This window comes from Arthrobacter sp. 05T420 (genome assembly GCF_056396305.1).
Genome location: NZ_JBFTLG010000016.1, coordinates 111387 through 159645, shown reverse-complemented (window position 1 = coordinate 159645; position 48259 = coordinate 111387). Strand labels below are relative to the sequence as shown.

The 48259-nt window shown below is 66.9% G+C and carries 45 protein-coding genes and 1 pseudogene; 16 read left to right on the top strand and 30 right to left on the bottom strand.

From position 1 onward, the window contains the following. From AC1DEM_RS16425 to AC1DEM_RS16395, 7 genes are all read right to left on the bottom strand, one after another. Positions 1 to 118: hypothetical protein (locus AC1DEM_RS16425; protein ID WP_476885372.1), on the bottom strand; the 118-nt coding region annotated here is incomplete at its 3' end. Between the two features lie 116 nt (positions 119 to 234). Then, the gene (locus tag AC1DEM_RS16420; RefSeq protein WP_476885363.1) at positions 235 to 1257 is read right to left on the bottom strand and encodes a sugar kinase; all 1023 of its coding nucleotides are present in this window, start codon (positions 1255 to 1257) and stop codon (positions 235 to 237) included. Continuing rightward, a complete protein-coding gene (locus tag AC1DEM_RS16415) occupies positions 1257 to 1928 on the bottom strand; it encodes a bifunctional 4-hydroxy-2-oxoglutarate aldolase/2-dehydro-3-deoxy-phosphogluconate aldolase (RefSeq protein WP_476885362.1) in 672 nt (223 codons plus the stop codon). The genes AC1DEM_RS16420 and AC1DEM_RS16415 overlap by 1 nt, the downstream gene beginning before the upstream one ends. A gap of 53 nt (positions 1929 to 1981) precedes the next feature. Next, positions 1982 to 3130: a galactonate dehydratase gene (gene dgoD, locus AC1DEM_RS16410; protein WP_476885361.1), complete on the bottom strand. Its 1149-nt coding sequence runs from the start codon at positions 3128 to 3130 to the stop codon at positions 1982 to 1984. Between the two features lie 7 nt (positions 3131 to 3137). Beyond that, positions 3138 to 4046 (bottom strand): carbohydrate ABC transporter permease, encoded by a 909-nt coding sequence (locus tag AC1DEM_RS16405; RefSeq protein WP_476885360.1) that lies wholly within the window; start codon positions 4044 to 4046, stop codon positions 3138 to 3140. After that, positions 4043 to 4996, bottom strand: coding sequence for a carbohydrate ABC transporter permease (locus AC1DEM_RS16400; RefSeq protein WP_476885359.1), 954 nt, complete (start codon positions 4994 to 4996; stop codon positions 4043 to 4045). Before AC1DEM_RS16400 ends, AC1DEM_RS16405 begins: the two co-directional genes overlap by 4 nt. 126 nt (positions 4997 to 5122) lie before the next feature. Beyond that, entirely contained in the window at positions 5123 to 6418 is a 1296-nt protein-coding gene (locus tag AC1DEM_RS16395) for an ABC transporter substrate-binding protein (RefSeq protein ID WP_476885358.1), read from the bottom strand. A gap of 139 nt (positions 6419 to 6557) precedes the next feature. Between AC1DEM_RS16395 and AC1DEM_RS16390 the strand changes: the two genes are divergently transcribed. Then, positions 6558 to 7322, top strand: coding sequence for a FadR/GntR family transcriptional regulator (locus AC1DEM_RS16390; RefSeq protein WP_476885357.1), 765 nt, complete (start codon positions 6558 to 6560; stop codon positions 7320 to 7322). 84 nt (positions 7323 to 7406) lie between these two features. Here AC1DEM_RS16390 and AC1DEM_RS16385 read toward each other — a convergent pair whose 3' ends face one another. Both AC1DEM_RS16385 and AC1DEM_RS16380 read right to left on the bottom strand, forming a co-directional pair. Then, complete coding sequence (locus tag AC1DEM_RS16385; RefSeq protein ID WP_476885356.1) at positions 7407 to 8438, bottom strand: aldo/keto reductase; 1032 nt, start codon at positions 8436 to 8438, stop codon at positions 7407 to 7409. A gap of 22 nt (positions 8439 to 8460) precedes the next feature. Then, positions 8461 to 9333: an NAD-dependent epimerase/dehydratase family protein gene (locus AC1DEM_RS16380; protein WP_476885355.1), complete on the bottom strand. Its 873-nt coding sequence runs from the start codon at positions 9331 to 9333 to the stop codon at positions 8461 to 8463. Positions 9334 to 9567: 234 nt separating this feature from the next. Between AC1DEM_RS16380 and AC1DEM_RS16375 the strand changes: the two genes are divergently transcribed. Next, positions 9568 to 10284 carry an SRPBCC family protein gene (locus AC1DEM_RS16375; protein ID WP_476885354.1) on the top strand — a complete coding sequence of 239 codons (717 nt, stop codon included), beginning with the start codon at positions 9568 to 9570 and terminating at the stop codon, positions 10282 to 10284. Positions 10285 to 10384: 100 nt separating this feature from the next. Here AC1DEM_RS16375 and AC1DEM_RS16370 read toward each other — a convergent pair whose 3' ends face one another. Then, positions 10385 to 11749 carry a phosphoribosyltransferase family protein gene (locus tag AC1DEM_RS16370; RefSeq protein WP_476885353.1) on the bottom strand — a complete coding sequence of 455 codons (1365 nt, stop codon included), beginning with the start codon at positions 11747 to 11749 and terminating at the stop codon, positions 10385 to 10387. A 352-nt stretch (positions 11750 to 12101) separates the two neighbouring features. Here AC1DEM_RS16370 and AC1DEM_RS16365 point away from each other — a divergent pair, with 352 nt between their 5' ends. Further along, positions 12102 to 12836 (top strand): GAF and ANTAR domain-containing protein, encoded by a 735-nt coding sequence (locus AC1DEM_RS16365; RefSeq protein WP_476885352.1) that lies wholly within the window; start codon positions 12102 to 12104, stop codon positions 12834 to 12836. Here the strand turns inward: AC1DEM_RS16365 and AC1DEM_RS16360 are convergent. The 4 genes from AC1DEM_RS16360 to AC1DEM_RS16345 form a co-directional block, all read right to left on the bottom strand. Beyond that, positions 12744 to 13667, bottom strand: a complete 924-nt coding sequence (locus AC1DEM_RS16360; RefSeq protein ID WP_476885351.1) for an alpha/beta fold hydrolase — start codon at positions 13665 to 13667, stop codon at positions 12744 to 12746. The two genes, AC1DEM_RS16365 and AC1DEM_RS16360, sit on opposite strands and share 93 nt — an antisense overlap. 171 nt (positions 13668 to 13838) lie before the next feature. Beyond that, positions 13839 to 14048 (bottom strand): hypothetical protein, encoded by a 210-nt coding sequence (locus AC1DEM_RS16355; RefSeq protein ID WP_476885350.1) that lies wholly within the window; start codon positions 14046 to 14048, stop codon positions 13839 to 13841. Between the two features lie 100 nt (positions 14049 to 14148). Beyond that, complete coding sequence (locus AC1DEM_RS16350) at positions 14149 to 14562, bottom strand: VOC family protein (protein ID WP_476885349.1); 414 nt, start codon at positions 14560 to 14562, stop codon at positions 14149 to 14151. A gap of 226 nt (positions 14563 to 14788) precedes the next feature. Then, a complete protein-coding gene (locus AC1DEM_RS16345; protein WP_476885348.1) occupies positions 14789 to 15355 on the bottom strand; it encodes a type 1 glutamine amidotransferase domain-containing protein in 567 nt (188 codons plus the stop codon). Positions 15356 to 15529: 174 nt separating this feature from the next. Here AC1DEM_RS16345 and AC1DEM_RS16340 point away from each other — a divergent pair, with 174 nt between their 5' ends. From AC1DEM_RS16340 to AC1DEM_RS16305, 8 genes and pseudogenes are all read left to right on the top strand, one after another. Further along, entirely contained in the window at positions 15530 to 17404 is a 1875-nt protein-coding gene (locus tag AC1DEM_RS16340) for a Na+/H+ antiporter (RefSeq protein WP_476885347.1), read from the top strand. Between the two features lie 195 nt (positions 17405 to 17599). Beyond that, positions 17600 to 17842, top strand: a complete 243-nt coding sequence (locus AC1DEM_RS16335) for a DUF2630 family protein (protein ID WP_277527951.1) — start codon at positions 17600 to 17602, stop codon at positions 17840 to 17842. Positions 17843 to 17874: 32 nt separating this feature from the next. Next, positions 17875 to 18888, top strand: coding sequence for a CapA family protein (locus AC1DEM_RS16330; protein ID WP_476885346.1), 1014 nt, complete (start codon positions 17875 to 17877; stop codon positions 18886 to 18888). Positions 18889 to 19095: 207 nt separating this feature from the next. Then, positions 19096 to 20451: an ammonium transporter gene (locus tag AC1DEM_RS16325; RefSeq protein WP_476885371.1), complete on the top strand. Its 1356-nt coding sequence runs from the start codon at positions 19096 to 19098 to the stop codon at positions 20449 to 20451. Positions 20452 to 20692: 241 nt separating this feature from the next. Beyond that, positions 20693 to 22018 (top strand): S8 family peptidase, encoded by a 1326-nt coding sequence (locus AC1DEM_RS16320; RefSeq protein ID WP_476885345.1) that lies wholly within the window; start codon positions 20693 to 20695, stop codon positions 22016 to 22018. A 33-nt stretch (positions 22019 to 22051) separates the two neighbouring features. Continuing rightward, a pseudogene (locus AC1DEM_RS16315) lies at positions 22052 to 22326 on the top strand (LssY C-terminal domain-containing protein); the annotation flags it as partial. A 364-nt stretch (positions 22327 to 22690) separates the two neighbouring features. Further along, positions 22691 to 22876, top strand: coding sequence for a hypothetical protein (locus AC1DEM_RS16310; RefSeq protein ID WP_476885344.1), 186 nt, complete (start codon positions 22691 to 22693; stop codon positions 22874 to 22876). 204 nt (positions 22877 to 23080) lie between these two features. Then, complete coding sequence (locus AC1DEM_RS16305; protein WP_476885343.1) at positions 23081 to 23722, top strand: NADPH-dependent F420 reductase; 642 nt, start codon at positions 23081 to 23083, stop codon at positions 23720 to 23722. Between the two features lie 175 nt (positions 23723 to 23897). Here AC1DEM_RS16305 and AC1DEM_RS16300 read toward each other — a convergent pair whose 3' ends face one another. From AC1DEM_RS16300 to AC1DEM_RS16275, 6 genes are all read right to left on the bottom strand, one after another. Beyond that, the gene (locus AC1DEM_RS16300) at positions 23898 to 24758 is read right to left on the bottom strand and encodes a phosphogluconate dehydrogenase C-terminal domain-containing protein (protein ID WP_476885342.1); all 861 of its coding nucleotides are present in this window, start codon (positions 24756 to 24758) and stop codon (positions 23898 to 23900) included. Between the two features lies 1 nt (position 24759). Beyond that, positions 24760 to 25605, bottom strand: coding sequence for a sugar phosphate isomerase/epimerase family protein (locus tag AC1DEM_RS16295; RefSeq protein ID WP_476885341.1), 846 nt, complete (start codon positions 25603 to 25605; stop codon positions 24760 to 24762). Beyond that, positions 25602 to 26420: a triose-phosphate isomerase family protein gene (locus AC1DEM_RS16290; protein ID WP_476885340.1), complete on the bottom strand. Its 819-nt coding sequence runs from the start codon at positions 26418 to 26420 to the stop codon at positions 25602 to 25604. Before AC1DEM_RS16290 ends, AC1DEM_RS16295 begins: the two co-directional genes overlap by 4 nt. Further along, a complete protein-coding gene (locus tag AC1DEM_RS16285; RefSeq protein WP_277527939.1) occupies positions 26404 to 26874 on the bottom strand; it encodes a ribose-5-phosphate isomerase in 471 nt (156 codons plus the stop codon). Before AC1DEM_RS16285 ends, AC1DEM_RS16290 begins: the two co-directional genes overlap by 17 nt. Next, positions 26871 to 28616 (bottom strand): dihydroxyacetone kinase family protein, encoded by a 1746-nt coding sequence (locus AC1DEM_RS16280; protein ID WP_476885339.1) that lies wholly within the window; start codon positions 28614 to 28616, stop codon positions 26871 to 26873. Before AC1DEM_RS16280 ends, AC1DEM_RS16285 begins: the two co-directional genes overlap by 4 nt. A 152-nt stretch (positions 28617 to 28768) precedes the next feature. After that, the gene (locus AC1DEM_RS16275; protein ID WP_476885338.1) at positions 28769 to 30133 is read right to left on the bottom strand and encodes an MFS transporter; all 1365 of its coding nucleotides are present in this window, start codon (positions 30131 to 30133) and stop codon (positions 28769 to 28771) included. A gap of 213 nt (positions 30134 to 30346) precedes the next feature. On the opposite strand from AC1DEM_RS16275, the gene AC1DEM_RS16270 reads away from it, so the two are divergent. Continuing rightward, positions 30347 to 31102, top strand: coding sequence for a FadR/GntR family transcriptional regulator (locus AC1DEM_RS16270; RefSeq protein ID WP_476885337.1), 756 nt, complete (start codon positions 30347 to 30349; stop codon positions 31100 to 31102). Positions 31103 to 31292: 190 nt separating this feature from the next. On the opposite strand, the gene AC1DEM_RS16265 is transcribed toward AC1DEM_RS16270, so the two are convergent. The 8 genes from AC1DEM_RS16265 to AC1DEM_RS16230 form a co-directional block, all read right to left on the bottom strand. Next, on the bottom strand, positions 31293 to 32774 hold the full coding sequence (locus AC1DEM_RS16265; protein WP_476885336.1) for a purine-cytosine permease family protein: 1482 nt from the start codon (positions 32772 to 32774) through the stop codon (positions 31293 to 31295). 227 nt (positions 32775 to 33001) lie between these two features. Beyond that, positions 33002 to 34114: a Gfo/Idh/MocA family protein gene (locus AC1DEM_RS16260; protein WP_476885335.1), complete on the bottom strand. Its 1113-nt coding sequence runs from the start codon at positions 34112 to 34114 to the stop codon at positions 33002 to 33004. After that, positions 34099 to 34800, bottom strand: a complete 702-nt coding sequence (locus AC1DEM_RS16255; protein ID WP_476885334.1) for a ThuA domain-containing protein — start codon at positions 34798 to 34800, stop codon at positions 34099 to 34101. The genes AC1DEM_RS16260 and AC1DEM_RS16255 overlap by 16 nt, the downstream gene beginning before the upstream one ends. A 40-nt stretch (positions 34801 to 34840) precedes the next feature. Continuing rightward, positions 34841 to 35845 (bottom strand): sugar phosphate isomerase/epimerase family protein, encoded by a 1005-nt coding sequence (locus AC1DEM_RS16250; protein WP_476885333.1) that lies wholly within the window; start codon positions 35843 to 35845, stop codon positions 34841 to 34843. An 11-nt stretch (positions 35846 to 35856) separates the two neighbouring features. Further along, complete coding sequence (locus AC1DEM_RS16245; protein ID WP_476885332.1) at positions 35857 to 37062, bottom strand: Gfo/Idh/MocA family protein; 1206 nt, start codon at positions 37060 to 37062, stop codon at positions 35857 to 35859. A gap of 58 nt (positions 37063 to 37120) precedes the next feature. After that, positions 37121 to 38023 carry a carbohydrate ABC transporter permease gene (locus AC1DEM_RS16240; protein ID WP_476885331.1) on the bottom strand — a complete coding sequence of 301 codons (903 nt, stop codon included), beginning with the start codon at positions 38021 to 38023 and terminating at the stop codon, positions 37121 to 37123. Further along, the gene (locus AC1DEM_RS16235; RefSeq protein ID WP_476885330.1) at positions 38023 to 38925 is read right to left on the bottom strand and encodes a carbohydrate ABC transporter permease; all 903 of its coding nucleotides are present in this window, start codon (positions 38923 to 38925) and stop codon (positions 38023 to 38025) included. The genes AC1DEM_RS16240 and AC1DEM_RS16235 overlap by 1 nt, the downstream gene beginning before the upstream one ends. Before the next feature lie 4 nt (positions 38926 to 38929). Then, entirely contained in the window at positions 38930 to 40249 is a 1320-nt protein-coding gene (locus AC1DEM_RS16230; RefSeq protein ID WP_476885329.1) for an extracellular solute-binding protein, read from the bottom strand. A gap of 281 nt (positions 40250 to 40530) precedes the next feature. Between AC1DEM_RS16230 and AC1DEM_RS16225 the strand changes: the two genes are divergently transcribed. After that, positions 40531 to 41598, top strand: coding sequence for a LacI family DNA-binding transcriptional regulator (locus tag AC1DEM_RS16225; RefSeq protein ID WP_476885328.1), 1068 nt, complete (start codon positions 40531 to 40533; stop codon positions 41596 to 41598). A 104-nt stretch (positions 41599 to 41702) separates the two neighbouring features. Here AC1DEM_RS16225 and AC1DEM_RS16220 read toward each other — a convergent pair whose 3' ends face one another. Next, complete coding sequence (locus tag AC1DEM_RS16220; protein ID WP_476885327.1) at positions 41703 to 43232, bottom strand: xylulokinase; 1530 nt, start codon at positions 43230 to 43232, stop codon at positions 41703 to 41705. A gap of 19 nt (positions 43233 to 43251) precedes the next feature. Further along, positions 43252 to 44442, bottom strand: a complete 1191-nt coding sequence (gene xylA / locus AC1DEM_RS16215) for a xylose isomerase (protein WP_476885326.1) — start codon at positions 44440 to 44442, stop codon at positions 43252 to 43254. Between the two features lie 278 nt (positions 44443 to 44720). Between xylA and AC1DEM_RS16210 the strand changes: the two genes are divergently transcribed. The 3 genes from AC1DEM_RS16210 to AC1DEM_RS16200 are packed head-to-tail and all read left to right on the top strand — an operon-like array spanning position 44721 to position 48185. Continuing rightward, positions 44721 to 45980, top strand: coding sequence for an FAD-binding protein (locus AC1DEM_RS16210; RefSeq protein ID WP_476885370.1), 1260 nt, complete (start codon positions 44721 to 44723; stop codon positions 45978 to 45980). 10 nt (positions 45981 to 45990) lie between these two features. Then, positions 45991 to 47223, top strand: coding sequence for an ROK family protein (locus AC1DEM_RS16205; RefSeq protein ID WP_476885325.1), 1233 nt, complete (start codon positions 45991 to 45993; stop codon positions 47221 to 47223). A gap of 2 nt (positions 47224 to 47225) precedes the next feature. Further along, positions 47226 to 48185 (top strand): aldose 1-epimerase family protein, encoded by a 960-nt coding sequence (locus AC1DEM_RS16200; RefSeq protein WP_476885324.1) that lies wholly within the window; start codon positions 47226 to 47228, stop codon positions 48183 to 48185. The last annotated feature ends 74 nt before the right edge of the window (positions 48186 to 48259 follow it).

Here is a 48259-nt window from a genome sequence, read left to right as displayed (position 1 = left end):
CACGCCCGTTCAGCGTCGCGTCCCCGATCCCGGTCACCCCGTCCTCCGTGGTGATCCGCAGGGTCACGAAGTTCCGGGAGGGGCTGGTCACGAAGACTTCAGCGGCAATGATTTTCACAACAGGTCCTTATCTGCTCTTACGGGGTGTCGTAGTTACGGGGCGCCAGCGGCGCGGGTGGTTTCCCCGGGCGGCCCGGGTCAGCCGCCAGGGGTGAGTCAGCCGCCCGGGGTGGGTCAGCGCTGCGTGGTGCCGCCCGGGGTGCTGGCGAGCAGTGCCAGTTCCGCGCGGCCCGGCAGTCCTTCCCAGTCCCCAGCGGTGCTGACGGCAAAGGCTCCGGCCAGGGCGCCGCGCTGCAGGCGGCCGGCCACGTCGGCGCCGTCGAGCAGGGCGGAAAGGTAGCCGGCGGTGAAGGCGTCCCCGGCCCCTACGGTATCGATGCTGGTCACGGGCACGGCGGGTGCCTCCCAGCGCCCGTCCGCGGTGTACACGCCGGCGCCGGCGGCGCCGCGCTTGACCACGACCTCACGGACTCCGCGGTCCAGCAGTTCGGCGGCCATGGCCGTCTCGGCGGCGTCGGCACCGGAGTCGGGGTCCCAAGTTCCGGCCGGCCCTGCCCCGGGAGCAGCCGCGACCAGCCCGAGTTCGTCGTCGGAGGCGATCACGATGCTGGCGTGCCGGACCAGCGGTGTGAGCACAGCGCGGGCCTCCTCCCGGGACCAGAGCTTGCTGCGGTAATTAACGTCGAGGGAGACCTCCATGCCGTCGGCGGCAGCGCGCTCAGCCGCGTACTCCACGGCCTTCCGGGCGTCGGGGCCGAGGGCGGCGGTGATGCCGGTCAGATGCAGGATCCGGGCACCGGCGCTTAGGGCATGGTCCAGGTCCTCCCGGCCGAGGGTGGACCCGGCGGAACCGGCGCGGTAATAGAAGGCCCGGGTGACATCCGCCGTGCGTTGTTCGAGGAACATCACCCCGGTGTTCCGGGCGGCATCAATCCGGTGCCGCAGCCCGATGCCCTCGGCGCGCAGCTGCCGCAGGATGTACTCGCCATGCGGGTCCGCGCCGACCACCCCGGCCCAGGTGACGCTGTGCCCGAGCCGGGCAACCCCGACGGCTACGTTCGATTCCGCCCCGGCCACGTGCATGCCCAGGGTGCCTCCGGCGGACAGCGGCCCGGTGGAGCGCAGCGAGACCATGGACTCGCCAAAGGTCAGCAGATCAACGGCCTGCGGTGCGGAAGCGTTGGGGACGGCGGCCATCACCGCAGGCTCTCCGCGCGCGGCCGGCTGAATTCGGTGGCCAGGGCCACGAACCCGCGGGCCCGTTCCCGCATCGGGGCGAGGCCGCCGCCGGAGCCGGCGTCGCCGAACAGCGGTCCGCCGAGCCCGACGGCGATGGCGCCGGCTTCCCAGTAGCCTGCTGCCTCATCCAGCCCCACGCCGCCGACGGCGATGAACGGGATCTCCGGGAAGGGATCGCGGAGCGCCTTGAGGTACCGCGGTCCGCCGATCGAGGCAGGGAAAAGCTTCACCGCGGTGGCGCCCCGGTTCATGGCCGCATAGGCCTCGCTGGGGGTCAGCGCACCTGCCAGCACGGGCAGTCCCAGCCGGGCAGATTCGGCGATCGACTCTGCCAGCGACGGGGTCACCATGAACTGGCCACCCGTCTCGGCAACCCGGTGAACGTCCTGGGCCGTCAGCACGGTTCCCGCCCCGACGAAGCAGCCCTCCGGGGCGGCAGCGCGGACCTCGCGGATCGCCTCCAGCGCCCCAGGTGTGGTGAGTGCAATCTCGACGTACCGGAAGCCCTCCTCCATCGCCGCGAGGGCTGCCTTCGCCGCCGCTGCCCCGTCCGTGCCGCGGACAATTGCCACCAGCCGGGCCGCCCGGATGCCGGCCAGCAGTGATTCGGGCGTCAGGGTGTTCTCCATGTCAGGGTTCTCCTTCGTCGGGGCGTTCAGATCCGGGCTCGGCACGGGCGCGTTCACCACTCGGCGAACGCGCCGTCGGGATGCCGCCAGACGGGACCGCGCCAGCCGTGCCCGCGCTTGTCCGCGGCACGGACCACCGCCTCATCGATCTCGATGCCCAGTCCCGGACCGGTAAGCCGTTCGATGTGTCCGTCTACGAACTTCAGCGGGGACTTGTCCACCACATAGTCCAGGACTTCGGCGCCCTGGTTGTAGTGGATGCCGATGCTTTGTTCCTGGATCAGGAAGTTGGGTGTCGCAAAGCCCACCTGCAGGCAGGCGGCCAGCGCCAGCGGGCCCAGCGGGCAGTGAGGGGCGAGCTGGACCTCGTAGATTTCGGCGAGCGAGGCGATCTTGCGGACCTCGGTGATGCCGCCGGCATGGGAGAGGTCCGGCTGGGCGACGGCAATGCCGGCCTGCAGCGCGGGCAGGAATTCTTGCCGGCTGTACAGCCGCTCGCCGGTGGAGACCGGCGTCGTGGTGGAGGAGGTGAACTCGCGCAGCAGGTGGGTGTTTTCCGGGACCACCGGTTCTTCGAGGAAGAAGGGCCGGTACGGCTCCAGCAGCGGCGCCACCCGGCGGGCGTTGGCGAGGCTGAAGCGGCCATGGAAGTCCACGGCCACGTCACGGTGGTCGCCGAGGACTTCACGGGCCGCGGCCACCCTCCGGACGACGCCGTCGAGCTCGGCCACGGAGGCGATGGGGCTCATCCGGCCGCTGGCGTTCATCTTGACGGCAGTGAGCCCGACCTCCAGCTGTGCGCTGATCTGGTCGGCCACCTCGTTGGGCTCATCCCCGCCCACCCATCCGTACATCCGGATCCGGTCCCGGACGTGGCCGCCGAGCAGCTGGTGCACGGGGGTGTTGAAGTGCTTGCCAGCGATGTCCCAGAGGGCCTGGTCGAGGCCGGACACGGCGCTGGCCAGGATGGGCCCGCCGCGGTAGAAGGACCCCTTGGTCATGACCTGCCAGTGGTCCTCGATCCGGAGCGCATCGTTGCCGATGAGCAGCTCGGAGAGCTGGTCGACGGCGGTGCGCACGGTTTCGCTGCGGCCTTCGCAGCTCGCCTCGCCCCAGCCGACGATCCCGCTGTCCGTCTCGATCCGGACGAAGAGCCAGCGCGGCGCGACGAGGAATGTTTCAATCCTGCTGATGAGTGTCATCTGCTGCCTAGCCCTTGGTCGCGCCGGCGGTCATGCCAGAGACGATGTACTTCTGCGTGAAGAGCGCAATGATCATGATCGGGATGGTGACCACGGTGGCGGCCGCCATGAGTCCGCCCCAGTCGATGCTGGCGTAGGAGACGAAGTCGAAGATCGCCACCGGCAGGGTCTTGGTCTTGGAGCCGGAGAGCACCAGGGCGAACATGAAGTTGTTCCACGAGAAGATGAAGGACAGGATGCCGGCGGTGGCCATGCCGGCGACGGAGAGCGGCAGGGTGATGCGGCGAAAGGCGCCAATCGGAGTGAGGCCGTCCACCTGGGCCGATTCTTCCAGCTCCAGCGGCAGGGAATCGAAGTAGCTCATCATGATGTACACGATCAGCGGCAGCGCGACGAACATGTGGCTGAGGATCAGGACCTCGAAGCCGCCCACCATCTTTAGGTTGGAGAAGACGTAGTACCAGGGCACCAGCAGGGAGACTCCGGGGATGACGCGGGCCATCAGGACCACAAGGGCCGAGCGGTGCATCGTGAACCGGCTCATGGCGTAGGCTGCGGGCACGCCCAGGACCAGCGACAGGGCCGTGGAGACGAAGGCCACCCAGAAGCTGTTGAAGATGAAGACCAGGTAGTTGTTCCGCTGCAGCACGTTGGCGTAGTTCTCGAACGTGGGGGTGAACAAGAACGACTTTCCGGTGTCGTAGATGTCCACGTTGGTCTTGAGGGAGGCCAGCAGCATCCAGAACAACGGGGCGATCAGGAACAGCACCACGGCCACCAGCGCGGCGACGCGGAACACCTTGTACGCGCGGGTGCCCAGCGGCTTCCGGAGCCGCGGCGCCGTCTTGGCCGCCTCGGCGGGGGCGGTTTGGGGTTCCGTGTTTTCAGCGTTTTCGGTGGTGGACAGTACGGTCATTTGCTTACCGCTTTCTTGCGCATGGTCAGCAGCCACATGGAGCCGATGATGATCATGAAGAACAGGATCAGCACCGCGGAGGAGAGCCCGTACTGGTTGTAGTCGAAGCTCAGCCCGTAGGCGTAGACGTTCAGCGTCTCCACTTCGTGGAAGGATCCGCCGCCTTTGCCCTTGGTGGCGTAGAGGATGTCGAAGGTCTTCAGGGCGTCGATGCCCCGGAGCAGGATGGCGACGATCACGGTCGGCATCATGAGGGGCAGCGTGATGAAGAAGAAGCGCTGGAAGGCGTTGGCGCCGTCCATCCGGGCCGCCTCGTCGGGCTCCTCGGAGAGGGAGGTCAGCCCGGCCAGCAGGATCAGGACCACCATGGGGGTCCACTGCCACACGTCCATGAAGATGGTGGTGCCGAGCGCCGTGTCCTGGCCGGAGAGCCAGGGCTGGGCGGGAATGCCGACCATGCCGAGCAGCTGGTTAACGAAGCCGATGTTGGGGTCGAAGATCAGCCGCCACATCATGCCGACCGCCACGGGGGTGGCGACGAGCGGGAGCAGGATGGCCACGCGGACCCACTTTTCGCCGCGGAACGGGCGCCACAGCAGCAGCGCGATGCACATGCCGAGCACCACCTCGCAGACGAGGGCAACGCCGGTGAAGCTGAGCGTGCGGCCGACGGCGGGCCAGAAGCGTTCGACGTCGGACAGGACCGTGAGGTAGTTCTGCAGGCCGACGAACTCGGAGGCGGCCCTTACCGAGCCCTGCGAATCAGTCAGGCTCAGGTACAGGGTCCAGCCCAGGGGGAAGACGATCAGGACGCCGACGAAGATCATGGCGGGGGCGGCGAAGAGCCACTTCCGGTGCCGGTTGGCCCAGCCCGAGAAGTTCTCGCGTGCGCTGGGTGGGCGGGCGGCCTTCCGGGATGGCGCACTGCGGGGAGGGGTCAAAACAGACATGGTTCACCTAAGGAGTTGGGGGTGAAGTGAAGAACTGGCCGCGGCGGGACGGCAGCGGACTGCCGTCCCGCCGGGCTCGGTGGTGCATCGCGGGCAATGCAGCAGGCGCGTAGTGCGCCGGCCGCGCTACTTCTTTTCGGTGTCCAGGAACTTCTGGAAGGCGTCGTGCGCCGTGTCGGCTGCGGCGGAACCGTCAGAGCCGGTGATGGTGGCGACGATCGGGCCGCCCACGATTTCGCGGGCCTTGCCTACGGTGAGAACCTGGGGACGGTCGTGTCCGACGCCGTTCTTGGCGCTGGCGGTGATGGCCTCGGCGAGGTCCTTCGGGTAGGTGGAAGTTCCGGCCGGGTCAGCCCAGACCGAGGCGCGCGGTCCTGGGACGCCGGCCTTCTGGGCTTCGAGGGTGCGTTCCTTGCTGGTGGCCCACTGGATGAACTTCCAGGCGTTGTCCTGGTTGCTTGATGCCTGGTTGATGGCGAGGCCCCAGGACGGGATGTTGTACGGCTTGGAACCTGCAGGGCCGGCAGGCAGTGCGGCGAAGCCTACCGTGTCGGCGACCTTGGACTTGGCCGGGTCGGTGGCGTTCTTGTAGAGCGAGTCGGCCTCGGTGTAGAACGCAGCCTTGCCCTGCGTGAAGATTGCCATCGCCTCGGGCCAGCTCATGTCCGTGCTGACGTTGGCAGGGCCGTAGTTCTTGATCAGGCCGCCGTAGAACGCATAGGCCTTCTTCGCGGCGTCGGAGTTGACGGCTGACTTGCCGCTGGCGTCGGTGAAGTCGCCGCCAAAGCTGTACAGGAAGCTGGAGAACTGGGTGACGGCGGCGGACTTGCCGGTGCGGGCCACGAAGCCGGCCGTGTCCGGGGAGGAAGCCTTGATGGCCTTGGCCGCAGCCTCGAGCTCGTCCATGGTCTTGGGAACCGCCAGGCCGGCGGCCTTCAGCAGGTCCTTGCGGTAGTAGAGGACTTCGCGCTCGGTGATGATCGGGACGCCGACCACCTTGCCGTCAGCGGTGGTGGCCTTGACGGGGCCCTCCTGGTAGTCCTTCCAGTCCCATGCGGCGTCCGAGGAGACCTTGGACGTCAGGTCCGCGAGGTAGCCGTTCTTCGCGAACGCCTTGCCTTCCTGAAGCGGGCGGTACATCATCACGTCGATCTCGTCGCTGCCGGCGTTGAGCTTGACGTTGTACTGGTCCGAGAGCTGGTCCTCGCCCAGTTGGGTCAGTTCGACCTTGAGTCCGCTGGACTTCTCGAATTCCGGAATGGCCGCCTTGATGCCTTCGGTCCAGACATGGTTTGCGAGGGTGACACGGACGGTGCCGGAGGTCTTGGCATCGGTGCTGCCGCTGGCGCCGCCGCAGGCGGTCAGCCCCAGGGACAGGACCGCGGCGACAGCCGCGTACTTCGCAATTGAACGTCGCTTCATTACGACTTCCTTTGGTTTTCAGGGCTGGCGAGAACGTCCAGCCGGCTGCAAATGCATCTTTACATCTGCTCTGGAAGCGATCATAGAGAAATAAAGCAGACTTAAACAAGACCCTTGCATCCACCCGTATGATTTATTTATGAAAACTCCAAAGGCGGAGCCACCAGCAGACCTGCATTCCGTGCTGGTCCAGAACCTCGGGCTGGCCATCGCCGAAGGGACGCTGGCGCCACACTCGGTCCTGCGCCTGGACGAGCTTGAGGCCCAGCACAACGTCTCCCGCTCCGTGGTTCGGGAAGCCGCCCGCGTGCTGTCCTCGAAGGGAATGCTGGAGTCGCGGCGGCGGCTGGGGACAGTGGTGCAGCCGGAGGAATCGTGGAACGCGTACGACCCCCAAGTGATCCGCTGGCGGCTTGCCTCCTCAAAGCGGCTCGAGCAATTGCAGGCCCTGAACGAGCTCCGCGGGGCAATCGAACCGCAGGCTGCCCGCCTCGCCGCTGAGAGGGCATCCTGGGATGCCGGCAGCGACCTCGTCTCCCTGGCCGCACGGCTGTGGGCCGCCGGCCAGCGCGGGGACCAAGACGAGTTCCTCCAGCTCGACATTGACTTCCATGCGGCAGTGTTGCGGGCCTCCGGCAACGCCATGTTTACGCAGCTGCACAATCTGGTCACCGAGGTGCTGACGGGTCGCACCGAGCACGGCCTCATGCCGCACTTGCCACACCACGAGGCCCTGCAGCTGCACGTGGATGTGGCCAGCGCCATTCAGCGCGGCGAGGCGGACGCCGCGCATGCTGCCATGAGCAGGATCGTGGAGCAGTCCACCGAGGAAATGGGCGATATCTGGTCCAGTTATCACGCCGGCTCCCCCGCATCACCGGAGGGGCAGCGCTCGCCTGAATGACAACGCGGGGTCACCTGGCGCCCATCCCCGCCCCCTGGACCGGCGCTAAGTGACCCCGCGTTGCTCTGTTGGCGCGTTGAGGGGTTAGCGGCCGCCCTCGAGCTTCCGGCTGCGCTGCTCCTGGGCCATGGGCCCGTACGGATAGACGCCGACGCGCGGCCGGCTGGCCTCGGTCAACCGCTCCGTCTCGCCCGCGGTGAGCCGGAGATCCGCTGCCGCGAGATTGTCCGCCAGTTGCGCGGTGGTGCGGGCACCCAGGATCACCGAGGTGACCGCCGGCCGGTCCGCCAGCCATGCCAGCGCCACCTGGGCCGCGCTTACGCCGTGGCGCCCGGCGGTTTCCTCCACCTCGGCCATCACGTCCCAGGTGCGTGGATCGGCGTTGCGGGCCTCCCAGGCCTCCATTCCCCGTTTCGGATTTTCGCCGAGCCGGGTGGCCCCGGCCGGCGGCTGGTCGCGCTTGTACTTGCCGGAGAGCCACCCGCCACCGAGCGGCGACCATGGCAGCAGCCCGATCCCGGCGTCGAGCGAGGCCGGGACAATTTCCGACTCGATGTCGCGGACCAGGAGGCTGTACTGCGGCTGCAGCGTCACCGGCGCACTCCAGCCATGGGCCTTGGCCACATGGACGGCTTTGGTCAACTGCCAGCCCAGGAAGTTGGAGAAGCCGTAGTAGGCGATCTTGCCGCTGGTGGCGGCGTCGTGCAGGAACCGGAGAGTCTCCTCGAGGGGAGTGACCGGATCCCACGCGTGCAGCTGGTACAGATCGATCTGCTCTACGCCCAGCCGGCGCAGCGAGTCATCCAGCGCCCGGCCCAGGTGCCGGCGGGAGGTCCCGACGTCGTTGGGCGCCTGGCCCATCGGGAAGCGGCCCTTTGTGGCCACCACCACCCGGTCCCGGACGTCCGGCCGGTCCGCCAGCCACCGGCCGATGATTTCCTCCGACACCCCCGAGCTGTAGACGTCCGCGGTGTCGACGAAGTTGCCGCCCGCCGCGAAGTAGTCATCCAGGATGGCGCGGGACTGTTCCTCGGTGGCCTCGGCGCCAAAAGTCATGGTGCCCAGCGCGTAGTTGGAGACGACGGCGCCGCTGTTGCCCAGAGTGCGGTATTGCATGGAACTCCTCGAGTCGGGGGGGTCAGTCTTCCGTGGGGGTGGTGCGCAGCGAGTGGTACGTCCGCCAGGTGTGCTCGGGGGCGTAGCCCAGCAGCCGTTTGGCCTTGTCGATCGACAGCATGGTCTCGTGCTCGCCCAGTTCCTTGACCACTTTCACGTTCGGAAACACCTCGGCGGCGAGGCTGGCGCTGGAGCGGCTCATCACGGTGTCCTCGTTGGCGATGATGAAGGCCTCGAAGCCGGGTTTACCGTGCTCCAGGGCGCGGGCCACTGCCTGCGCGCCGTCCCGGCCGTCAATGTAGCCCCAGAGATTCCACTTGCGCAACCTCGCGTCGTGGTCGAAGGCGGGGAACACGTCATAGTCCTCAGGGTCCATCACATTGGAGAACCGCAGGCCGGTGATGCTCAGGTCCGGGTCCCAGCGGGTCAGCTGGACGGCCATCTGCTCCTCAAGATGTTTGACCAGCGAGTACGTGCTTTCCGGCCTGGCCGGGTAGTCCTCGTCCACCGGGATGTAGGGAGGGTCGACGTCGAACGGCAGCCCGAGCACGGTCTCACTGGAGGCGTAGACGATCTTCTTGATCCCGGCCCGGCGTGCGGCCTGGAACACGTTGTAGGTGGACTGCATGTTGTTCTCGAACGTGGCGGCGTCAGGGGCATGGCCCGGTGCGGGAATCGCGGCCAGGTGCACCACCGCGTCAAAGCCGGCATGGCGGTCCTCCAAGCCAAGGAACACATCCACCACCTGGCCGTAGTTGCGCAGGTCCACTTCCGTGAACCCGGGGCTGCGGGCGCCCGTCCGGTCCAGGTTGGTCACCTCGTGCCCGTCATCATTGAGCCGCCGCACGACGCTTCGGCCCAGCTTTCCGCTTCCTCCGGTTACAGCAACTCTCATCAGGAACTCCTCGGGTGGCAGGCGTTGCGGACCGTCATGGTCCGGCACGTGGACCGGCACCTGCTCCGGCGCCGGCGGTCACCGTTCCACCCTAAGCGGAGGCGGCCACTGTGCCCAGCCCGCGTGACCTTCGGCCCTAGGCAGTCCCGGGGCCCGGCGGCAGGCTGGGGCAATGAACCGTGACCAGCGCGTTGCCGTGCGCGCGGACGCCCATCGGGCCCACCGGACCATCGAATGAACCACCCCGAACCCCCGCCGGAAAGGCGGCCGGCGACGCGCGCTCCCGGCCGGTTGCGCGGACCGCTCGCGGCGCTGGCCGCGGCATCGGCCGGCGCCGCCTACGTCCTGGCTGTCCGGCCCCGGCTCCTGCGCTGGGGGGCAAGCACCCAGGAGGCCGCCGGGCCGCTCGCCGGCGACGAGATCGTGACGGCCCCGCGCCTGCAAAGCACCCGCGCGGTGACTATTGCGGCCCCGGTCTCGGAGGTGTGGCCCTGGCTTGTCCAGTTGGGCGCCGGCCGGGGTGGCTTTTACTCCTACGACTGGCTCGAAAAAACCACGGGTCTGGGCAACCGAAGTGCAGACAGGATCCTCCCGGAACTTCAGCACCTGGAGGTAGGGGACGTCGTTCCCCTCTCCCCCGACGGCGGCCTGCCGGTCAGGCTGCTCGAGCCGGGGGCTGTGCTGGGGCTGGGTGGATCCATCGACCTGCGCACGGGGAAGATGTCGCCGGCCGGCGTCCGTCCCACCGGGCGCCGGTTGGACATCGGCTGGACGTTGGTGTTGCGGCCTGCGGGTCCCCAGGCCACCAGGCTCCTGTCCCGCACCCGGTACGACTACTCGCCCCTGGCTGAGGGGCTGGCCCTGCGCACGCTGGTGGAACCCCTGCAGTTCCTGATGGAGCGGCGGATGCTCCTGGGGATCCGGTCCAGGGCGGAAGGCCGCGGGAACTAGCGTCCGAAAAGCGTTTCCCCGGCGTTCCCGCGGTTCACGGGTCCTCCCGCGGTTCACGCGGTTTATCCGGGCTGGCCGCCCTCAGATGCCCGGGGCCGCCTCAGACCCCCGCGGCCCGCGGACTGGCACCGTCCGGAGCCAACAGGTAGTCGACAAACCAGTCCCTGGCCAGGATGGCCGCCGCCGCGAGCGTGCCGGGTTCTTCGAACAAGTGCGTCGCCCCTTGCACGATGGCGAGCTGGCTGGGGCAGCGCATCATGGCCTTGGCCCGGCGGTTAAGCTCCAGGACCTCGTGGTCCAAACTGCCCACAATAAGGAGCGTGGGCGCTGACACGGCGGACAACCGCGGCCCGGCGAGATCCGGGCGGCCACCGCGGGACACCACAGCCGAGATCCGCGCCGACGGCTCCGATGCCGCCCACAGCGCTGCCCCCGCGCCCGTGCTCGCCCCGAAGTAGCCCACAGCGCAGGCGGCCGTGTCTGCCCGGGTGGAAAGCCAGTCCGTGGCTGAGGACAGCCTGCGGGCCAGGAGTTCGATGTCAAAAACGTTGGCGCGGCTGCGCTCCTCGGCGGTGGTCAGCAGGTCCAGCAGCAGCGTACCCAGGCCAGCCTGCTGCAGGAGCCCGGCCACGTAGCGGTTCCGGGGGCTGTGCCGGCTGCTGCCGCTGCCGTGGGCGAACAGCACCACGGCCCGGGCCGGCACCGGAAGGTGGAGCTGCGCCTGGATCCGCACGGCGCGGGACGGGATCTCTACTTCCTCGTCGACGTCGGCGGCGTTGTCGGCGCGGGCCGCCGCCGAGGCCCAGAAGGGCGGCGGCGTGGTCTCGACGCGTTTGGCCGCAAGATCGAGCAGGCGCAGCACCTCGTCGTCGTCCGTGGGCGAGAAGTCCCGGTAGTGGTATCCGACGGCGGTGAACTGGCGCGGCGTCGCCAGGCAGACCACTTCGTCCGGTTCCGTCAGGTTGGCAAGCGTTTCCGCGGGGGCAACAGGAACGGCCAGAATCACGCGTGCCGCGCCCTGTTTGCGGGCCACCCGGCAGGCCACCCGGGCGGTGGAGCCGGTGGCAATCCCGTCGTCGACGATCACCGCGATGCGTCCGGTCAGGTCTTGCCGGGTCCGGCCCTTCCGGAACAGGACGAGCCGGTTTTCCAACGCGGCGCGTTCGTGCTCTTCAACGACCTGCAGTTCGTCGCCGCCGACCCGTGAATGGGCCAGGACCTGCTCGTCCAGGACCTTGGCCCCGCCTTCACCGATCGCCCCCATGGCGAGCTCGGGCTGGTAGGGAAGCCCGAGTTTCCGCACCACAATCACATCCAGGGGAGCATCCAGGGCGGCGGCGACTTCGAAGGCTACGGGCACGCCGCCGCGCGGCAGGCCCAGAACCACAATGTCCTGGCCACGCAATTCCGCCAGACGCCGGCCGAGCTGCCTTCCGGCGTCGACCCTGTCTTCAAAAATGCTCATGGGATATGGCTTTCAGGTCGAAACGTGGACCATCGGCCATCAGTCGTGTGCTGCTGAAACTGGTGCGCTCCTGCGGGTTCCCCCAAACCCGAAATGGACCCGGTGGCCGCTGCATCCAACTATCCGCCCGCGGCCGAAGCCCGGTGAGGGCCTTTGTGCCCGATTTTGGGCCAGCGTGCCGACCCGCCCCGCGGCTGACGAGCAGTGGTTCGGACGTATATACTCTCTCGGTACGGTTTTGCAGCGAGCCGTTGGATTGTTCTTCGATCCGGCCGCTGCCGTACCCGCCCCTTGCCGTGGTGGGAAGCACAGCCGGGTCGTCTTGACCTGAGTGAAACGGCACAGCAGACAAGTGGTCATCGAGTCAACCGCAAATTCAATAAACCAGCAGCTGCATGAACTGGTGCTCAGCAGCTCCGACGTCGAGGACTTCCTCGGCGGCGTCGCCCGGGTGTCCGCGCGCAGCCTGTCCGAGCCCGGGGATGAGATCCTGTGCGGCATCACGCTCCTGCGGCAAAGGAAGGCGGCCACCGTCGCCAGCAGCAGTCCCGCCGCGCAGGCCATGGACGAAATCCAGTACACCTTCGGCGACGGCCCGTGCATGACGGCTTCCCGGGAGCAGGAAACCGTCCACGTTGAGGACCTGGATATCGATGGCAGATGGCCGCAGTACGCCGCGACCGTGCGCGGACACGGCTTCCGGTCCATCCTGGCGCTGCCGTTCGTGCTCGAAGGCGAAACCCGGGCCGCATTGAACCTGTATTCGCACCGTCCGGGCCGGTTCGATGACCGTGCCACGGAACTGGCCCGGGATTTCGTCCACCAGACATCCATGGCGCTGCGGCTCGCGGTCCGGTTCGCGCACAGCAGCGATACGGCCGCCGACCTCAAGGCCACCCTGGAAACGCGGACCGTGATCGACGTCGCCGTCGGCATCATCATGGCGCAGAACCGCTGCAGCCAGGTCGAGGCGTTCGAGCTCCTGAAATCGGCATCAAGCGCCCGGAACGTCAAGCTCCACGTCGTCGCGTCCGGGGTGGTTGAGTCGCTGGGCCAGGGCTCCACCCGGACCCACTTCGAGGTCTAGCCCGCCGCTGGCGCAGCCTGAACCCTCACGCCGGGTTCCCGGCAACGGCTCGCCCGCAGCCGCGCCAAGACCGGCGAATGCCAGAATCCCGTCCCGGACTTCGAGGGCCCGGTTGTGCTGGACCACGTGCCCGGTTCCCTGCACCAGCTGCAGCTGCCCCCGGCGGGCGAGCCCGGCCAGCCGGCGGCTCCAGTCCGCATCCGCGACGGGGTCGTTGGCGCCGCGCACCACAAGCACCGGCGCGCTGACACCGGTGATCCTCTGCTCCAGGGGGTACTCCATCATGAGCCGAAGGTTCTTGAGGTACCAGACGGGGCCGCAACGCAGGTAGTCGGTGAAAACCAGGGCGTTCGAGGAGGGGCTTTCGTGCAATAGGCAGTCGCGGCCCAGCGCCAGCGCCTGCTGCACCACGGTGCCACGCTTGGGGTCCACCACGGGACCCATGAGCACCAAATTCGAGACCCGTCCGGGCGCCTGGAGGGCCGCTTCCGTGGCGAATTGTGTTCCCATCGAATGCCCCACGAGCACGAATTCCGGTACGCCCAGCTGTTCCATGGCACCGAGGATGTAGCGGGCCTGGGCGGCAATGGAGAGCGTGTTCGCGGGCCTGGGAGTGGCGCCAAATCCCGGCAAGTCAATGGAGTAGGTGTCCGCCGACGCGGCCAGGAGCCGGTGCAGCCGGCGCAGGTAGCGGTGTGACGCGCCAATTCCGTGGATGAGGACGACGGCGGGCCCAGACACGGACACGGACCTGCCGGCCCTTTCGCGCGAGGCGAAGACGTGGCCGGCGTGGCCCGCCACCGAAATCTCCAGGCGGACCGGTTCCCTCATGCTGTGCGTGACCGCAGCACGCGGCACGGGTGCGGGAGGGACCGCGTGGCAGCAGCCGGGGTCATGGAGGGCTCGTTTCTTTGCAGGGTGGTCGGCCCAGTCTAGTAAGCCTGCTGGCTAGATTCCGGACGCCGTGCCCAACAGCCGATCGCCGGGATGATCCCGGCGGGATCAGCTGTCCCGTTTGTCCCGTTCTTCGAACTCCTCATCGAGGTCGTAGTGCCGGAATTCCGTCTCCGGGTTCGGCTCCCCCTCCGACACGTACTCATAGTCCAGCTGGCGTTGGACTTGGCTGTCGAGGACTTGAAGATCCTTGTCCTCGACTTTGGTGAGGTCCTCGGGGAATTCATCGTCCGGACTGAGGTGCAGCTTCTCGGTCATTTCATGCCTCTCTGCGCCAGGAGGACGGACTCGAGTCTGCACTGTCCTGGCTGCATTCAGGATAGCGGTATCTGGCGGTCGGGTCGCCGGCGTCGGCTTCCTAAGCGGGCTCGGAACCGACGTTCACCAGCCAGTCCACGCCGAACCTGTCCTTGCACATGCCGAAGATGTCGCCCCAGGGTGCCTTTTCGAGGGGCATCGCGATGGTGCCGCCCTCGGCCAGCTTGTCGAAATAGCCGCGAAGCTCGGTTTCGTCGGACCCGCTGAGGGACACGGAAAAGTTGTTGCCAGGGGTGTAGTCCATGCTGTTGGGCGTGTCCGCTCCCATGAGCACCATGCCGGCGTCGGTCCTCAGCTGGGCATGCATGATCTTGTCCTGCTCCGCAGGGTCTTCGCTGGCATGATATTCGGCGAAGGTACTCATAGTCAGTTCCCCGCCGAACACCGACTGGTAGAACGTCATGGCGTCCTTGGCGTTGTCGCGGAAACCGAGGTAGGGATTGAGCGTGGTCATGTCCGAAACTCCTTGCTGCTGGGGGCGGCTGCTGGGGCGTCGGCCTGGTCGGCAACGACGACGGTGCACGTTACAGGGATATCCTGCCGCAAAACCGCCAGTGTGGGTAGGTACCTGGAAGACAGGGCAGCGGAAGATCAAAGCAGCAGGACAAAAAGCAGCAAAGCGAGCCGGAAGCGTCCGACGGCGGCCTGCGCCGCCGTCGGACGCTGGAGCGGGACGGCTGCTAGGCGGTCTGGCCCGCGTGCTCGCCCTCGGCTATTTCCTCAACGAGTTTGGCGTTGAAGGCCGGGAGGTCGCGGGGGCTGCGGCTGGTCACCAGGCCCTGGTCCACCACCACTTGCTCGTCGGTCCAGTTCGCGCCGGCGTTCTTGAGGTCCGTCTGGAGCGTGTGATAAGAGGTCACGTTCCTGCCGCTGACCACGCCGGCATCGATCAACAGCCACGGACCGTGGCAGATGGAGGCGACGGGCTTGTGCTGCTCGAAGAAGGCCCGGGTGAAGGCTTGGGCGTCTTTGTCGACGCGGAGGTGATCGGCGTTGACGACGCCGCCGGGAATAACCAGGGCGTGGAAGTCGGCGGCGTCGGCCTGCGCCACGGCGAGATCGACGGCGAACGTCTCGCCTTTTTCAGTGCCGTCGTAGCCCTGCAGCTTTCCGCTCTTCGGCGAGACCAAGGTGGGCACGCCGCCGGCTTCCTTCACGGCATTCCACGGGCTGGTCAGTTCCACTTGCTCCACACCATCTGTGAGCAAGAATGCGACTTTCTTACCCGAAATATTGTGCTCTGACATGTGTCCTCCTCGTGCCGGGGCTGGCGCCGGGAAGCGTTCGTCCGTGCCCGGCGCCAGCGCGTCATCTCACTTGGCTTGCAGTCTCAACTCTAGGAACCCGCCAAGTCATAAGCAAGCTGATGATGTACGGCGGGACCCTGCCTGCACCGGGCGCGAAGCTGAGAGAATAGGCCAATGGAAGTCGCTCTCGGGCTGCTGGCCCTCGTCGCCATTGTCTGCGCCTGCAGCGCGCTGGGCCACAAGATCAACGTCTCCGTCCCTTTCCTGCTGGTGCTGGCCGGCGTGGCGTGTTCGTTCCTCCCGTTTGTCCCCACCATCGAACTGAACCCCGAACTCGTTCTGGTCGGGCTGTTACCGCCGCTGCTCTACGCAGCGGCGCTGCAGACCTCGCTGTTCGATTTCGGTTCCAACCGCCGCTCCATCGGCCTGCTTTCGGTGGGTTACGTCATCTTCGGCACCGTCGGCGTCGGGCTGGTGGTCGCCTGGCTGTTCCCCGAGATCCCGCTGGCCGCTGCCATGGCCCTGGGCGCCGTCGTCGCACCGCCCGACGCCGTCGCCGCGACCGCCATTGCGCGGAAGGTGGGCATGCCCCGCCGGATTGTCACCATCCTGGAGGGCGAATCGCTGGTCAATGACGCCACGGCGCTGGTCTGCCTGCGCGCCGCCATCGCCGCGATCACCGGCACCGTTTCCGCGGCGGAGATCGCCGGCGGCTTCGTCCTTGCGGCCGGCGGCGGCCTGGTGGTGGGCATTGCCGCGGCCTTCGTGCTCACCGCGCTCCGCAAACGGATCCGCAACGTGTCCATCAACACCTCCATCTCCCTGATCGCCCCGCTCGTGGCCTACCTCCCCGCGGAAGCAATCCACGCGTCAGGCGTACTGGCCGTCGTCGTCACCGGGCTGATCATGGGAACCAAAGCGCCGTCCATGCCGAACGGGGCCGCGCGGCTGAGCCAACGCAGCAACTGGCACACGGTCCAGTTCCTGCTGGAGAACTCCGTGTTCCTCCTCATCGGGTTGCAGGTCCGGACCATCATCGAGGGCGTCCGGGATGACTCGCTGGGGCCGGAACGGATCTGGCTCGGCTGCGCCGCGGTGCTGCTGGCCGTGCTGGTCCTGCGCCCGGTCTGGGTCTTCCCCGCAACGTACCTGCCGCGGCTCATTCCCGCGGTCGGCCGCAAGGATCCCCCGCCGTCCTGGCGAGTTCCGGTGATCGTCTCCTGGGCAGGCATGCGCGGCGTGGTGTCTCTTGCCGCCGTCCTGGTCCTGCCGGCAGGGCTGGAGCACCGGTCCGTCCTGATCCTGATGGCCCTCGTGGTGGTGGCCGGCACGCTGACCCTGCAGGGCCTGACGCTCCCGGCCCTGGTCCGGCGGCTGCACCTTCGGGGACCGGACGCGCGCGAGGACGCGCTCAACGAGGCATCGCTGATGCAGATGGCGACGGCAGCGGGCGTGCAGCGGCTTCAGGAACTGCGCTCGGACGCCGACCCGCCGGAAGTCGTGGCCATGCTCAAACGGCGAACGCAGGAGCGCGGGCTGGCCGCATGGGAGCGGCTGGGACGGCCGTCCGCGGAAGCCGTCACCCCCAGCCAGCGCTACGCCCAGCTGCGGCTGGCGATGCTGGAAGCCGAGCGCGCCAAGGTCCTCGAGCTGCGGCGCGGCGGCGGGTACGCGCACGAGGTCCTGCTCGACGTCCTTGACCGTCTCGACGTCGAAGAGTCCATGCTGGACGCCACGCTGGAAGAACCCGACGCGGACGGGGGCCGTGGAGGCGAGGGCATTGCCCGGCCCCGCGGCGTGTGCGACCACTTGGAGTCCGCCCTGGATACGGCCGTCCCGCCCGGGCCCTTCTGCGCCGCGTGCGTACGGGAAGGGACGACGACGGTTCACCTGCGGATGTGCCTGCAGTGCGGGAACGTGGCCTGCTGCGATTCTTCCCCGGGAACCCATGCTTACAAACACTTCCAGCTCAGCGGCCACCCCGTCATGCGCAGCGTCGAGCCGGGCGAGGACTGGCGCTGGTGCTACCCGGACGAGCTCCTGGGCTAGGGCCCAGGCCCCATACCTGTCGCCGTGCCCCGTCGCCGTGCCACGTGCATTGGCTGCGTGCCGCGCCTGCATGCTGTGACTGCGGATCCGGGCCCTGTTCAGGGCCTCTTCTCCTCCGTAGGCTGGAAGGGACCCGCTGAAAAGGGACCCGCCAAGAGAAGGGGACCCGCCGCCGTCGGACGAAAAGAGGACACTGTGGACAACCAAGACATCCTGGAGCGCATCAAAGCCCTGGTGGAGGAAGAACACGGCCTCCGCGAAGGCTCGCAGGCCGCCGGGGCCGGAGCCCCGGACATTCTCAGGCTGCAGCAGGTGGAAGAACAGCTGGATCAGTGCTGGGATCTGCTCCGCCAGCGGCGCGCCAAAAAGGACTACGGTGAGAACCCCGACGAGGCGGAGGTGCGGCCGGTCAGCGAGGTTGAGGGCTACCAGAGCTAGCCCCTGGCCATGACCTGACGGACCGGCTGGCCGTGCAGATTGCGCTGCTGGGAGACGTCATGCTGGGCCGCCTGGTGAACCAGCACCTGGCCACGGTTCGGCCGGCCTATCCGTGGGGCGACACGCTGGAGCTACTGCGGCAGGCGGATGTCCGCATCGCCAACCTCGAGTGCGTCCTGGCATCCGGCGGCGAGCCCGAGCCCGGCAAGGTCTTCCACTTCCGCTCGGACCCGAAGAACGTGGCCAGCCTCCTCGCCGCCGGGATCGACGTCGTCTCGCTCGCCAACAACCACGTCCTGGATTTTGGCCAGGACGCGTTCCGGGAAATGCTGCCTGCGCTGGACGGCCGCGGCGTCCTGCATGCCGGCGCCGGCCCGGACCTGGACGCAGCCCGCCGGCCGGCAGTGCGGCGCGTGGGCAGCACCGCCGTCGGATTCATTGCCTTCACGGACAACGAGCCCGGCTGGGAGGCCGGCGCCGCGACTCCCGGGGTCTACTACGTTCCGGTGGACGACGACGGCGGCCGGCCCGGCGGGGCAGGACCGGACGGCCGTGTGGACGGCCTGTTGGGCCTGGTCGGCAGGACGAAGGCCCGCGTCCAGTGCCTCATCGTGTCAGCCCATTGGGGCGGCAATTGGGGCCACGACGCCCCGGCCCGGCATCAGGACCTCGCCCGGGACCTCATCGAGGCCGGAGCCGACCTCGTGTTCGGCCACTCGCCGCACATTTTCCGCGGCGTCGGGATCCACCGGAACCGCCCCGTCATCTACAGCGCCGGGGACTTCATTGACGACTATGCGGTGGACCCCGTCGAGCGCAATGACCAGTCATTCTTGTTCATGCTCGACACTGACGGTGGCACACCGCGCACGCTTCGGCTGTACCCCACGATCATCGCCGGATTTCAGGCACGGCTTGCCCGGGAATCGGCGCCCGATATTGCCGCCCGGATGCAGCGGCTGAGCGGCCACCTGGGCACTCTGAGCAGCTGGAACGCATCCGGCCGTTGCCTGGAGATACCGCTCGACAAACCGGCCGGAGCTTGAGGCCCCGTTTACATTCCTGAAACATGCCGGTCACGCGAACTTCACGCCGCCGCGAATCCCGTAACGTGCCCGCAACTTTTCGCCCCACTGCCGGAAACATGGCTCCGCGACCATTGAACACGGACCGGGGGGCCGGCGGCGACGTGTCCCGGTACGGAAGACTGACGAGAAGGGACCCCGGTGGAACTCACTGCTGGAAGCGTCTGGATGATTATTTCGGCGGCGCTCGTTCTGCTGATGACCCCTGCACTGGGCCTCTTTTACGGCGGCATGACGCGGGCCAAGGCCTCGCTCAACATGATGATGATGAGCTTCGTCTCCATCGGGATTGTCGGCGTGGTGTGGGTTCTCTGGGGCTACTCGATGAGCACCGGGCAGGGCGTCCTCGGCGTGTTCGGCAACCCGTTCGCCAACTTCGGCCTGAGCGGCCTCATCGGTTCGCCCGACTTGATCAAGGCCGGCTACAGCGCCACATTTGCCATCCTGACCGTGGCCCTCATCAGCGGCGCCATCGCGGACCGCGCTAAATTCACCTCCTGGGCCCTGTTCGTGCCCATCTGGATCACCCTCGTCTATTGCCCGTTGGCCTTCATGGTCTGGGGCGGCGGCCTTATGAGTGCCGGCGGTGCCGTGAGTGCCGTCTTTGGCCAGGTCATCGACTTCGCCGGCGGCACCGTGGTGGAAATCGCGTCCGGAACCGCGGCCCTGGTTTTGGTCCTGATCCTGGGTAACCGGCACGGCTTCGGCAAGGACCCCAGCCACCGCCCCCACAACATCCCCTTCATCATGCTCGGCGCGGGCATCCTGTGGTTTGGCTGGTTCGGCTTCAACGCCGGCGCCGCCACTACCGTGGAGCAGGCCGGCCTGATCTGGGTAAACACCCTGGCCGCCCCCGCGGCGGCCATGATCAGCTGGCTGGTCGTGGAGAAGATCCGCCACGGCCACCACACCTCCCTGGGCGCCGCGTCGGGCGCCGTTGCCGGCCTCGTGGCGATCACGCCGTCGTGCGCCAACATCAGCCCCCTCGCCGCACTGGGCCTCGGCTTCGTGGCCGGTGCGGCTTGTGTGGTGTTCGTGGATCTGAAGTTCAAGTTTGGCTTCGATGACTCGCTGGACGTCGTTGGCGTCCACCTTGGCGGCGGCCTCATCGGCACGCTCGCCCTGGGCTTCGTTGCCCTTCCGGTGGACGGTGCAGGGGGCGGGCTGTTTTACGGCGGAGGGCTCCACCAGCTCGTCGCGCAGACCGTGGCCGTCCTCATCGCCGTGGCGGTGTCCGGTCTTGGGACCGCAGTGATTGGGCTCGCCATCCACAAGACGCTCGGGTTCCGGGTCAGCCGCGAGGACGAGCTCGCCGGCGTCGACCGGTCCGAGCACGCCGAGACCGCGTATGCCTTCGCCGAACTCGGTTTCAGCCGGTTCAGCCCGTTCGGCCACCACGTCCGCCCGGCGCAAGCCGTCCGCACAGCAACGGCAGCCCACGCGGCCGCCCGGGCGCCGGAGAACGCACCCGCACCTGAACGTGCACCTGCACCTGCACCTGCAAAGGAAGACAGCCTGGTCTGAGGCATCGGCCAAAGGCCCGGCGCAAGTTTTTCCAAAGGGCCCGGGTGTAAGACGCGGCCGGAGGCCTAAGATATGGGCGGGGGGCACTCGAATTAGCGAACTCGCTTAATGGGAGGCCACGATGTTCAGCCAAGCCAGCCGCAAGGCATCAGACCCGCAGCTACCATCGGTGGCGCGGGTCCCGCGCAGACACCGGCGCAGTGCTTATCCCAGACCTGACCGGCTTCGGTTCCGGCGGGCGATGGCCTCGCTGACAGTGGTTGCGCTGGTCTCGTGCTTCGGTCTGGCGACCGCGGCCCCCTCCTCTGCGGCCCAGAAGGCGCAAAACTACATTGTGGTGCTCAAGGACGGGGTCGTGAACGCTGGAGCCGCGGCGGCCGCCCAGCAAAGCGCCTACGGATTCACGGCGTCGAAGCTCTACCTCAGCGCCGTGAAGGGCTACTCGGCGACCATGACGGCGTCCCAGGCGCAACGCCTCCAGACCGACCCCAACGTTGACTTCGTCACTGCGGGCCGCACATTCCAGCAACCGCGGGATCTTGGGTCCGCGGCCACCCAGAAGACGCCGTTTTGGCGCGAGCGGATCGCCGGAACCGACTCGGACGTCCGGAAGGCCCTCGACAAGGGGCCTGCCAAGATCGATGTCAACGTTGCCGTGATCGACAGCGGCATCGATGCGACCCATCCGGACCTGAACGTCAAGGGCGGCGTTGACTGCCAGTCCGGCTCGCCCGTGGATGTGACCCCCGTGGACGTTTTGGGGCACGGGACATTTGTGGCGGGTGTAATCGGCGCCCGGAACAACCAACAAGGTGTCATCGGGACCGCCCCGGGCACGCCGCTGTGGTCCGTCCGTGTGGTCGACAACAACGGCCTGATCTCCGAGCAGAGCCTGATCTGCGCCATTGACTGGGTGACCTCGACGCGCACGGACGATAACGAGGACAACGACATCGCCGTGGCCAACATCAGCATCGCCGGCGGCGCTCCGGATACGCCCAACTGCGGCAAGGGCACTGACCCGATGCACTACGCCATCTGCCGTTCTGTCGAGGCCGGCGTCACCTACGCTGTCGCGGCCGGCAACGAGGGCATGGACTTCGCCAACACAGTGCCGGCCACGTACGACCAGGTGCTGACCGCCACCGCCATGGGCGACTTCGACGGAAAGGCCGGCGGCAAAGCAGCCCCCAGCTGCGGCGCCGACGACTTCTCGAAGTACGGGCAAAAGGATGACCAGCCGGCATTCTTCTCCAACTTCGCCACCACGAAAGCTGACGAGGCCCACACGGTCTCCGGGCCCGGAATGTGCATGCTTTCCACCTGGCCCGGCGGCTACAACGTCAGCAACGGCACCAGCTTCGCCAGCCCGGCCGTGGCAGGGTCCGTTGCCCTGTGCATCAGCCAGAACGAATGCACGGGTTCAGCCGAGCAGGTCATGGCGGATTATCTGCACGCGACGAAGTCTTACACGAAGCGGCACAACGACTACGGTTACGGCGGCGATCCTGTCCACCCGATCGGGTCGCGGTATTACGGCTATCTGACGCAGACGACGAGCTTCTGACGGAACGGGCATGAGGTCGCTGGCCGGGATGTTGCCGGTCCCAGGCGGCGGGCCTCCTCCACCCTCCTGCGCCGCAGCTATCTCCAGGCCCCGGTCAGTCCCTTGTTCCTGTTCGGCCGCCAGCAGGATTTTGCCTACCAGCAGGGAGTCGACGGCACCCCGGGCAAGCGGCACCACGTCCGTTTCTGGCGCTGCCCGGCCGGCTGGCTGGTGCCCGGCCGAGTGGCCGTCGACTGGCTGGCGCCGGCACCTATGACCGCAGCGTCGGGCTGTCCCTGTTTACCCTGCAGATCACCCACAAGATCGACTAGAACACCGACGCCGAACGCGACCACGTGGTCGGCGCCATCACCGGAGCCGACACCGCATCAGCACGGCCGCCATCTGCGCCCAGGCCGTCGATGTCTTCCACGGCGGTCCGGACATCACGCTGCAGTCCAACCTGCCCGGCCTGACCCTGGACATCCTGTTGCTTCTGGCGCTCTCCAGCAAACGGTCCCGCGACTATGCCCTGCACCCCAGCAAAGAACCCAAACGGGATTCGAGCCGTCCCTGCGGCCGGGCACCGTTCTGAATCTCCAAGCATCCGGCAGGTCTTGACAGCCCTCTTGGTGCGGGAGCTAGATGTTCAAGAGCCGACAACCATTCCAGCATTGCAGCAGAGGAGCGGACATGAGGGAAGACTCAGAGGCGCCGGAGCGCGCCCACAGCGAGACCCCCGCCGAGGGCGATGCAACGGCTGAACCCTTTGACGACCGGGCCCATTCCCAGGACGCGGCAGAGGGCCCGGACATCGACGACGAACCGGGCACCGGAGCCCAGGGCAACGCCGTGCCAGGCGGCAGAACCGGGCCGTAGCTTCCCCGACGCGCCATTGGCGGCCCCGGCGCGCCATTGACGGCCCCGAGGCGCGACTTCGCCGGAAACCTACGAGTTCGCCGGAACTTTCCGGCGAGTGGGCGCGTTTCCGGCGACCTCGGCGGGTCTGGCCCCTGACAGTCCCGGCAAGACACAACCGGTAACGAGCGAAATATCTTCGCATGCCTGCGTGTTGGCCCGGACATGACAACAATCGGAATCATCGGTGCAGGACACATCGGCGGCCAGATCGCCCGCAAGGCCGTCGAACTCGGCTACGACGTCGTGATCAGCAACTCGCGGGGTCCGGAAACCCTCGCGGACCTCATCGCGGAGCTGGGGCCCAAAGCCCGGGCCGCAACCCCGGCCGAAACTGCAGCAGCGGGCGACTTCGCCGTCGTCTCCGTGCCGCTTAAGAGCATCCCGGACGTGCCCGTGGAACCGCTAGCGGGCAAGATCGTCCTGGACACCAATAACTACTACTGGGAACGCGACGGGCATGTGCCGGCTTTGGATGCCGGCAAGGCCACCACTTCCGGCCTACTGCAGGAGCACCTGCCCCAGTCCAAGGTAGCGAAGGCCTTCAACCACATCGGGTACTCCCAGATCACCAAGGACGGCACACCGGCCGGCACACCCAACCGCCGGGCCCTGGCCACGGCGAGCGATTTCCCGGAAGCGGCTGAGCTTGTCACCAGGCTCTATGACGAATTCGGCTTCGACACCGTCAGCATGGGTCCGCTGTCCGAAAGCTGGCGCACTGAACGGGACCGCCCCGCCTACGTGATCCGGCAGAACGCAGCCGAGCTGGCCGAGAACCTGGCCAAGGCCCCGCGCACCATCTGACACTCCCGGATCCGACGCGCGATCGGTCCGTGCCCCGCGCGCTCCCGGGCCCCCGGATCCCACGCGCGAATTCGCCGGAAGCCCGCGAGTTCGCCGGAACGTTCCGGCGAACGGGCAGGTTTCCGGCGAACTGGGCCGGGCGTGGGCAGCCCCGCGCAGTGGTGCGTCGGACGACTCAGCGCTTGACGGCGTCGAGCTTGAGCATCTTGGCGATCACGTAGTCGAGCTCGGAGTCGTCGAAGATCTTCTTCCAGTCGTCCTTGATGATGGTGTCCTTGCCGTACTGGATGGCGATTTCGCAGGCCTCGGAGAACGGGTTGGAACCGCGCAGGGCGTTGGTCAGGGCGATCTGGACGTGCCCGAACAGCATGGCCTTGGCGGCTTCCTCGGGGACGCCGGCGGTGTGCACGGTCTCGTGCAGGGCTTCCTTGAGCAGGGTGCCGATCATGCAGGCCACCGTCTCCACGAGGGTGGGTTCGAGGATGGCGAGCTGCTTCACGGTGACCCAGTGGACGTCGATCACGGGGGCGTAGATAACCTTGATGGTCGCCTCGGCGGCGGCGCGGGCGGCCCCGGAGGCGTCCTCGTCGATCGCGGCCACGACGTTCTGCGGGGCGCCCTGTCCGCCGAAGGTGTCGGCCCATTCCTCCTTGGTGGTGCGTTCCAGGAACACAGACGGGTGGCACGGGTGCGCCACGGCCTGGACCACGTCGTCGCGCTTGGCCAAGAGGCCGGCGTAGGCGGCGGCCGGGTCCAGGGTGAGCAGGATGGCGCCCGACTTCAACTGCGGGACGACACCCTGGGAAACGACGCCCAGTACGGTGTCCGGGACGGCGAGGATCACGACATCGGCGTCCTTGATCGCATCCGCTGTGCTGCTGATTTCCCGTCCTTCGGCGCGGACGCGCTCCTGTCCGGCAGGCGAGTTCTCGCTGTAGAAGACGGTGTGGGCGCTCTTCTGGAGGTTGGCTGAAACACGCAGCCCCATTTTGCCTCCGGCCCCGATGACGGCGACGGTCAATTTTTCTGCTGACATTTCACTTGCTCCTTAGGAAATCGAGGCTTTGCTGGGTCCACTGGTTTTCGCGGCGGATGGTCTCTTCTTCGGAGTCCTGCCACGGCAGCCAGTGCTCGACAATTTGGTTGATGTTTCTTTCTTTGGGCTGAAGCTTTCCGGCCATGTAGTCATAGTCGAGAAGTCCCTCGCCGAGGGGGGCGCCGGAGTATGTGAACCCGACCCACCCCTCCTTGCGGCTGAACGCAAAGTCTTTGATGTGCATGTTCAGGACATAGGGCGCGACGGCGTCAATCACCTCACGCGGGAACTCCAGCGCCGCCACGGTGTTGGCGGGATCGCTGCAGATGCCCAGGGAGGGGCTGCCGACGCGGCGGATGACCTCCAGGATCCGGGCCGTGGGAACTTGCTCGTAGGTTTCCACCGCGATTTTCACCCCGGCGGCCTCGAACTCCGGCAGCACGTCCTTGAAGATCGCCACGGCTTCGTCCGGTGTCGGGGTGTGGCCCGGGACGTTGAACATGGTCCGCAAAAGCGGCGCGCCCAGGATCCCGGCGATTCGCAGGAACTTCCGGAGGTGTTCCGGCCGGATGCCCTTGGTGCCCAGTTCCAGCGCGATCCCCAGCGAGTCAGCCGTGGCCCGGATGTCTTTCAGTTCCGCTTCGCCCATGGCTTCGAGCGGTGCGTAGTCGCAGATCTGAAAGAGGTCCACGCCGAGGGCCGCTGTGCGCTCCAGCGCCTCGCGGAGGCTGAGCGGCTCCGAAACCTTCTCCGAGAGCTGCCAGAAGAAGGCGTAGCTGCTCAATCCAATTCTTGAACCAGATCCGATCCTTGAACCGTTTCCAGATCCCTGGCCGATGGTGCTCATGCTGCCGCCCTTCCGCTCAGCAGGCCCAGCCGTTCGGCGGTCTCGTCCAGGATGGTCTTCAGGGCCTTAGGGTCGTGGGCGAAGCGGCCCAGGAACAGCCCGGCGACGGCTTCATCGAGCCGTCCGATCAGGCCCGGGCCGGCGCTTCCGCCGTAGATGACCCGGCTGTCGGCCTGCCCCGGCAGGGAGCGCAGGTGCGCGTCCAGGCCGGCGCTGACGGCGCTGATGTACTCCGGCGTGGCCGGTTCCGGGGCGCCGATGGCCCATTGCGGTTCGTAGGCCACAATGGTCCGCGCTGCCGGTCCCAGGGACCGGGCCCGGTTGAGCGCGGCGTCGATGTCCGCTGAGCAAGTCCGGATGGCTTCCTCCACGGAACCGGGCTGAAGCTCGCCGACGCAGAGTACCGGGGTGAGCCGGTTGCGGTAGGCGGCGGCGGTCTTGAGGCCGATGATCCTGTCATCCTCGCCGAAGATCCGGCGCCTTTCTGCGTGGCCCACCTCTGTGTAGCGGCCGCCGAGTTCAGCAACGGTCTTGCCGCCTACCTCCCCGGTGTAGGGTCCTTCGTCCTCCCAGAAGATGTCCTGGGCTCCGGCCGCTGCCCCGGCGGTTCCGAGGATGCGGGCCGCTTCGGGCAGTACAGGCAAGGTGGGCAGCACGAACAGTTCGATGTCGCCGCTCTGGACCGCCGGATGCGCGAAAGCGATGGTGGCCACCTCGCGGCAGTATTCGAGCGTGCGTTCGTAGCCGAAGTACATCTTCAGGCTGACGCCGATGATTGCCTTCGGTTTTGTTGCTGTCTTAGCAGGAAGTGACACCCTCGTAGTCCTTAATTAGTGTGACTTTTTCGGCCGAGGCGGAGGTTTCGTCGAAGGTGTAGGTGAGCCATTCGCGGGCGAGCCGGCGGGCGAGCTCCAGGCCGACGACGCGCTGGCCGAAGGTGAGCACCTGGGCGTTGTTGCTCAGGATCGAACGCTCCACGGAGTAGCTGTCGTGGGCCGTGACGGCCCGGATCCCGGGGACCTTGTTTGCGGCGATCGCGACGCCGAGCCCGGTGCCGCAGACCAGGAGGGCGCGGTCCGCCTTGCCGGCGGCGATGAGTTCGGCAGCCGCGATGGCCACGGATGGGTAGGGAGTGTGGCTGGTGGCATCCACGCCCACGTCGTGGACCGATTCGACGAGGTCACTGGCCTCGAGATCGGCTTTGAGGGCCTCCTTGTAGTCGAATCCAGCGTCGTCGGCTCCGATGACCAGGCGCAGTTTGGCGCTCATGCGTTCTCCTTGGTGAGGGTGTTGTGAATGGCTCGTACGATCAGCGCCATGGAGACGGCGCCGGCATCGGGGGTGCCGAGGCTCTTATCGGCGTGAGGGCGGGCGCGTCCCATGAGCGGCAGCAGCTGGGCGGTGTTTTCGGCCGCCTGTTCGGCAACCCCTGCCGCCGTCCCCCAGGCCTGTGTGAGGGACCCTCCGGTGCTGACACCGGCGCTGAGGGCGTCACGGAACGGGACCAGGACGTCCACCAGGGTCTTGTCCCCTGGCTTGGCCTTGCCGAAGTCCATGATCGCGGCGGCGGCGGCGGCCACGCCGTCGGCGACAGCGGCGGCGTCGGGAGCCTTGGAGTCGCCCAGTGCGTCTGCGACGGCGTGCAGGGCCATGCCCCACAGGGCGCCGGAGGTGCCGCCGGCTTTGTCGGCCCAGGCGTCACCTGCGAGGCGGAGGGTGGTGGCGGCTCCCGCGCCGCGGGCGACGGCGTCCGCTGCGGCAGTGACAGCCGCCCCGACTCCGCGTTCCATGCCGATGCCGTGGTCGCCATCGCCGGCGATGGCGTCAATCCTGCCGAGCTCCTCGGCGTTGGCGTCCACCACGTCCTTGGCGGCGCCGAGCGCTGCCAGTACCCGGAGGGCCCCGGCACGGGATTCGTCGGAAGCTGCCGGGATCGGCGCTTCGACCTCGGCGAGGTCGGCGAATTCGGTGGCCTCAAGGGCCTCGGCGGTCACGGCACCGCGGCGGAAGGCCGGGGCGTCGGCGGGCGCGTGCCAGAGGGATTCGAGTTCGTCGTCGAGCCAGAACAGGGTCAGGGAGGTGCCGGCCATGTCGAAGCTGGTGACCAGTTCGCCCACCTGCGGGTCCACGGCGTCCAGGCCGGCCTCGGCGAGGAGCCGGGCGACGCGGCGGTAGACCACGAAGAGTTCCTCGTACTTGACGCTGCCCAGGCCGTTGAGGATGGGGACGACGCGCCGTGCTCCACCGGGAGCGGCACCGTCCTCGACGCCGTCCGGAACTTCTGCCAGGAGGCTGCTGACCAGCAGCTCGGCGAGTTCGTCCGCCGTCGGGATGTCCGTTTCCCCGATGCCGGGTTCGCCGTGGATGCCCATCCCTACGGCCATGCGGCCTTCCGGGACGGAGAAGAGCGGGTGGTCGGCGCCGGGCAGGGTGCACCCGCTGAAGGCAACGCCGAAGGAGCGGGTCCGGTGGTTGGCGCGTTCGGCGATCTCCAGCGTGGCGTCCATGGAGTAGCCGGCTTCCGCTGCCGCGGCGGCGACCTTGAAGACCGTCAGGTCACCGGCGATGCCCCTGCGCTTGGCGCGTTCGGCCGGCGGTGCGGAGGAGACGTCATCCGTAACAGCGATGCTCCGGCAGTCGATTCCCTCCTTGCGGAGCCGGTCCTGGGCCTGGTTGAAGTGCAGGACGTCACCGGCGTAGTTGCCGTAACCGAGCAGCACACCGCCGCCGTTGCTGGCGGCTTTCGCCACGTTGTAGATCTGCTGCGCGGACGGGGAAGCGAACAGGTTGCCCATCGCGGCACCATGGGCGAGGCCCTGGCCCACGAGCCCGGCAAAGGCCGGGTAGTGTCCGGAGCCGCCGCCGATCACCAGGGCAGCGGTGCCGGGTGCGCTGCGGGTGTTGCGGACGACACCTCCGGTAACGCGCTTGACCCAGCGACTGTGGGAGGCAACGAAGCCCTCGATCATCTCGTCAGCGAAGGCTGAAGGTTCATTGAACAGGCGGGTCATGCGGTGTCTCCCGGAATATTTAGAGGCTAGCTGGGGGAAATTGTTCTTGGGACGCCGGCTGGTGGTGGCGGACGTGCCTGCGGCGGGTAAGCGTGCGCCGGCGCGGATTGGTGCGGGGACGTCCCCGGGTGAGGGGGACGCCCCCGGGTCTGTTACGGCTCGGCGTGGTGTCCGGCCCCGGTGGGATCCAGGGCTTCAGCGGGTACGCCTTCGCTGATCTTGCCGGAGCGGCTGAGCACCACCATGAGGACGCCGGAAAGGAGCAGGAAGCCGCCGACGACGAACATCGGGACGGTGTAGCCGCCGGTCCAGTCCTTGAGCCAGCCGGTAACGAAGCCGGCGCTGAAGCCGGCCAGGTTGCCCACCGTGTTGATCAGGGCGATGCCGGCTGCGGCCGCCGCTCCGGTGAGGAACTGGGTGGGAACGGTCCAGAAGTTGGGCAGTGCGGCAAAGATGGCCATGGCCGTGACGGTGATGACGGCGATGGTCGCGGCCGGCGAGCCGGCAAACAGGGCCAGCGGGACGCTCAGGCCGCCGATGAGGGCGGGCAAGGCGATGTGCCAGGTCTTGACGCCGCGTTTAGTGGCGTCCTTGGACCAGAAGTAGAGGGCAAGGGCCGCGAACACGTACGGGATGGCCGTGATGAGGACCTTTTGGAGCACATCGAACTTGCTGCCGTATTGGCTTTCGAAGCCGGCGATGATGGTGGGCAGGAAGAACGCCAGCGCATAGAGGCCGTAGATGAAGCCGAAGTAGATGGCGGACAGCATCCAGACCCTGCCGTTGGAGAAGACAGTGCGGGCGCTGACGTGCTTGTGGCTCGCCGTTGTTTCCTTCTTTTCCGTCTCCAGGGCGTTGGTCAGCCACGTCTTTTCGTCCGGGTTGAGCCACCTGGCCTTGGCCGGGGAATCGGCGAGGTAGAACCAGGCGATGATGCCGACGACGATGGCCGGAATCGATACGCCGAGGTACATCACGCGCCAGCCGTCGAGTCCGAAGAGGCCCTCCTGCTGAATGAGCCAACCGGCAAGTGGTGCACCGATGACCGTGGTCAGCGGCTGGGCCAAGTAGAACAGGGCCAGGATCTTGCTGCGGTGACGGGACGGGACCCACAGGCTCAGGAAGAGAATGGCGCCGGGAAAGAAGCCGGCTTCGGCCACACCCAGAGCGAAGCGCAGAATATAGAGCCCCTCCACGCTGCTGACCCAGACGAACAGCAGGGAGACGATGCCCCAGCTGACCATAATGCGGGACAGCCAGCGGCGGGCGCCGAACCTGTGCAGGGCCAGATTGCTGGGGATTTCCAGCAGGATGTAGCCGATGAAGAAGACCCCGGACGCGAAGCCGAACTGGGCGGCCGAGAGGCCCAGATCGGCGTTCATGCCGTTGGGGCCGGCAAAGGCGATAGCCGTCCGATCGAGGTAATTGATGAAGAACATCAGAGCGACAAACGGCACCAGCCGATATGCCACCTTCTTGATTGCAGATCTTTCGACCACCGATTGTGTGGTGTCCACATTGACTCCTAGATGTTGGTCTCCCAACGGCGGCCTGCGGTGGATGCCTTGGGATGTGTCTCGGTGCCTAGTTCGGGAAAGCTGGCGGGCCGGTACTAAGCGTGTGATTAACACCATAAAGGGCAGACCCCAAATTGGTCAACCGGTTGACATGTTTATGTCTGAAGGTAAAGTCTGCGCGGCTGCGCCTGCCCTGGTTGTTACGCTGGGAAGGTGTCCGTTAATTCCGCCGCTTCCACGGCCAAAATCAGTGCCGCGCTCGGTTCCATGGAGCAAGGATCGGTTGTCTCCGAAGTCGCCGAACGGCTTCTGGGCTACTTCACGAGCGGCGAGATCGCCGTCGGAACCCGCCTGCCAGCCGAGCGCCAGCTCGCCGCATCGCTGGGGGTCGGGCGCTCCGCGGTCCGCGAGGCCCTCGCCGCGTTGGAGATCCTCGGGATTGTGATCGTACGTCCGGGTTCCGGGACCTACCTGCGCGACGGCATTTCCGAGCTCCTCCCCCGCACGCTGAGCTGGGGCCTCATGCTGGGCGCGCCCCGGACGCGGGAACTCGTCGAACTGCGCGGCGGACTCGAGGTTCAGGCCGGCCAGCTCGCGGCCCAGCGGATTACCGACGACGCCCTGGACCGGATGCGCGAAAATCTGGCCACCATGGAGCACAGCCTCGATGACCTCGCAACGTTCGTGGAGGCCGACGCCGCCTTCCACCGCGAAATTGCCGCCGCCTCCGGCAACCAGGTCCTGCAGGAACTGCTGCAGAGCATCCGCTCGCTGCTGCGCATCTGGGTAGACCGCGCCTTGACGGATGAGGGGCACGCGGCGGCCGCCCTGGCCGAGCACCGGGAGATCTTCCACGCCCTGGAATCGCGGGACGAGGCTGCCGTGACGGCGGCCATGCGCTCCCACATGGACACGGCCTCGCGGCGCCTCCTGGCCGGGTTCGACGCCGACCAGGCCGCCACAGACTGACGCCCCGCGCCGGCCTCGGCACGGCCGCCCCAGCACGCCCCCGTCACGCGAAATCGCCGGAAGCCTGCGGGCTCGCCGGAACGTTCCGGCGAGTTCGCAGCTTTCCGGCGACTTCGGCAGGGTGCGCACTCCGGGAACGTGACCGGGCGGTCGTTCGCGTGCGTCCTCTGACCATTCAGCGCGTTCCGGTTCAGGACACCGGGCTGCTCTGAAGCGCTTCGCTGGCCGAGGCAGCGGCAAGCGGGCCGGCGTCGGCCGGATAGATCATGTGCGCCGGTGCGTTCGAGTTTCGCTTGGCCAGCGGGTAAAACACGAGGGCGGTAACCACCAGGCCCACCAGCCAGGAGATGTCGGCGCCACCCAGCAGCTTGGTCATCGGTCCGGTGTAGAGAGTCTGGGCCAGGAACGGAATCTGGACGAGAATGCCGAGGGCATAGGAAAGCAGCGCGGTCTTGTTCCACCGCCCGTACCGGCCGTCAGGATCGTACAGCGCCGGGATGTCCACCTTTTCCTTCGAGACGAGGTAGTAGTCCACGAGGTTGATCGAGCTCCACGGGATGAAAACCATGAGCAGGAGCAGGACGAAGTTCTTGAAGTTGGCGATGAAGTCCGGCGAAGCCAGTACCGCGATGAGGACGGAAAGCCCGATGAAGGCGACCACGTAGACCAGCCGGGTCCGTGACGGTGCCGTCGATTTGCGCGTGAACGCTGTTACGGAGGTCAGCATTGTCATGTATCCGCCGTAGGCGTTGAGGGTGTTGACGGTCAGTTTTCCGGTCACGATCACCAGGTAAATGACGACGGCGATCAGGCCGCCGCCGCTGAGGTTGCCGAGGAAGGCCACCTGACCGTCGAGGAACCGCTGGCCCTTGGGCAACGCCAGGGCTGCGAACAGGGCGCCGAGGGTCATTGACCACTGCGATCCAAGCACCGTGCCAAAGAATGCGGCCAGGAAAGTTCGTCGCGGCGCGGTGTCCGAGGGCAGGTAGCGGGAGTAGTCGGCGACGTACGGGCCGTAGGTCAGCTGCCAACCGGCACCGAGGGAGACGGCCAGGAGGAAGGTGGGAAATTCGAAGCTGCCGGAGCTGAGCAGTGCGCCGACGTCCTGGCTGGTGAGGAGCCTGATGCCAAGGTAGGTGAAGCCTAGGACGCCGACGACGGTCGAAATCCGGCCCATCAGGTGGATGTACTTGTAGCCCAGGGTCGCCACCAGCACGGTCAAGGCCCCGAAGATGACCATGCCCACGGCCGGCGTCCCGGTGTGCGTGATCTGCTCGACGGCCTGCCCCGCCAGGACAGTTCCGGTGGCCGCGAAGCCGAGATACATGATGATGACCAACACCAGGGGGATCACGGCGCCAAGGACACCAAACTGCGCACGGCTGGAGATCATCTGCGGGAGACCCAGCTTGGGTCCCTGGGCCGCGTGCAGTGCCATGACGGCTCCGCCAAGGATGTTGCCGATCAGCAGTCCGAGGATCGCCCACAGGGCATCGGCGCCGAACAGCACCGCCAGCGCTCCGTCCACGATTGCCGTGATCTGCATGTTCGCGCCGAACCATAGGGTGAATTGCTGCGCCGGCGATCCGTGGCGTTCGTGTTCAGGGACGAAATCGATCGAGCGGCGCTCTACGCGCGGCTCTGCTGTTCCCGTTCGTGTGGTGGCCTGCATGAGTGTTCCTCACATTGAGAATGGATCCTGACGAAGTCGTGAGTACATCTGAACATGGCGCGTGAGCTGCATCACGGCGAAGTTTGATTCTCCGTCCGGGATTTCAGATACCGCCCGTTCGCGCGAATTCGCCGGAAGCCCGCGGGGTCGCCGGAACGTTCCGGCGAGCTGGCAGGTTTCCGGCGAATTCGGCCGGGCACGGCTGGGAGGGCGCGGCTGAACGGGCGCTACGAGGTGACCGCCACGGGAGCGTCAGCGATGGCGTCCAGCTCGACCGGTTCGGGGCGCGACACTGTGCTGCCAATCCGGACAGGCGTGCCCGTATGCGCCGACTCCAGCACGGACTCCATCACTTCCAGGGCGTGGAAAGCCAGGACACCTCCGGCCCGTGGCTCCTGGCCGGCCGGCGTGCGGACGAGGTCCGCGACGCCGAAGCCGCGCCCCGCGTCCGTGTAACCGGCCGAGACCGGAAGGGTCTCCCAGTCCTCCGCGCCGAGGGCGAAGAGCTGCACATCGCCGTCGAAGTGGTTCGGGTCCGGGACCACGAGGGAACCGTGCTCGCCATGGATTTCGATGTTGGGGCTCCGGGTCTTCACTGCGTCGAAGCTCATCACCAGTGTGGACAAGGCCCCCGAGGCATGGATTAGGACGCCAGTGACATGGGTATCGATTGCCACGGGGACCCTCTGGCCCTCACGCGGACCCGAGCCGATGGTCCGCTCGTCGCGCGTGTGGCTGGCAGCGCCGATCACCGAGACCACCGGTCCGAGCAACGTGACCAGGGCCGAGACGTAGTACGGTCCCATGTCCAGCAGCGGACCGCCGCCTGGCTGGTAATAGAAGTCCGGGTTCGGGTGCCAGCGCTCATGACCGGGCGTGGCCATGGTGGCAGCGGCGGAGATCGGCGTGCCGATCAGCCCGTCGTCGATTGCCTTCCGGGCGGTCTGGATCCCGGTGCCGAGCACGGTGTCAGGGGCGCAGCCAACCGCGACTCCGGCCTTCCGCGCAGCGTCCAGCACTTGCCGGGCCTCCGCCGTCGTGGCCGCGAGGGGCTTTTCACCGTACACGGATTTGCCGGCGGCAATCGCGCGCAGCGCCACCTCGGCGTGGGCTGCCGGGATGGTCAGGTTCAGGACGAGCTCGACGTCGTCGGCGGCCAGGAGCGCGTCGACCGTGAGCGCCCGGACGCCGTCGTATGAGTCGGCGACTGCCTGCGCCCGGGCGGGGTCCAGGTCAGCGACAGCGACGAGGTTGATGTCCTGGAGCCGGCGGAAGTTCGCCAGGTACTGGGCGATGATGGCTCCACAGCCGATGATTCCAACGTTTACCGGCTTGCCCACAGCAGGCCCCTTTCGATGATGGTGCGGACATTGTTGTCCTGGAGGATTTCGACCCGGTGTCCCGGGGTGCAAACGAAGATCTTGCCTTTTCCCCATTGCCGGGTCCAGATGGCCGGCGAGGTGACTTCCCGTTGCCAGGGGTCCCATGCCCGGACTTTCTGGGTGGTGGTGGCCAGGACGTCGATGTAGTCGTCGGCGAGGACCCAGTACTGTTCGGTGACGAGGTCGAAGTCGCCGAGGCCGGCAGTGATTGGGTGCTCCGCGGCCGCCGGGAGCATATTGACCGTGTAGGGGACGTAGTTGTCGGGTTGCTCGCCTGTCCGTTCATCCGGGTGTTTGCCCGGGTGGCAGGCAAACTGGCCGCCGATCAGGTGCAGGTAGTCGGAGGTGTTGCGGTAGGAATCCGCGATGCCGCCGTGCCAGCCGGCGAGGCCAGTGCCGTTCTCGACGGCGGCGCGAAGCCCCTCGAACTCATCCTTTTCGATGGTGGACATGGTCATGCACTGCATGATCAGGTCCACCCCGGCCAGGTATTCGGCGTCGGCGTAGATCTTGGGCGATTCCTCCACCCGGACCTCGTAGCCGTTGGCTTTCAGGTACGGGATGAATTCCTCGGTGGCCTCAACGGGCTGGTGCCCGTCCCAGCCGCCGCGCACCACGAGCGCGGTTTTCTGATTGTTTGTCATGGGGTTCCTCTGTTGTTGGTTTGTTATGGCCGCGGCCGGCTCAGCGGGCGGCGAAGGCGGAGTCGAATGCCGCTGCGGGGGGTGTGATCGCGGCCAGTTCCTTGACCAGTGCGAGGGCCTGCGGTGCACCGACCAGGCGATCCATGCCGGCGTCCTCCCACTCCACGCTCGTGGGCCCCTGGTATCCGATGGCGTTCAAGGTCCGGAAGATCGGTTCCCAGTGGACGTCGCCGTGGCCGGCCGTGACGAAGTCCCATCCGCGGCGCGGGTCAGCCCACGGCAGGTGGGAGCCGAGCCGGCCGTTGCGGCCGTTGAGCTGGCGGACGGATTCCTTGACATGAACGTGGAAGATCTTGTCCGCGAAGTCCTGCAGGAACATGACAGGATCCAGGTCCTGCCACAGGAAGTGGGACGGGTCGAAGTTCAGGCCGAAGTTCTCCCGGTATCCGATTGCCTCGAGGGTGCGTTTGGCGGTCCAGTAGTCGTAGGCGATTTCGGACGGGTGGACCTCAAGGGCGAAACGGACCCCTTCCTCGTCGAAGACGTCGAGGATCGGGTTCCACCGGTCCGCGAAGTCCTGGTAGCCGCGTTCGATCATGGCGTCCGAGGCAGGCGGGAACATGGCGACGCATTTCCAGATCGAGGATCCCGTGAAGCCGGTGACGGTCTGCACGCCCAGCCTTGCAGCTGCGCGGGCAGTGGTCTTCATGGCCTCGGCGGCGCGGGTGCGGACCCCTTCGGCGTCGCCGTCGCCCCAGACGTGGGCGGGAAGGATACCCTCGTGGCGTTCGTCGATCGGGTCGTCGCAGACGGCCTGTCCGGTCAGGTGGTTGGCGATCGCGTGGACCTTGAGTTGGTGTTTGTCCAGGATGTCCAGCCGGCCTTGGAGGTAGGTGTCGTCCTCGACGGCGCGCTGCGGGTCCAGGTGGTCGCCCCAGCAGGCGATCTCCAGGCCGTCGAAGCCCCACTCGCCGGCGAGCCGCGCCACCTCTTCGAAGGGCAAGTCGGCCCACTGGCCGGTGAAGAGCGTGATGGGTCGTGTCATGGTGATTCCTCTCAGACGTGGTGCCAGTGGCTGTCGGCCTCAGCGCTGGATTCGATGGCGGCGAGGACTTTTTGGACCTGGAGGGCGTCGGCGAAGGATGGTGCCGGGGGCTGGTGGGCGGCGATGGCGTTGATGAGGTCGACCGCTTGGTGGGTGAAGAGGTGTTCGTAGCCGATCGGGTGTCCGGTGGGCCACCAGTTCGCGGTGTAGGGGTGTTCGGGTTCGGTGACCTGGATCTTGCGGAAGCCGGCGTCGGGGCCATCGGCGGCGTCGTAGAAGGACAGTGCGTTCATGTCTTCGAAGTCGAAGGCCAGCGATCCCGTGGTGCCGTTGAGTTCCAGGCGCATGGCGTTCTTGCGGCCCAGCGCGAAGCGGGTGGCCTCGAACACCCCGATGGGTCCGGCACCGTTTCCGTTGCCGGGTCCGTCGCCGGCGAAGCGGGCGCTGAAGATGGCGGCGTCGTCCACGGTCACCGGCCCGCGCACGGCTTCGGCGCCAGTGGTGCCGTGCCCGCCCAGGCCAACGAGCTCGCCGGCGACGGGGCGGTCTTTGACGAAGGTCTCCAGCAGGGCCGAGACGCCGGTGATGTTTCGTCCGGTGATCCACTGGGCGGCGTCGATGCTGTGGGCTCCGATGTCCCCGAGCGAGCCGGAACCGGACTTGGACTTGTCCAGCCGCCAGGTCAGGGGCGCGTCGGCGTCGGAGAGCCAGTCCTGCAGGTACTGGGCCCGCACGTGCCGGATCTGCCCGAGCCGGCCCTCTGCGACCATCCGCCGGGCCAGGGCCAGGGCCGGTGTGCGGCGGTAGCTGAAGCCGCACATGGAGTACACGCCCCGGGCCGCCGCGGCCTCGGCGGCGTCAGCCATCCGTTCGGCCTCGGCGACGGAGTTGGCCAGCGGCTTCTCGCACAGGACATGCTTGCCGGCCTCAAGCGCGGCGATCGCGATCTCGGCGTGGGTGTTGCCCGGGGTGCAGATGTCGATCAGGTCGATGTCGTCCCGCTCGATTAGAGCCCGCCAGTCCGTCTCATGGGACTCCCAGCCCATCTTCGCCGCCGCGGCCCGCACGCCGTCGGCGTTCCGTCCCGCGACCGCGGTCAGTTCCGGCCGCAGCGGCAGGTCAAAGAACCGCGGCGCGGTCCGCCAGGCGTGGGAATGGGCGGCCCCCATGAACGCGTAGCCCACCATGCCCACGCGCAGGCTCGTAGCGTCAGTCATCGGTAAACCTTTCGGAAAGGGTGGAATTCGGAGCCGTGCTCTGGCAAAGGGCCCCGCACTATTTGCTGAAGCCTGCGGTGAGGCCGCTGAGCAGCTGGCGCCGGGCGATGACGTAGACCACCAGCAGCGGCAGCGTCGCGAGCACGACGGCGGCCAGGACGGCCGGGATGTTGACGCTGAATTCGCCCTGGAACGTCCACAGTGACAGCGGCAGCACCCGGGTCTCAGGGCTCTGCGTCAGGATCAGCGGGAACAGGAAGCCGTTCCACACTCCGAGCGCGTTGTAGATGCCGACGGTCACCACAGCAGGCCGCGTCATGGGCAGCGCCAGACGCCACATCATGGCCCAGTCGGAGCATCCATCCAACCGCATGGACTCGAAGAGTTCGTTCGGCACGTCCCGCATGAAGTTGGACAGGATCAGCACGGAGATCGGGATGGCGAAGGCGACGGAGGGCAGGATCAGGGCCAGCAGGGTGTCGTACATATGGGCGCGCGTGATCATCCAGTAGATAGGGATGATCGTGGCGTGCAGCGGGATGGCCAGGCCCAGCAGAAAAAGGCTGTTTGTCCAGTTCAGGAACCGGCTCTTGCCGCGGACGATCGCGTAGGCAGCCATGAAGGACACGAACAGCGCCGGGATAGTGCTGCCCACCGTGACGATAAGGCTGTTGGCAAAGTACCGGACGAAGTCGTTCTCCACCACCAGTTTGTAGTTGTCCAGGGTCGGCTCAGTGGGCGGCATCATCGGGTTGGACGTGAAGAACCCCGCCTGATTTTTCAGGCTCGTCACCACCACGTAATAGATCGGGACGATGATGATGGCCAGCCAGAGCCACCCGCCCAGACCGCCCAGGAAGTTGGGGCGGGTCCGGCCCGGTCCCTTGGTCCGGGGACGGGGACTGGCTTCGGGACGGACGGGCGCGGTGGACGGGACGGGGAGCTGGGTTAGGGAAGCCATCAGGCACCTTCCAATTGGCTTGCGTTGCGGTTCTTTCCGCCCAGTCTCTGCAGCACCAGGGCAAGAGCAAGGCCGATCACGACCAGGATGACGCCGAGGGCACTCGCGGCGCCCATGTCATTGGCCTTGAACCCGGTGAGGTACATGTGCAGCGGGAGAAGCCGGGTGGCGTAGCCGGGACCGCCGCCGGTGAGGACGAAGACGAGGTCAAAATACGCCAGCGATCCGACCACCATGAGCGTGGAGGAGGTGATGATGGTGTATTTCAGTTGGGGCAGGGTGATGTTGAAGAACTGCTGGACCCGTCCGGCACCGTCGATCTGCGCCGCCTCGTAGAGCGACGTGGGGATCTGGCGCACTCCGCCTTGGTAGATCAGGGTGTGGAACGGCACGAACTGCCAAGCAATGACGAAGACGACGACGAACAGGACCAGGTCCGAATTGCCCAGCCAGTCTTGGGATAGAGCCGGTATGCCGAGCCCGGCGCCGAAGCCGAAGTTCGGGTCCAGAAGGGCCTTGAACGCGATGGCGACGGCGGCAGAGGACAGCAGCAGCGGCACGAAATACAGGACGGCCAAGGCCGCGCGGTACTTCTGTCCCCCGGCGGTGAAGACGCCCAGGAGCAGGCTGATCGGCGCCTGGACGATGAACGAGAAGAACATGATCTTCGCCGTCACCAGCAGGGCGTTGCCGGTAACGGGGTCGGTCAAGACTGTGGTCCAGCTGCTCAGCCCGTCCAGCTTGATCTCGCCCAGACCGTCCCAGGACGTGAAGCTCAGGAACAAGACGCCGATCAGCGGAATGATGGCGAACAGCAGGAAGAAAGCAAGGGCCGGCGCGGCCAGCCACCCCGACGGGCCCGGCTGAAGGGCCCGTCGGGAGGAACCGGATGTGGTGGACACTGGATTACTTACCGATCGTCGCGTTCATTGTGGTGACGAACTGCTCCGGGGTGATCTTCTTCAGGAAAATCTGGTCGAGGTTGGCCAGCATGGCATCACCCTGCGCCGGGCTGAGAGCCTGGTCCCAGGAGAGCGTGAAGCTCGGGGCGTTCTTTGCCATGCCGTACACATAGGACAGGAAGTCCTTGTCCGGGGACGCGGCGAGCTTGCTCTCGATGCCCTTGACCACCGGCACGGCCCCCGAATCGATCAGGCCCTGGATGTTGCTGTCGGAGAACATGCCGTCCTTGACATACCCGAGGGCGGCCTTCTTCTGTCCATCACTGGCTTTCGAGGAGACGGACCAGAAGTTGGAGGGGTTGCCTACTACGTTGGCCGGGTCTCCCTTACCGCCGGAAACCGTGGGGAAGGTGGTGAAGCCGAGCTTGCCGTTCTTGACGAAGTCGCCGGCGTCCTTCTTCATGCTTTGGTAGATCCAGCCGCCCTGCAGGATCATGGCCGCCTTGCCGGTGTACATCAGTGCCTGGTCGGCGTTGCTGTCCGCCGCGATGGACGAGAACCCGTTGGCGAATCCGCCAGCGTCCACGAGCTGCTGGATCTTGGTCAGCGCTTCGGTGACCGCGGGGTCTGACCACGCGTCCGGCTTGTTGGCCGCGATGTTGGCGAAGACCTCCGGGCCGCCGATGCGCTCCACGAGGTATTCCAGCCACATCAGATCCGGCCACCTGGACTGGCCGCCGAGTGAGAACGGGGCAATGCCGGCATCCTTGAATTTCGGCACCAGTGCCATCAGCTCATCCCACGTCTTGGGAGGTTCGGCGCCGGCCTTGGCGAATACATCCTTGTTGAAGTACAGCACCACGGGCTGAACGTTGTTGTTGGGCAGGGCGTACGTTTTGCCGTCGATCACGCCGTTCTTCAGTACCGCCGGAAGGTAGCGGTCCTTGACGGCGGGGTTGTCCTTTAGGAACCCGGAGAGGTCATCCACCTGTCCGGCGTCCACGTAGGACTTCAGCACGCCGCCGCCCCAGCCGTAGATGAAGGTCGGGCCCTGGCCGGCACCGACGGCGGTGCGGACTTTGGTCTTGTAGGCGTCATTCGCGAAGAAATCCAGCTTGATGGTCGAATCCGGGTGCGCGGAGTTCCAGTCCGTGATGGACTTCTGCAAAACCGGCTGGTTTCCGCCGGTCAGGCCCCACATTGAGGCCGAGTCGGCATTTGCGGCGCTGCCGGCCGGACCGCTGGAACCGCAGGCGGCTAGGCTGATCGAAACTGCGGCGGCCGAGACGGCCAGCGCGGCACTGCGGAACGTACGAGTTTTCATCTGGGATTCCATTCGTCCTCCGGGTTCTTCATTGATGGCCCGGTTGTGAGGGCGGCAGACGCGCTTCCAAAAGGAAGCGTGCTGCCGTTACTGGGGGAAAAGCTGATTTCCGAAAAGTTTCGTAAAAGTTTGCGACTTCTGAAACTAAGGTAGTGGTGACAACGGTCACAGTCAATAGGGATCGCGAAAGACATCGTGCTGCGAGCAGCGGGGGCTTGACGCCTGCGGCAAATAACGCGAGACTTTTGGTATCGAAATATTTCGAAAGTACAGGAGTCCACGTGTCAATAGTCCAGGGTCACGGCAAGCCAACGCTTGCCGCCGTCGCCCGGGAGGCCGGCGTCTCCTCCCCCACTGTCTCCAAGGTCATCAATGGGCGGGAGGATGTTGCCGAGAGCACCCGCATCAAGGTCCTGGCGGCACTTGAAGAACTGGGCTACCAATCCCCGCAGCAGCGCAAGCATGCCGGGGGCCGGACGGCAATCGTGGAAGTGGTGTTCGACTCGCTGCACTCCGCCTACGCCGTCGAGGTCCTTAATGGAGTGCTGGAGCAGGGCGCCTCGGTTGACGTCGAGATCCTGGTTGATGTGACAGGGCACGCACCCGCCATGACACTCAGCCCGGAGCGGCGTGCCCAGCGCATCTTGGATGACGGCCGGCTCGGTCTGATCGTGGTGACCTCCGGCTTCAGCACGGCCCAGTTGAGTGCCTTCCGCCGCAGGCATATTCCCGTGGTGGTGATCGATCCGCTCAACCCGCCGCCGCCGGAGGTTGTCAGCGTGGGTGCCACCAACTGGGCGGGCGGGAAGGAAGCTACGGAACACCTACTCGGCCTCGGCCACCGGCGGATCGCGTTCATTGGCGGACCGGAATCGGCGGAATGCAATCAGGCGCGTCTCCATGGCTACATGGCGGCACTCATGGCCGACGGTGTCCAGGTGCGGCCCGACTACATCCTGCTGGACAAGTTCCGCCCGGAACACGGAATTCGCGGCCTCCAGATTCTTATGGCCCTGCACGAGCCGCCGACGGCCATATTCGCGGGAAGTGACAGCATCGGGCTCGGCGTCCTGGCCGAAGCCCGGAGGCACGGGCTGCGGATCCCCGAAGACTTGAGCCTGGTTGGCTTCGATGGCACGTACCAGGCGGAGCAGTCCATCCCTGCCTTGACCACGGTGACGCAGCCACTGCAGGAGATGGGCCGCGCCGCCCTGCGCGCAGTCCTCCGGCAGGCCAACGGCGAGGAGCTCGATTCGCGCCGCGTGGAACTCGCCACCCACCTTGTGGTCCGGGAATCGACGGCGCCTCCGGCCACGGGCGACCCGGAACCGGGAGCGCCGCGGCAGTAGTCCCCGCCGCATTCGAGGCCGGCTCGACAGCAGCCAGGATTCCCGGAAACGCGGAGCAGATCCCGTGACCTGAGACAAGCGACGGAGTTCCGGCCAGCAGGGGTTCAGTCACCGGGGTCAATGTGGCGGCTCGCCCTCAGGTAGTTCTGCCCAATGTCAGGCTGGAAGTCCGGGGCCGGTGCGGCGTCCACCGCGACGGGCCAGGCCGGGCGGTTGCCGCCGAGCGCCCAGGCTGCCTGCACGGCAGCGCCCCGGGCGACGTACTCCCCGGGGCGGGGGATCACGACCGGCAGGTCGAAGACCTGGGCCGCGACGGCCTGCACCGCCGGGTTCTGCACGGCGCCGCCGATCAGGAGGAGACGGGTTGCGGCGCCCCCTTGCCCGCGCAGGGCATCCAGTCCGCCGGACAGTCCGCACAGCATGCCTTCGATGGCGGCCCGGGCAAGGTTGCTCCGGGTGCTGGAGGCGATGCTGAGTCCATGGAGGCTCGCTTTGGCGTGCGGCAGGTTGGGCGTGCGCTCACCTTCGAAGTACGGCACCAGCACCACTCCCCCGGCACCTGGTTCGGCTTCGAGGGCAAGACGCGACAGTTCGTCGAAATCCACGCCCAGGATGTCTGCCACCGAGCTGAGCACCCGCGCCGCGTTCAAGGTTACGGCGATGGGCAGGTACTCGCCGCTGGCGTCCGCGAAACCTGCCACCGTTCCGCTGGGATCGGCGACGGCCTGGGAGGCCACCGAGAATACCGTGCCGCTGGTGCCCACCGACACCACGACGTCTCCGGGCTCCGCGCCCAGTCCCAGGGCGGCGGCCGCGTTGTCCCCGGCGCCGGCGCCGAGCAGGATCCGGTGCCCTGACGCCACCGTGCCAGAGCCAGCAGCGCCGGCCAGTTCCGCCGTGCCGGGTCCGAAGCAGTTTGGGTGGATCGCTCCGGGGGTGTCGCCGGGGCCGAGAACCCGCGGCAGAACCACGGTTCCGGCTTCTCCTGGCCCGGCGTTCCCGGTGGCTTCCCTGGCGTCCCGGCCGAAGGCAGCCTTGAACAGTCCAAGGTCGTACTCACCGGCCGAGGGGCTCCAGTAGCCGGTTCCGCTGGCGTCCGAGCGGTCCGTGGTGAGCTGTTCCAGGTCCGGGCCCAGCGGGCTGGAGGATGCCGGGCCGTAGCCGCGGAGCCGCCACGTCAGCCAGTCGTGCGGCAGCGCGACAGCCGCCACCCGGTCCGCCAGTTCCGGCTCGTGGTCCCGGACCCAGCGGACCTTCGTAATGGTGAAGGAGGCCACCGGGACCAGCCCGGTCCGTCGGACAAAGTCCTCCGCGCCCACTTCGTCTGTGAGTGCGGCCGCGGCCCCGGCCGAGCGGGTGTCATTCCACAGCAGGGCCGGCCGCACCACCTCACCGGCGTGATCCAGCAGCACCATGCCGTGCTGCTGGCCCGCCACCGACAGCGAACTGACGTCCGCCAGCCCGCCGGCGTCGTCGAACGCTGCGGACAAAGCCCGCCACCAGTGGTCCGGGTGCACTTCCGTGCCGTCCGGGTGGGCCGCGCGGCCCTCGCGGACCAGGGTGCCGCTGCCGGCGTCGAGGACCACCACCTTGCAGCTTTGGGTGGAGGAGTCGACGCCGGCAACAAGGGTCATGGGAGCAGCCGCCACGGGATCAGCGGGCGCCGAGCAGGTGCTCGATGAACAGCTGCTGCAGCTTCACGAAGCCGAAGCCCTTGCCGCCGAAGTAGGCGTCGGCGTCGAAGTCCTCGTAGGAGGCGCGGTCCGCGCGGAGCTGTTCGTAGCCCTCGCCCGGGTTGAGTGTGGGCTCGTTGATTTCTGCGACGCGCGAGGCCTGCAGCGCCGCCTGGACCTCGGGGTCGGCGCGGAAGGCCTTGGCGCGTTCCTTGAGCAGCAGGTAGGTCTGCATGTTGGCGGCCGCGGAGTCCCACACGCCGTCGATGTCCTCGGTGCGGCTGGGCTTGTAGTCGAAGTGGCGCGGACCGTTGTAGGCGGGGCCGCCGTCGGGGCCGCCGTTTTCGAGCAGGTCCACTAGGGAGAACGCGTTCTGCAAATCGCCGTGGCCGAACACCAGGTCCTGGTCGAACTTGATGCTGCGCTGGCCGTTGAGGTCGATGTGGAAGAGCTTGCCCTGGTAGAGCGCCTGGGCGATCCCGTGGGTGAAGTTCAGGCCGGCCATCTGCTCGTGCCCGGTTTCGGGGTTGATGCCCACCAGTTCGGGGCGCTCGAGCGTTTCGATGAACGCCAAGGCGTGGCCCAGGGTGGGGAGGAGGATGTCGCCGCGGGGTTCGTTGGGCTTGGGCTCGATGGCGAACCGGATGTTGTAGCCCTTGTCCGTGACGTAGTCGCCCAGCAGGTTCACGGCCTCGCGGTAGCGTTCCAGGGCGCCGCGGATGTCCTTGGCGGCGTCGTATTCGCTGCCTTCGCGCCCGCCCCACATGACGAAGGTTTCGGCACCGAGCTCGGCGGCGAGGTCGATGTTGTCCAGCACCTTGCGCAGGGCGAAGCGCCGGACGCCGCGGTCGTTGCTGGTGAAGCCGCCGTCTTTGAAGACGGGGTGGCTGAACAGGTTGGTGGTGACCATCGGGACGATCATCCCGGTGGACTTCAGCGCGCCCGTCAGCCGGTCGATTTCGCGCTGGCGGTCAGCGGCGGAGCAGCCGAAGGGAAAGAGGTCGTTGTCGTGGAAGGTGATGCCGTAGGCGCCGAGGTCGCTGAGCCTGTTGACGGCCTCAACCGTGTCCAGCGGCGGGCGGGTGGCGGAACCGAACTGGTCCTGGGCCTCCCAGCCCACCGTCCAGAGGCCGAAGGAAAACTTGTCATCACGGGTGGGCTGAATCGTCATTGAATGCTCCGAGGGGTAGATGTGACTGTTTGCGGGCTCAGAATGAATTGTTCTAGAGACAAACATATTATAGATTTCTGTGGTGTCAACCACATGCTTGTCGTTAGATTCGAACTGATCCGCTGTACTGTAGCGGTTCTTAGGGGCACGTGTTATGTTGTGATTAACAGCAAATTGACAGCAAGTACGGCAGCCATCGAGGCAGCCGACAACGCAGCCCATCCACAACCGATACGCAAAGAGGCCCCGGAGTGAAGGATTCAACCGTGATCGATCAGATGGTGACCGGGCGCAACTGGGCGGGGAACTACTGCTACCGGGCCCCGCGGATAGCCAATCCGGCCAGCGTGGCGGAACTTCAGGAATTGGTCGCCGGCGCCGGGAAAATCCGCGCGCTGGGGTCCCGTCACTCCTTCAACGACATCGCCGACACCTCAGGGACCCTGGTGGTGCTGGATGGGCTCGACGCCGGCATCAGCATCGACGAGCAGGACATGACCGTTACCGTCGGCGGCGGCACGCGCTACGGGACGCTCGCGGCCGAGCTCCAGCACCACGGCTTCGCCCTCCACAACCTCGCCTCGTTGCCGCACATCTCGGTGGCGGGAGCTGTTGCCACCGCCACGCATGGCTCCGGCGATGGCAATGGCAATCTCGCCACGGCTGTGGCGGCGCTTGAGCTGATCACCGCCGATGGCACCGTGCTCACGGCCCGCCGCGGCGACGCAGACTTTGCCGGCATGGTGGTGGGGCTTGGGGCCCTGGGCATCGTGAGCCGCCTGACCCTGGACATCGAGCCCAGCTTCGAGATTGCGCAGAGTGTCTTTGAAGACTTGGACTGGGAACAGGTCTTGGCGAGCTTCGACGACGTCACGTCCTCGGCTTACAGCGTGAGCCTGTTCACCGACTGGAGCGGGGGCACCGTGGGCCAGGCGTGGCTCAAGAACCGCACAGACCAGGCGGCGCTACCCGCCGGATTGCCGGAATTTTTCGCCGGCACCCCGGCCTCCCAGGCGCGGCACCCGCTGCCCGGGGTGACGGGAAGCAACTGCACCCAGCAGCTCGGCGTTCCCGGTCCGTGGTCCGACAGGCTCGTCCACTTCAGGATGGAGTTCACGCCCAGCAAGGGCGACGAGCTGCAGAGCGAATACCTGATCCCCCGGGAGCATGCCGTGGCGGCCATCCGCACTATGCGGAGACTCTCCGACGTCGTCACTCCCCTGCTCCTGGTAGGGGAAATCCGCACCATCGCGGCAGACGATCTGTGGCTCAGCCCAAACTACGGCCGGGACGGGATCGGCCTGCACTTCACCTGGCGCCAGGACGAGCCCGCGGTCGCGGCCATCCTGCCGCTCCTTGAAGCGGAGCTGGCCCCGTTCGCCGCCCGGCCGCATTGGGGCAAACTGTTCCACGCCGGGGCCGCCGGCCTCGCCCCGCTGTACCCCCGTTTTGCAGACTTCACCGCCCTGGCCGGCCGGCTGGATCCGGCCGGAAAGTTCCGCAACGCGTTCATGGACCGCACCGTGTTCGGCCGCTGATAGTCTCACGATGATGCCTCCACGTACCCATGCTTCCGCGTCTGTGAGCGAGCCGGATCCGTCGCGCCGGAACAATCTGTCGCTGCTGACCTCCCTCGTCCATCACCGTGGCGTCCTCAGCCGCGCCCGGCTGACCCGGCACACGGGGCTTAACCGCTCCACGGTCGGGACGCTGATCGGTCAGCTCGTCTCCCTGGGCGTGGTCTATGAAACGGCGCCCGCCGGCGAGGGTCAGGTGGGCAGGCCCAGCCCGGAGGTCCATCCAAGCCCTTCGGTTGCGGCGCTGGCCGTCAATCCGGAAATCGACGCTGTGACCATCGGCCTGGTCAGCCTCGGCGGGAAGGTGCAAAAGAAAATCCGCTTCGAAACCGAACGGATACCGAGCGCCCGGGAAGCGGTGAACATCGCCTCGGCTGTGATCGCCGGAATGCGCTCCGAACTGGATGCTTCATACCGGATCACCGGCATTGGTGTGGCCGTGCCCGGGCTGGTCAACCGCGACGACGGCGTCGTGCGGCTTGCACCGCACCTGGGCTGGCGCAATGAGCCGGTCGCCCGGATGCTGAGCGAGGCCACCGGATACCCGTGCCAAGCCGCCAACGACGCCTCCCTGGGCGCCGAAGCCGAGCTGATTTTCGGGGCGGGCGCCGGGCAGGAAAACCTCATCTACCTCAACGGCGGCGCGAGCGGCATTGGCGGCGGGATCATCGCCGACGGACAACTGCTCCGGGGGGCCTCTGGCTATGCCGGGGAACTCGGCCACACCTTCGTCCGCACGGGAGGCAAGACCTGTCATTGCGGTGCCACGGGCTGCCTGGAAACCGAAGTCTCCCAGTCCCGCCTCCTTGAATTGGCTGGCTTGACCCGCGGCGACACCGCGGACCTCGAAAAAGCCCTCGCGGACAGCAGCAGTCCTGAGGTGAACGACGAAGTCAACCGCCAGCTTCTCTATCTGGGCATAGCCCTGCGCAATGCCGTGAACATTTTTAACCCCGAGGCAATCGTGCTGGACGGGTTCCTGGGGACGCTGCATGCGCTCGCGCCGACGTCGTTGAACGGCACGCTGCTGTCCCAGGCAATGGACGGTCCCGCGGGCCAGGTCAAAATCTACCGGGCGGCGCTGGGTTCCGATCTGATGATGATCGGGGCTGCAGAGCTGGCCTTCACCCAGTTCCTGGCGGATCCCGCGGGTCTCGGCACAGCCACCGGCGCCGTGCCCGCACCCGCCTCACAGACAGGCTGAGCGTGCAGAACAAGACGATGCAGAACAAGTCCATGTCACCGATGGGTGAGCAATACGAGCTGCAGGCCGCTCTGGGAGGCCGGCGCCAACGAGCCGTCGTGACGGAAATCGCTGCCAGCCTGCGGGCTCTCGAAATCGACGGCGTCGCCCTCCTGCAGGATTACCCCGCCTGGTCCGCACCGCCGTCGTGCGCTGGCTGGATTCTGGTGCCCTGGCCCAACAGGGTGGCTGGCGGAAAGTGGACCTACGACGGCGTTCCGCAGCAGCTGGAGATCACCGAACCCGGCAACGGCAACGCCCTGCACGGGCTGCTGTCCGGCGCCGCGTACAGCGTTGGGCACCGGACGGAGGACAGCATCACGCTGGCGGCCGGTGTTACCCCCGCACCGGGCTACCCCTTTGAACTCGAGACGGCGGTCCGCTACCAACTCACGGCGGACGGTCTTCTTGTCAGCCACAGCCTGACGAACACCGGCAGCCGGGCCGCCCCGGTCGCCGTCGGGGCGCACCCCTTCCTCAAGCTGGGGACTGTGCCGACGGAGGACCTGACGCTGTTCATCAACGCCGACACCCACATCGAGGTCGACGAACGGCTGAACCCGACCGGCGCCACCGCTGCCGTCAGCGGGACCCGGCACGATTTCCGGGCGGGGCAGCGCGTGGGCGACGTCGCCCTCGACGACGCGTGGAGCGACGTCCGCCGGGAATCGGATGGCAGCTCGCTCCACTATCTGGAGGCCCCGGACGGCAGCCGGGTGCAATTGTTCATGGATGCCTCCTTTGGCTATGTCCAGGCGTTCACCACAAGTGTCTTTCCCACCGACGGCGGCCTCGTCACAGCGGTGGCGGTGGAACCGATGACGGCCCCGGCCGATGCCTTGAACAGCGGTGAGGGGCTGCGCTGGTTGGCGCCCGGCGAGACGTGGCACCTCAGCTGGGGCATCCGCTACCAGCTGCCCTGATAAGCCCGCGACTTCGCCGGAACCCTGCGGTCTCGCCGGAAGGTTCCGGCGAACCGGCAGGTTTCCGGCGAAGT

Coding starts and splice junctions, on each gene's coding strand:
- AC1DEM_RS16420 (WP_476885363.1), bottom strand. CDS start 1,257: ATGGCCGCCGTCCCCAACGCTTCCGCACCGCAGGCCGTTGATCTGCTG.
- AC1DEM_RS16415 (WP_476885362.1), bottom strand. CDS start 1,928: ATGGAGAACACCCTGACGCCCGAATCACTGCTGGCCGGCATCCGGGCG.
- dgoD (WP_476885361.1), bottom strand. CDS start 3,130: ATGACACTCATCAGCAGGATTGAAACATTCCTCGTCGCGCCGCGCTGG.
- AC1DEM_RS16405 (WP_476885360.1), bottom strand. CDS start 4,046: ATGACCGTACTGTCCACCACCGAAAACGCTGAAAACACGGAACCCCAA.
- AC1DEM_RS16400 (WP_476885359.1), bottom strand. CDS start 4,996: ATGTCTGTTTTGACCCCTCCCCGCAGTGCGCCATCCCGGAAGGCCGCC.
- AC1DEM_RS16395 (WP_476885358.1), bottom strand. CDS start 6,418: ATGAAGCGACGTTCAATTGCGAAGTACGCGGCTGTCGCCGCGGTCCTG.
- AC1DEM_RS16390 (WP_476885357.1), top strand. CDS start 6,558: ATGAAAACTCCAAAGGCGGAGCCACCAGCAGACCTGCATTCCGTGCTG.
- AC1DEM_RS16385 (WP_476885356.1), bottom strand. CDS start 8,438: ATGCAATACCGCACTCTGGGCAACAGCGGCGCCGTCGTCTCCAACTAC.
- AC1DEM_RS16380 (WP_476885355.1), bottom strand. CDS start 9,333: ATGAGAGTTGCTGTAACCGGAGGAAGCGGAAAGCTGGGCCGAAGCGTC.
- AC1DEM_RS16375 (WP_476885354.1), top strand. CDS start 9,568: ATGAACCACCCCGAACCCCCGCCGGAAAGGCGGCCGGCGACGCGCGCT.
- AC1DEM_RS16370 (WP_476885353.1), bottom strand. CDS start 11,749: ATGAGCATTTTTGAAGACAGGGTCGACGCCGGAAGGCAGCTCGGCCGG.
- AC1DEM_RS16360 (WP_476885351.1), bottom strand. CDS start 13,667: ATGAGGGAACCGGTCCGCCTGGAGATTTCGGTGGCGGGCCACGCCGGC.
- AC1DEM_RS16355 (WP_476885350.1), bottom strand. CDS start 14,048: ATGACCGAGAAGCTGCACCTCAGTCCGGACGATGAATTCCCCGAGGAC.
- AC1DEM_RS16350 (WP_476885349.1), bottom strand. CDS start 14,562: ATGACCACGCTCAATCCCTACCTCGGTTTCCGCGACAACGCCAAGGAC.
- AC1DEM_RS16345 (WP_476885348.1), bottom strand. CDS start 15,355: ATGTCAGAGCACAATATTTCGGGTAAGAAAGTCGCATTCTTGCTCACA.
- AC1DEM_RS16340 (WP_476885347.1), top strand. CDS start 15,530: ATGGAAGTCGCTCTCGGGCTGCTGGCCCTCGTCGCCATTGTCTGCGCC.
- AC1DEM_RS16325 (WP_476885371.1), top strand. CDS start 19,096: ATGATTATTTCGGCGGCGCTCGTTCTGCTGATGACCCCTGCACTGGGC.
- AC1DEM_RS16320 (WP_476885345.1), top strand. CDS start 20,693: ATGGCCTCGCTGACAGTGGTTGCGCTGGTCTCGTGCTTCGGTCTGGCG.
- AC1DEM_RS16310 (WP_476885344.1), top strand. CDS start 22,691: ATGAGGGAAGACTCAGAGGCGCCGGAGCGCGCCCACAGCGAGACCCCC.
- AC1DEM_RS16305 (WP_476885343.1), top strand. CDS start 23,081: ATGACAACAATCGGAATCATCGGTGCAGGACACATCGGCGGCCAGATC.
- AC1DEM_RS16300 (WP_476885342.1), bottom strand. CDS start 24,758: ATGTCAGCAGAAAAATTGACCGTCGCCGTCATCGGGGCCGGAGGCAAA.
- AC1DEM_RS16295 (WP_476885341.1), bottom strand. CDS start 25,605: ATGAGCACCATCGGCCAGGGATCTGGAAACGGTTCAAGGATCGGATCT.
- AC1DEM_RS16285 (WP_277527939.1), bottom strand. CDS start 26,874: ATGAGCGCCAAACTGCGCCTGGTCATCGGAGCCGACGACGCTGGATTC.
- AC1DEM_RS16280 (WP_476885339.1), bottom strand. CDS start 28,616: ATGACCCGCCTGTTCAATGAACCTTCAGCCTTCGCTGACGAGATGATC.
- AC1DEM_RS16265 (WP_476885336.1), bottom strand. CDS start 32,774: ATGCAGGCCACCACACGAACGGGAACAGCAGAGCCGCGCGTAGAGCGC.
- AC1DEM_RS16255 (WP_476885334.1), bottom strand. CDS start 34,800: ATGACAAACAATCAGAAAACCGCGCTCGTGGTGCGCGGCGGCTGGGAC.
- AC1DEM_RS16250 (WP_476885333.1), bottom strand. CDS start 35,845: ATGACACGACCCATCACGCTCTTCACCGGCCAGTGGGCCGACTTGCCC.
- AC1DEM_RS16245 (WP_476885332.1), bottom strand. CDS start 37,062: ATGACTGACGCTACGAGCCTGCGCGTGGGCATGGTGGGCTACGCGTTC.
- AC1DEM_RS16240 (WP_476885331.1), bottom strand. CDS start 38,023: ATGGCTTCCCTAACCCAGCTCCCCGTCCCGTCCACCGCGCCCGTCCGT.
- AC1DEM_RS16230 (WP_476885329.1), bottom strand. CDS start 40,249: ATGAAAACTCGTACGTTCCGCAGTGCCGCGCTGGCCGTCTCGGCCGCC.
- AC1DEM_RS16220 (WP_476885327.1), bottom strand. CDS start 43,232: ATGACCCTTGTTGCCGGCGTCGACTCCTCCACCCAAAGCTGCAAGGTG.
- xylA (WP_476885326.1), bottom strand. CDS start 44,442: ATGACGATTCAGCCCACCCGTGATGACAAGTTTTCCTTCGGCCTCTGG.
- AC1DEM_RS16210 (WP_476885370.1), top strand. CDS start 44,721: ATGGTGACCGGGCGCAACTGGGCGGGGAACTACTGCTACCGGGCCCCG.
- AC1DEM_RS16205 (WP_476885325.1), top strand. CDS start 45,991: ATGATGCCTCCACGTACCCATGCTTCCGCGTCTGTGAGCGAGCCGGAT.